Annotated in this window: 48 protein-coding genes; 21 read left to right on the forward strand and 27 right to left on the reverse strand. The window is 51.8% G+C overall.

What is annotated here, in order from left to right:
• Positions 1 to 1,569 (reverse strand): hypothetical protein (locus LZ24_RS17290; RefSeq protein WP_186443132.1); only part of this gene is annotated, 1,569 nt, incomplete at its 3' end.
• Positions 1,570 to 1,684: 115 nt separating this feature from the next.
• Between LZ24_RS17290 and LZ24_RS17295 the strand changes: the two genes are divergently transcribed.
• Positions 1,685 to 2,017 carry a DEAD/DEAH box helicase family protein gene (locus LZ24_RS17295; RefSeq protein WP_186443133.1) on the forward strand — a complete coding sequence of 111 codons (333 nt, stop codon included), beginning with the start codon at positions 1,685 to 1,687 and terminating at the stop codon, positions 2,015 to 2,017.
• Here LZ24_RS17295 and LZ24_RS12825 read toward each other — a convergent pair.
• The 19 genes from LZ24_RS12825 to LZ24_RS12915 all read right to left on the reverse strand — a co-directional run bounded on the left by LZ24_RS12825 (position 2,014) and on the right by LZ24_RS12915 (position 24,478).
• A complete protein-coding gene (locus LZ24_RS12825) occupies positions 2,014 to 3,033 on the reverse strand; it encodes a homocitrate synthase/isopropylmalate synthase family protein (protein ID WP_144685742.1) in 1,020 nt (339 codons plus the stop codon). The two genes, LZ24_RS17295 and LZ24_RS12825, sit on opposite strands and share 4 nt — an antisense overlap.
• 56 nt (positions 3,034 to 3,089) lie before the next feature.
• A complete protein-coding gene (locus LZ24_RS12830) occupies positions 3,090 to 3,566 on the reverse strand; it encodes a GNAT family N-acetyltransferase (RefSeq protein WP_144685744.1) in 477 nt (158 codons plus the stop codon).
• Positions 3,563 to 3,877 (reverse strand): (2Fe-2S) ferredoxin domain-containing protein, encoded by a 315-nt coding sequence (locus LZ24_RS12835; RefSeq protein ID WP_144685746.1) that lies wholly within the window; start codon positions 3,875 to 3,877, stop codon positions 3,563 to 3,565. The genes LZ24_RS12830 and LZ24_RS12835 overlap by 4 nt, the downstream gene beginning before the upstream one ends.
• Before the next feature lie 270 nt (positions 3,878 to 4,147).
• Positions 4,148 to 5,449, reverse strand: coding sequence for a nitrogenase cofactor biosynthesis protein NifB (gene nifB, locus LZ24_RS12840; protein WP_144685748.1), 1,302 nt, complete (start codon positions 5,447 to 5,449; stop codon positions 4,148 to 4,150).
• A 214-nt stretch (positions 5,450 to 5,663) separates the two neighbouring features.
• Positions 5,664 to 7,040 carry a nitrogenase component 1 gene (locus tag LZ24_RS12845; RefSeq protein WP_144685750.1) on the reverse strand — a complete coding sequence of 459 codons (1,377 nt, stop codon included), beginning with the start codon at positions 7,038 to 7,040 and terminating at the stop codon, positions 5,664 to 5,666.
• 11 nt (positions 7,041 to 7,051) lie between these two features.
• Entirely contained in the window at positions 7,052 to 8,407 is a 1,356-nt protein-coding gene (gene nifE, locus LZ24_RS12850) for a nitrogenase iron-molybdenum cofactor biosynthesis protein NifE (protein WP_144685752.1), read from the reverse strand.
• Positions 8,408 to 9,318: 911 nt separating this feature from the next.
• Entirely contained in the window at positions 9,319 to 10,695 is a 1,377-nt protein-coding gene (nifK, locus tag LZ24_RS12855; RefSeq protein WP_144685755.1) for a nitrogenase molybdenum-iron protein subunit beta, read from the reverse strand.
• Between the two features lie 318 nt (positions 10,696 to 11,013).
• Complete coding sequence (gene nifD, locus LZ24_RS12860) at positions 11,014 to 12,651, reverse strand: nitrogenase molybdenum-iron protein alpha chain (RefSeq protein WP_144685757.1); 1,638 nt, start codon at positions 12,649 to 12,651, stop codon at positions 11,014 to 11,016.
• A 36-nt stretch (positions 12,652 to 12,687) separates the two neighbouring features.
• Complete coding sequence (locus LZ24_RS12865; protein WP_144685759.1) at positions 12,688 to 13,068, reverse strand: P-II family nitrogen regulator; 381 nt, start codon at positions 13,066 to 13,068, stop codon at positions 12,688 to 12,690.
• Positions 13,065 to 13,421 carry a P-II family nitrogen regulator gene (locus tag LZ24_RS12870; protein WP_144685761.1) on the reverse strand — a complete coding sequence of 119 codons (357 nt, stop codon included), beginning with the start codon at positions 13,419 to 13,421 and terminating at the stop codon, positions 13,065 to 13,067. The genes LZ24_RS12865 and LZ24_RS12870 overlap by 4 nt, the downstream gene beginning before the upstream one ends.
• 190 nt (positions 13,422 to 13,611) lie before the next feature.
• A complete protein-coding gene (nifH, locus tag LZ24_RS12875; protein ID WP_144685763.1) occupies positions 13,612 to 14,436 on the reverse strand; it encodes a nitrogenase iron protein in 825 nt (274 codons plus the stop codon).
• 103 nt (positions 14,437 to 14,539) lie between these two features.
• The gene (locus LZ24_RS12880) at positions 14,540 to 15,931 is read right to left on the reverse strand and encodes an ammonium transporter (protein ID WP_144685765.1); all 1,392 of its coding nucleotides are present in this window, start codon (positions 15,929 to 15,931) and stop codon (positions 14,540 to 14,542) included.
• Positions 15,932 to 16,250: 319 nt separating this feature from the next.
• Positions 16,251 to 17,603, reverse strand: a complete 1,353-nt coding sequence (locus LZ24_RS12885; protein ID WP_144685767.1) for a protein kinase domain-containing protein — start codon at positions 17,601 to 17,603, stop codon at positions 16,251 to 16,253.
• 6 nt (positions 17,604 to 17,609) lie between these two features.
• On the reverse strand, positions 17,610 to 18,344 hold the full coding sequence (locus tag LZ24_RS12890) for a metallophosphoesterase family protein (RefSeq protein ID WP_144685769.1): 735 nt from the start codon (positions 18,342 to 18,344) through the stop codon (positions 17,610 to 17,612).
• Between the two features lie 29 nt (positions 18,345 to 18,373).
• Positions 18,374 to 19,156 (reverse strand): prolipoprotein diacylglyceryl transferase, encoded by a 783-nt coding sequence (gene lgt, locus LZ24_RS12895; protein ID WP_144685771.1) that lies wholly within the window; start codon positions 19,154 to 19,156, stop codon positions 18,374 to 18,376.
• A 3-nt stretch (positions 19,157 to 19,159) separates the two neighbouring features.
• Complete coding sequence (locus LZ24_RS12900; protein ID WP_144685773.1) at positions 19,160 to 19,687, reverse strand: nitroreductase family protein; 528 nt, start codon at positions 19,685 to 19,687, stop codon at positions 19,160 to 19,162.
• Positions 19,688 to 19,716: 29 nt separating this feature from the next.
• Entirely contained in the window at positions 19,717 to 20,727 is a 1,011-nt protein-coding gene (locus LZ24_RS12905) for a serine/threonine protein kinase (protein WP_144685775.1), read from the reverse strand.
• A 32-nt stretch (positions 20,728 to 20,759) separates the two neighbouring features.
• On the reverse strand, positions 20,760 to 21,773 hold the full coding sequence (locus LZ24_RS12910) for a tryptophan--tRNA ligase (RefSeq protein WP_144685777.1): 1,014 nt from the start codon (positions 21,771 to 21,773) through the stop codon (positions 20,760 to 20,762).
• Entirely contained in the window at positions 21,770 to 24,478 is a 2,709-nt protein-coding gene (locus LZ24_RS12915; protein ID WP_144685779.1) for a CBS domain-containing protein, read from the reverse strand. The genes LZ24_RS12910 and LZ24_RS12915 overlap by 4 nt, the downstream gene beginning before the upstream one ends.
• 170 nt (positions 24,479 to 24,648) lie before the next feature.
• Here LZ24_RS12915 and LZ24_RS12920 point away from each other — a divergent pair, with 170 nt between their 5' ends.
• From LZ24_RS12920 to LZ24_RS12990, 15 genes are all read left to right on the forward strand, one after another.
• Positions 24,649 to 25,599: a radical SAM protein gene (locus LZ24_RS12920; RefSeq protein ID WP_144685781.1), complete on the forward strand. Its 951-nt coding sequence runs from the start codon at positions 24,649 to 24,651 to the stop codon at positions 25,597 to 25,599.
• Between the two features lie 148 nt (positions 25,600 to 25,747).
• A complete protein-coding gene (locus tag LZ24_RS12925; RefSeq protein ID WP_144685783.1) occupies positions 25,748 to 26,956 on the forward strand; it encodes a type II secretion system F family protein in 1,209 nt (402 codons plus the stop codon).
• Positions 26,957 to 27,026: 70 nt separating this feature from the next.
• Positions 27,027 to 28,340 carry a two-component system sensor histidine kinase NtrB gene (locus tag LZ24_RS12930; protein WP_144685785.1) on the forward strand — a complete coding sequence of 438 codons (1,314 nt, stop codon included), beginning with the start codon at positions 27,027 to 27,029 and terminating at the stop codon, positions 28,338 to 28,340.
• A gap of 83 nt (positions 28,341 to 28,423) precedes the next feature.
• A complete protein-coding gene (gene lysS, locus LZ24_RS12935; RefSeq protein WP_144685787.1) occupies positions 28,424 to 29,935 on the forward strand; it encodes a lysine--tRNA ligase in 1,512 nt (503 codons plus the stop codon).
• 54 nt (positions 29,936 to 29,989) lie between these two features.
• A complete protein-coding gene (locus LZ24_RS12940) occupies positions 29,990 to 31,210 on the forward strand; it encodes a lipoprotein-releasing ABC transporter permease subunit (RefSeq protein ID WP_144685789.1) in 1,221 nt (406 codons plus the stop codon).
• Complete coding sequence (locus LZ24_RS12945) at positions 31,203 to 31,922, forward strand: ABC transporter ATP-binding protein (protein ID WP_144685791.1); 720 nt, start codon at positions 31,203 to 31,205, stop codon at positions 31,920 to 31,922. The genes LZ24_RS12940 and LZ24_RS12945 overlap by 8 nt, the downstream gene beginning before the upstream one ends.
• Before the next feature lie 161 nt (positions 31,923 to 32,083).
• Positions 32,084 to 34,765, forward strand: coding sequence for an outer membrane protein assembly factor BamA (bamA, locus tag LZ24_RS12950; protein WP_144685793.1), 2,682 nt, complete (start codon positions 32,084 to 32,086; stop codon positions 34,763 to 34,765).
• 33 nt (positions 34,766 to 34,798) lie between these two features.
• On the forward strand, positions 34,799 to 35,329 hold the full coding sequence (locus LZ24_RS12955) for an OmpH family outer membrane protein (protein ID WP_144685795.1): 531 nt from the start codon (positions 34,799 to 34,801) through the stop codon (positions 35,327 to 35,329).
• Complete coding sequence (gene lpxD / locus LZ24_RS12960) at positions 35,326 to 36,372, forward strand: UDP-3-O-(3-hydroxymyristoyl)glucosamine N-acyltransferase (RefSeq protein WP_144685798.1); 1,047 nt, start codon at positions 35,326 to 35,328, stop codon at positions 36,370 to 36,372. Before LZ24_RS12955 ends, lpxD begins: the two co-directional genes overlap by 4 nt.
• Positions 36,369 to 36,827, forward strand: coding sequence for a 3-hydroxyacyl-ACP dehydratase FabZ (fabZ, locus tag LZ24_RS12965; RefSeq protein ID WP_222427633.1), 459 nt, complete (start codon positions 36,369 to 36,371; stop codon positions 36,825 to 36,827). Before lpxD ends, fabZ begins: the two co-directional genes overlap by 4 nt.
• 9 nt (positions 36,828 to 36,836) lie before the next feature.
• A complete protein-coding gene (gene lpxA / locus LZ24_RS12970) occupies positions 36,837 to 37,610 on the forward strand; it encodes an acyl-ACP--UDP-N-acetylglucosamine O-acyltransferase (protein ID WP_144685800.1) in 774 nt (257 codons plus the stop codon).
• Between the two features lie 356 nt (positions 37,611 to 37,966).
• Positions 37,967 to 38,851 carry an LpxI family protein gene (locus LZ24_RS12975; RefSeq protein WP_144685802.1) on the forward strand — a complete coding sequence of 295 codons (885 nt, stop codon included), beginning with the start codon at positions 37,967 to 37,969 and terminating at the stop codon, positions 38,849 to 38,851.
• Complete coding sequence (gene lpxB / locus LZ24_RS12980; RefSeq protein WP_144685804.1) at positions 38,848 to 39,981, forward strand: lipid-A-disaccharide synthase; 1,134 nt, start codon at positions 38,848 to 38,850, stop codon at positions 39,979 to 39,981. Before LZ24_RS12975 ends, lpxB begins: the two co-directional genes overlap by 4 nt.
• On the forward strand, positions 39,982 to 41,754 hold the full coding sequence (locus LZ24_RS12985; protein ID WP_186443134.1) for an ABC transporter ATP-binding protein: 1,773 nt from the start codon (positions 39,982 to 39,984) through the stop codon (positions 41,752 to 41,754).
• Entirely contained in the window at positions 41,747 to 42,466 is a 720-nt protein-coding gene (locus LZ24_RS12990; RefSeq protein ID WP_186443135.1) for a phosphatase PAP2 family protein, read from the forward strand. The genes LZ24_RS12985 and LZ24_RS12990 overlap by 8 nt, the downstream gene beginning before the upstream one ends.
• 248 nt (positions 42,467 to 42,714) lie before the next feature.
• Here LZ24_RS12990 and LZ24_RS12995 read toward each other — a convergent pair whose 3' ends face one another.
• From LZ24_RS12995 to LZ24_RS13025, 7 genes are all read right to left on the reverse strand, one after another.
• Positions 42,715 to 44,202 (reverse strand): NCS2 family permease, encoded by a 1,488-nt coding sequence (locus tag LZ24_RS12995; protein WP_144685808.1) that lies wholly within the window; start codon positions 44,200 to 44,202, stop codon positions 42,715 to 42,717.
• A 113-nt stretch (positions 44,203 to 44,315) separates the two neighbouring features.
• Positions 44,316 to 44,894: a xanthine phosphoribosyltransferase gene (locus LZ24_RS13000; RefSeq protein ID WP_144685810.1), complete on the reverse strand. Its 579-nt coding sequence runs from the start codon at positions 44,892 to 44,894 to the stop codon at positions 44,316 to 44,318.
• 327 nt (positions 44,895 to 45,221) lie between these two features.
• Entirely contained in the window at positions 45,222 to 45,605 is a 384-nt protein-coding gene (locus LZ24_RS13005) for a hypothetical protein (RefSeq protein ID WP_144685811.1), read from the reverse strand.
• A gap of 61 nt (positions 45,606 to 45,666) precedes the next feature.
• On the reverse strand, positions 45,667 to 46,803 hold the full coding sequence (locus LZ24_RS13010; RefSeq protein ID WP_186443136.1) for an acyl-CoA dehydrogenase family protein: 1,137 nt from the start codon (positions 46,801 to 46,803) through the stop codon (positions 45,667 to 45,669).
• Positions 46,800 to 48,209: a vWA domain-containing protein gene (locus tag LZ24_RS13015; RefSeq protein ID WP_144685816.1), complete on the reverse strand. Its 1,410-nt coding sequence runs from the start codon at positions 48,207 to 48,209 to the stop codon at positions 46,800 to 46,802. Before LZ24_RS13015 ends, LZ24_RS13010 begins: the two co-directional genes overlap by 4 nt.
• Positions 48,210 to 48,228: 19 nt before the next feature.
• Positions 48,229 to 49,137, reverse strand: coding sequence for an AAA family ATPase (locus LZ24_RS13020; RefSeq protein ID WP_144685818.1), 909 nt, complete (start codon positions 49,135 to 49,137; stop codon positions 48,229 to 48,231).
• Positions 49,138 to 49,378: 241 nt separating this feature from the next.
• Positions 49,379 to 50,572 (reverse strand): Card1-like endonuclease domain-containing protein, encoded by a 1,194-nt coding sequence (locus LZ24_RS13025; RefSeq protein ID WP_186443137.1) that lies wholly within the window; start codon positions 50,570 to 50,572, stop codon positions 49,379 to 49,381.
• A 323-nt stretch (positions 50,573 to 50,895) separates the two neighbouring features.
• Between LZ24_RS13025 and LZ24_RS13030 the strand changes: the two genes are divergently transcribed.
• The 5 genes from LZ24_RS13030 to LZ24_RS13050 all read left to right on the forward strand — a co-directional run bounded on the left by LZ24_RS13030 (position 50,896) and on the right by LZ24_RS13050 (position 54,130).
• A complete protein-coding gene (locus LZ24_RS13030; protein WP_144685822.1) occupies positions 50,896 to 51,291 on the forward strand; it encodes a type II toxin-antitoxin system VapC family toxin in 396 nt (131 codons plus the stop codon).
• Complete coding sequence (locus tag LZ24_RS13035; RefSeq protein ID WP_144685824.1) at positions 51,291 to 51,515, forward strand: type II toxin-antitoxin system Phd/YefM family antitoxin; 225 nt, start codon at positions 51,291 to 51,293, stop codon at positions 51,513 to 51,515. The genes LZ24_RS13030 and LZ24_RS13035 overlap by 1 nt, the downstream gene beginning before the upstream one ends.
• Before the next feature lie 68 nt (positions 51,516 to 51,583).
• A complete protein-coding gene (gene csx20 / locus LZ24_RS13040) occupies positions 51,584 to 52,021 on the forward strand; it encodes a CRISPR-associated protein Csx20 (protein WP_222427634.1) in 438 nt (145 codons plus the stop codon).
• A 134-nt stretch (positions 52,022 to 52,155) separates the two neighbouring features.
• Positions 52,156 to 53,697: a CRISPR-associated primase-polymerase type A1 gene (locus tag LZ24_RS13045; RefSeq protein WP_144685828.1), complete on the forward strand. Its 1,542-nt coding sequence runs from the start codon at positions 52,156 to 52,158 to the stop codon at positions 53,695 to 53,697.
• A 247-nt stretch (positions 53,698 to 53,944) separates the two neighbouring features.
• Positions 53,945 to 54,130, forward strand: a complete 186-nt coding sequence (locus tag LZ24_RS13050; protein ID WP_144685830.1) for a hypothetical protein — start codon at positions 53,945 to 53,947, stop codon at positions 54,128 to 54,130.
• The last annotated feature ends 387 nt before the right edge of the window (positions 54,131 to 54,517 follow it).

Raw genomic sequence — 54,517 nt, forward strand, 5'->3', positions numbered from 1 at the left:
GGCCTTCTCCGCGTTGAAAAGAGCTTCTTCCCTGCGGCCGAGCTCACCGAGGCGGACGGCGAGATTATTTTTTATGTCTGCCAGTTGGGCCAGGATGGCATCCTCTGGTTTTTTCTCATAGGCTTTTTTCAGTTTTTCAAGAAGCAGCTCCGTGATTTCAAGGGCCTTTTCCCGGAGAGCCAGGGTATGATGGGGTAAGGCCCCTTCCAGGACAAAAAGGAGATCCGGGGTATGGGTTTTTCCCGTTTCAATCAGTGCCTCCAGCCACCCCATGGCCGCGCTGTTGTCGGTATGGTTGAAATCCTGAAGGGTGCGGATCACAAAGGGCACCACAGCGTACATATCCAGAGAATCCACCATGCGTTTCATGGTTTTTTTCTGTATGTCCATGGCGTACTTTCCAAAGATTCTCAGTACCAGGGCTTCTCCAAGAATATCCGGGAGCACCGGGGCAATGCCATGATCCGGGGCAGGCAGCAGCATGGAGAGTCGATCCACCAGTACGCCCGGCCCCTTGGCAGAGCTTTTTCCCAAAACATCGCATTCCTGTTTCGCCAGTTCCAGGGTCAGGGACTGGTTGAGTCCGCCGTTCATGGTGACCAGTGCGGCAAGATGGAGGAGAATGTCTTTTTCGTCATTCGGTCCTATTTTTGAAAGCCGATGTATTTCCCGATCCGCCAGCTTAAAGGCCAGTTCTGTACGGGGAAGCTCCAGAACTTCCACAATGCCGGAGCGCAGGGAAAGAAGGGCGGCCATCATGAGATAAAGGGGGTCTTTCCAGGTGGGCTTGGCAAGCTCCTGATCAAAAAGCGGGTTTTCACCGGGAAGGGGAATGGGGAGCGGGTTTTGCCCATGAAGCCGGGAAAGCCTTTCCAGCATGGCGGCCAGAAGCTCACGTCGATGTTCCGGGGTGTCGATGGTATCCAGCAGCATGGGTTCAGGGGGATCAAACAGTTCCGGAACGCGGGCTTCACTGAAACCGCCCTCAAAAAGATTTTGAAACCAGCCAGCATTCTTATCCGCCTCACGTTCCAGCAGCAGGATGCGCAGGGGCGGGCCGGGTTCAGCTTCCTCATTTTGTGAAAGCTCTTCCAGCCATGTCTTTAAGAAGGAAGTCAGGGCCGCGGCATAATCCACCACGATCAGAACAGGCTTTTGCCAGCCCCAGTCCGTCAGATTCTGCAGGTCGGCAAATCTCTTCAGCTCTCTGCCCGTTAAAAATCCCGCCTGCCACTTGTCGGCCTCTTCTGTATCAAGGCGGTGTATCAGCTCGATGGCCATGCGGGTTTTGCCACAACCTGCCCCGCCTGCAAGGGTGCGAACGGAGATGGTGCGGGGGGTGTGCAGCCATTCCCACAGTTCTTTTAAATTGGCATCACGGCCTGTGAGGGGGATGCTGCGGCTGTAGGGATTGAGCAGGTCAATTTCCTTTTCCGTCCGAGGGGCGCGATTTTTGGGTGGGATCAGGGTCAGGTAGGGGCGTTTGTAGTCTATATGATTTCCATCACCGGAAATCTGGATGATGACATTGCCGGAACCGTTTGCGGAAGCGTTTTGGCTGGAAACCATGGACAGATCCTTTGCTGAAGAGGCGATGACCTTGTTTGTTTGACATGGACAGGAAGTATTTAGAATAGAAAGGGGATAGCATGGATACAGGGTGCGGGCAAGGCTGCACGAAGCCATGGCCCTTGAATTCTGCGGCCCCTTCATCAACACGCCGGGCGAGTTTCTGGAAAACCGGCGCTTCTATCCCGCCCCCCTCTTCACCCGCAGGGTGCTGGGTGTGGTCTCAAGGGCCGAAGCCCCTGAAAATCAGGTGGAAAGGCAAAACGTTTCCTTCAGCAAAGACGAAGTGGGTGTCCTGTGGTTGCGTGTCCTGTGGTTGCGTGTCCTGTGGTTGCGTGTGGTTGCGTGTCCTGTGGTTGCGTGTGGTTGCGTGTCCTGTGGTTGCGTGTGGTTGCGTGGTTGGTCGATCCCGGGTGTCCTGTGGTTGGTCACCCATGGCAAGCTTTAATTTGCACCCACCAAACTTTCCCCCACCAAAGACGCTCTCCCCCCATGTTTCCCCGCCATAAACCGCACAGGAGCCAGCCCGTGGATCTCCGGTTCCATGGGCTGAAAGCTCAAGGGGTCGCGGAGCTGGCCGTGGCAGTGGATGCCGGATTCGTGGGTAAACACCCTTCCACCCGTCACGGGCTTGTCCGGCGGGAGAGGGCAGCCCGTAAGCCCTGCCACATGGCGGGAGAGGGGCCGCAGGGCTTTCGTGTTCACGCCATGGGGGATTTTTTTGAGGGTCAGGGCCATGACCAGCTCCTCAAGCCTTGCGTTTCCTGCCCGTTCGCCAAGGCCGTTGACCGTGAGGGACACGGCTTTGGCTCCGCTTTCAAGGGCGGTGAGGGCATTGGCTGTGGCCATGCCCAGATCATTGTGTCCGTGGAATTCCAGATCAAAGGGCGATTTTTTCTTTAGTATTTCAATAAGCCGGGAAATTTCGAGGGGGCTTGCCACACCCACGGTGTCGGAAATACGGATGCGGCGGATGGGAAAACCTTTCAGCTTTTCAAGAAGAGCCAGCATGTCTTCCACAGGGGTGCGGGTGGCATCCTGAAAGCCAAGGCTCACCCCTTCAAAGCGGCTGAGGGCAAGGGGCAGAAGGGTTTCAAGGCGGGTTTCAAGGATGGCCTTATCCCAGCCCAGCACCCGGAGCTGACGGGTGGAGACGGGAAAGGCCATGTGAATCCGTTTCATGCCGCAGGCTTCGGCGGCTTGCAGATCCTTTTCATGGAGTCGGCACCAGCCAAAGATGCGCTCCTTGGGAAGGGATTTTGCGATGTGGCGGAGATACCGGGCTTCTTCGCCTCCCATGACGGGAATGCCCGCCTCGATTTCATCCACCCCCGCATCCAAAAGCATGGATGCAAGGCGGATCTTTTCCGCCATGGAAAAGGCCAGCCCCGGTGTCTGCTCGCCGTCCCTTAAGGTGGTGTCGATGATGAGGGGTCGGGCAGGGGGGAAGCCCTTCTGTTCCATGGCTGATCCTTTCAAAAAGAACTTCTGTTTCCGGCCTTAAGGCAGTGCATGGCGGGTCAGGTCTCTTTCATTGGAATGGGATGGCGCAGGGCTACAAGCTGGGTGGCCTGCCATCCCGTATGGTGATAAAAAACAAGGGCCTGGGTGTTGCTGCGATCCGCAAGGAGCTGGATGCGGGTCATGCCCTGATCCCGGGACCATCGAATGGCCTCCTGAATCAGTGTCGTACCGATGCCCCGGCCCCGAAGCCCCTCTTTTACCACCAGATCCTCCAGAAGCCCCACCTCTCCGCCTTCCGCCGTGGAGATGAGGCCTTGCACCGTTACCATGCCGATGACGCGGTTTTCCTGTCTGGCCGTGAGCACAAGGGCATTTTTTTCACGGATCAGGGTGGAAAGGCCTGCGGCCTGTTTGGCGGCATCGGGTGTAAAATCCGCTTCCAGGGTAAAGAGACCCGCCAGCAGCTCCACCATGGCGGGGATGTCCGCATCAAGGGCTTTTTCAATGCTGAAGGCGGGCCTTTTGGATGTCATGGGGCCTGCCCCAGCGCAAGTTCCTGACAGACGGCCCCTTCCTCCATGGCATCGAGAATGGCGTCCACCGAAGCTTCGGAATCGACGCTTCCATACCAGGCATTCTGGGGGTAAATAACCATCACCGGGCCTTTTTCGCATTGTTTGAGACAGCCCGTGCTCACCACCTGGGCATCCAGCCCCCGGTCGAGGATTTCTTCTTCAATATAAGGTAAGAGGCTGGCAGCGCCCCTTTTGTGGCAGACCCCCTGGGGGTCGCCGGAAACGCGGAAACTTGCGCATACAAGGATGGTGTGCTGGGGAAGGGCCATGGGAGTTCTCCTTTGAGGTTTGTTTGAAAAAAGTAGATTTTTAACAACTGCTAAGCATGTTCGTTATTTAAATGTTTGATTTCAAATCTTTATTGTTTAAATGTTTCTGCATTGAATCGTGGTATGGGGGGATTCAGAGTCCTTTTGCCCTCACCCCCGGCCCCTCTCCCAGAGGGAGAGGGGAGAAGGGCAGGCACAGAGTCTTACACGGCTGCCTGCGGTCACCCATGGGAGGGGAGGCAGGCAGGGAGGCTATCCATGCAAAGCCATTCATGCCCCGCATCCCCCTGCGCCAGCGCCGGAACAGGCCTTGATGCTGCGGGTTTTGAGATGCATCAGAGATGCCCCGGAAAAGGCCGGGGTGAGGGCGGCCTCAATGAGTCCTTCCACTTCCGCGACATCCACGCCCGCCTGAAGCAGTACGGTTTTCGGGCGTTCCCCAATGCCGCTCACAAGGAGCATACGGCAGTCGGACAGAAGGGCGGCCATGTCTTCCCACCGGGATTCGCCTCCGCCCTTTGCCGGTGTGATCCGGGTATCCACCAGTTCAAAGTTTCCGTCCTGTTCCCGGAAGATCAGAAGGCTTTCCGCCTCGCCAAGGTGCTGGTTCACAAGAATGCCTTCTCTGCTGGCCACGGCGATGAAGGGCCGTTTGGGGCTGAGGATACGGCAGGAATCCTCCTTTGCTGGTCTGTGATTGTCGGGCAGTTTGGGCATGGCCTCGCAGGCTTTGAGTTTGGCCATGAGACCGGGGCTTTCCTGTTCGCCAAGGCAGCCCACGGCATCGGCCCGGCAGCGGGTGCAGTGGGTCATCTGGGGCAGATGAATGGCCGAGGCGGCCCGGATTCTTTGCACAAGATCCTTTCCCGGTTCCTCCAGATGGCCAAAGGCCGAGCCGGGGTTGGGGTAGTAGGGAATGCAGTTGAAGATATCGGCCCCAAGGGAGGCTGCGGTGCGGGCCACTTCGGGAATGTGGTCTTCGTTCACGCCGGGAATGAGGATGCTGTTCACCTTTACGGCAATGCCATGGGATTTGAGCCGGATCAGGGCTTCGCTCTGCTTTTCAAGGAGAATTTCGGAACCTTCCAGGGCCTGACGCACCCTTTTTTCGTGGCGGACCCAGGCATAGATGCGGCTTGCGATTTCAGGATCCACGGCGTTCATGGTCAGGGTCACATGGCTGACCTTAAGATCCGCCAGCTCTTCGATGTAAGGCCCGATGCCAAGGCCGTTGGTGGCAAGGCAGAGCAGGATGTCCGGATACTGCTGACGCACAAGGCGCAGGGTTTCCAAGGTTTCACCGGCATTGGCAAAGGGATCGCCGGGGCCTGCGATGCCCACCACGGAGATGTTCTTTTTTTCCGCAAATACATGGTCGAGATAGACCAGCGCCTGATAGGGCGAAAGGATACCGCTGGCCACTCCGGGGCGGCTTTCGTTGACGCAGTCGAATTTGCGGTCGCAGAAACGGCACTGGATATTGCACCGGGGAGCCACGGGCAGATGCACCCGTCCATGGGTTTTGCGTGCGGCCTTGTTGAAGCAGGGATGGTTATCAAAGATGGATGACATGGGAGCCTCCTTGGTTTTTTAGATGATCTGTCTGGATGCCCGGTTTCTGTATTCGGGGCAGACCCTGTTTTGATCTTTCTGAGGGAGAGCAATTATTCAGCAAATTTCCCATATCCCTCTGGTGTAGGGGCAGGCCCCTGTGCCTGCCCTGATTTTGGGCAACCATGGGGGGGTGCCCCTGCATGAAAACCCATGGTTAATTCAGGTTTTGTCTTCATAGATAGGAAAACCCCACCCCAGTGGCCTCCTGCCGCACTTCGAGAATGCCGTTGCAGATGCGCTCAAAAAGCTCCCGTGCGCCGCCATAGCCCAGTATGCGGATGGAGGGGCCGCCCACCCGGTCGTGGATGGGAAAACCCACACGGATAAGCGGCGTTCTGGTTTTTCTCGACATGGCGTAGCCCTTGCTGGAGCCCATGAAAAAGTCCGGCGGATTTTCTTCGGCAAGCTTTTCAAGGGTGGCGTAATCGGCCCCTTCCACCACCTGCATGCCTTCCTGCTCCTCTTTGGAAAGAAGACTTTCCAGCGCTTTTTTCAGATGGCCGGAGCGGCTTCCTGATGCGGCCACAAGGGTTTTCACGCCGATTTCCGCAAGAAAGGGCACAAGGGCTGCCACCAGATCCTCATCCCCGAAGACCATGGCCTTGAGACCGGAGACAATTTTATGGCTGTCCACATAGGCATCAATGAGCCGGGAGCGTTCTTCCAGCAGCATCTTGGGAATGGCCTGCCCGCTGAGATCCTGAAGAAGGGCAAGGAAGCGGTCTGTGGCCCGGATGCCCACGGGAAGCCCCTGAAAATGCGGCGCAAGGCCGGATTTTCTGCCAAGGATTGTTAAGGGGGACACCTCCCGCAGGCTGGATGCGGCCCCCAGATGCAGGCCTGCTTTTGCTTCTGCCATGTTCTGCAAACTTTCCAGAGACGCACCACCACGGGGCAGGGTCTCGTATTCCTCCCACTGGCCGCCATCGAGGGTTTCTGAGCTGTCCGGCACAAGGCAGGGGAAAAACCCCATGAGACCCACCAAATCCTTCAGATGACGCTGATCCGCAGGGGAGAGTGCTGCGGTGAAAAGGGGCAGAAGCTCTTCTCTCTTTCCGGCCATGTTCGAAGGGCCTTCCGGAAGAAGCTGCTCCACGAGGGCGGAAAGGCTTTTCCAGTAGCCTTCCCCATGGCTGCCGCCGTAGCTGGGGGTGGAGGCAAAAACGAGGGGCGGACAGTCCGGGTTGGCTTTCCGGATTTCCTTCAGCATCATGGGCACATCGTCGCCAATGGTTTCCGAAAGGCAGGTGGAGGCAATGCCAATGATTTTAGGCCTGTACTGGCGCAGGATGTTGTCGATGGCCGTGCGCAGGTTGGCCCCGCCGCCGAAGATGGCCGTGTCCTCATGGAAGTTGGAGGAGGCGATGTCCACGGGTTCTTTGAAATGGCTGATCATGTAGCGGCGGATGTAGGTGGCGCAGCCCTGGGAACCGTGGAGCAGGGGAACGCAGCCTTCCACACCCTTGAAGGCCAGAGCCGCCCCAAGGGGAGCGCAGAGGCTGCATGCGTTTTCCGTGACGGGTTTCATGATTTCTTCGGAATGGAACATGACGCCTCCTTTTATATGCGGGCCTTGCGGTCAAAAAAACGGAACACGGGGCTGGTTACGGTGGCGTGCACTTCCCTTGCAAAGTTCACCATGCCCTCAAAGCCCGCCAGCGGGATTTTCCGTTCGTGGTTGTGGTCGCAGAAGCCAAGGCCAAGCTTGAAGGCAATGGGCCTTTCCTTTACCCCGCCGATGAAAAGATCGGCTCCCTTTTCCACAACGCAGGCGGAAAGCTCCAGAGGGTTGGCATCGTCCACAATGAGGGTGCCGGGTTTGCAGATCCGGGCAAGTTCCTCATATTCGTCCCCGGCTCCCGTCTGGGTGCCTGCCATGACCACCTCCATGCCCAAAGCATCCAGTGCCCGGATGAGGGAAAAGGCCTTGAAGGCCCCGCCCACATAGAGGGCGGCCTTTTTCCCCTGAAGATCCGTTTTATAGCGCTGGATCTCCGGCAGGATGGCCCGGATTTCCTCCCGCACCAGATCCTTGGTACGCTCCATGAGATCCCTCTCTTCAAAAAAGGAAGCCACATCGTAAAGGGCTTTGGCCACATCCTCGATACCGAAATAGGACACCCGGATGAAGGGAATGCCAAAGGCCTTTTCCATGTCTCTGGCAAGGCCGGTCATGGAGCCGGAGCACTGCACCACATTGAGCTTTGCCTCCGGTGCCTTCATGATTTCCTCCACCCGGCTGTCTCCGGTCATGACGGAAACCACATCGATCCCCATACGGCGGTAATAGTCTTTGATGATCCAGGCTTCGCCGCCGATGTTGAATTCCCCCAGAATATTGATGGAAAGGGGGCGGGAAGCGGGCAGAGCCTTTTGATCGAACAGGGAGAAGAGGGCGGTACAGGCGGCCTTGTACCCGTCTTTTTTGGTGCCCTTGAAACCTTCGGAATGCACGGGCCGTACGGGAATGCCCGTTTTAGCTTCCACCTTGCGGCAGACCGCCTCCACATCGTCGCCAATGATGCCGATGATGCAGGTGCTGTACACAAAGGCGGCTTTGGGTGCATATTTTTCAATGAGGTGGAGGAGGGCGGCTTCCAGCTTTTTTTCGCCTCCGAAGATCACATCCTTTTCCTTGAGGTCGGTGGAAAAGCTTAAGCGGTGCAGCTCCGGCCCGGAAGAGAGGGCACCCCGGATGTCCCAGGTGTAGGCGGCGCAGCCGATGGGGCCGTGGACGAGATGCAGGGCATCGGCAATGGGGTAGAGCACCACCCTGGAGCCGCAGAAGACGCAGGCCCGCTGACTGACGGAGCCTGCAAGGCTTTTGGTGTCGCAGCTCAGGGTGCAGGGAGCCTCACCCGTTTTATGGATGGCGTTTTTTCTTTGTTCCAGTATGGAAAAACCTTGGTTCGGCATAAGTCCCCCTTTGCTGTTAAGCCCCTCTTTTTTATGCGGGCCGTGGATGGGCAGTTTGTGGCACACAGGCCATTGTATCGACCCGGTTCCTGAATAGGACAGCCGGGCTGTTTGTGAGTGGGCTTATTTCAGGGCGTTTTAGTGACCCTTTTGTCCTCATCCCCGGCACTCAGACTAACAAGCTTCAGCAAATGGAACAGATCCGGTTTGTAGCCTGTGTGCCGGGCAAGGCCCCGGCCCCTCTCCCAGTGGGCTGGGCTTTACCCACAATTTTTATCAAGCCTGTTGAGTTGCAAAAATGTAGTTTTGAGGGTGTCCAAATGCTCTTTTTCCCTCACTTTCCTTAATCTGATTACTACCCTGACTCAGCCACAGCTTGCTGGTCAGATTGTTGCCAGGCCTATGGTGTGCCGGCTTTAATACGGGCAGGCGCAAGGCCTGCCCTTAACGCTTGGTTTTTACGGCCCCTGTTTTGTGTAGGGGCACCCTTTACGGGTGCCCGTAAACAAGCGTAAAATCTGGTCATATAATTTCCATGATTAAGGTTTGTATGGCTGAAAGACAGTGCTAATCAAATTCCTTAATGACCTTAAAGTCCTTAAGGTCATTAAGGTCCTTAACGACAATACTAACGACCGGTCTCAAGGCCATAAAGGAGCAGGTAGGGCAGACACAATCTGCACCTGCGAATGAATTGCGCAGCCACTGTTTTGTAAAGAAAGGCCCCTGTGCCTGCCCCTTGGGTGAGAGTTCCATAAAGAATATTCTCACCCAAGGGGGGGAAACAGGTCTGCTGCCCACCAGTTCCTCTATGTTAGTACCCCTGATTTCATAATTCCGGACTTATGGGTAAAGATAAGCCCAGTGGGAGAGGGGAGAAATAGAGACTGTGCGCCTTTCAGACCTCCCGCTCAGATCACCAGCTCAAAGGATTCTTCCGGGCTGTCCCGATCCTTGCGATCCAGAAGGGCATCCAGCATTTTTTCCATGAGCCGGATGCCGCCCATGTAGCCCACCGTGGGGAAATAGCTGTGGCCCACCCGGTCAAAGATGGGAAAACCGAAGCGCACAAAGGGCAGATCCTCATCCCTTGCCATGTATTTGCCGTAGGTGTTGCCCATGAGCAGATCCACGGGCTCCTTCTTGATCCACTGGTGGAGAAGGAAGAGGTCGCCATGGGCCTTGACGTTCACGGGCACGGGAAGGTGGGCGGTGAGTTCCCGGATTTTCTGCTCAAAGGCCTTGCCCGGTGTGCCCGTCACCACATGGACGGGGTGCATGTCCAGGGCCACGAGAAACTCCACCAGAGAGACAAGGGAGTCCGGATCGCCGAAAAGGGCCACCCGTTTCTGGTAGAACCAGGCCTGCATGTCCGTCATCACATCAAGGAGCTTTCCCCTTTCCACGGCAATGCTTTCCGGAACACTGACGCCGCCCACTTTCCTCAGTGTGTCCACAAAACGGTCTGTGGCCTGAAGACCGATGGGCAATTCCTGTGTATGGCAGGGAACCTTGCACAGGGTGTCCAGCTTGCGGGCCGCCAGATCGGAGGCCAGAGGGCCGAGGGCGATGGTGGCCTTGCTGTCTCCCGTGGCCTTCATTTCCGCAACCGTCACGCCGCCCTTGGGGTACATACGGAATTTTCCCGTCTGGGGTGCATTCAGCACATTGGAGGTGTCGGGAAAGACGATGGTTTTCAGGCCCATGAGACTGGCCATGCGCTTGATTTCCTCCATGTCCGAAGGTTCCACGTATCCGGGAATGATGTTGAGGGTTTCATTCCTTTTGCCCGTGGATTCGGAAAAGGCCTTCACCATGCCCTGCACCATGTTGGCGAATCCCGTGACATGGGAGCCCACATAGCTGGGGGTGGAGGCGTGGATCACGTATTTTCCTTCGGGCACCTTGCCTTCGTCTTTCGCCTTGATGGCGATCTGGTTGAGGTCGTCACCGATGGTTTCCGAAAGGCAGGTGGTGTGTACGGCAATGACATCAGGCTCATAGACCGTGAAGATGTTGTCAATGGCCTGAAGGAGGTTGGCCTGCCCGCCGAAGACGGAAGCGCCTTCGGTAAAGGAGCTGGTGGCTGCCATCACGGGTTCTCTGTAGTGGCGGGTGAGGGCCGAGCGGTGATAGGCGCAGCAGCCCTGGGAACCGTGGCTGTGGGGCAGGCAGCCGTGGAGGCCCAGCGCCGCATACATGGCGCCGATGGGCTGACAGGTTTTGGCCGGGTTGATCATGAGTCCCGTGCGTTCCACGGGTTCTGCGGAAGTATGACGGAGGAGCATGGGAATGTCCTTTCCTTGGATAATAAAAAATTCTGATTACTCACCTGACTCAGCTAGAGTTTGCTGGTCAGGTTGTTGCCAGGCCTATAGTGCGGGTTTTAATACGGGCAGGCGCAAGGCCTGCCCCTACGAATGGTTTTTACGGCCCTGTTTTGTGTAGGGGCACCCTTTACGGGTGCCCACTGGCATGCGTAAAATCTGGTTATATAATTTCCAGGATTAAGGTTTGTATGGCTGAAAGACTGTGTTAATCAGATAAAAAATTGAACCCCCGTGGGAGCGGGGAGGTTTCCGACTCCCACGGGGGCCACGGGCCTCTCAGGCAACCCAGGCGTAGTTGGCGGAGAGTTCAGGTTCAGCGGCCCATGGAGGCGTGATATAAGACCAGATCTTGGCGTTCACCATGCGCTCGATTTCTTCATAAAAATTGATGGCTCCCTTAAAGCCCGCATAGGGCCCGCCGGAGTCGTAGGAATGGAGCTGTTTCATGGGAATGCCGCTCTTCTGGATGGCGTACTTTTCCTTGATGCCAGCGCAGAAGATGTCCGGCTTGAACATTTCAATGAGCTTTTCCGTTTCAAAATGACTGATGTCGTCAATGACCAGGGTGTTTTCCTTCATGTCTGGCATGAGTCCGTCATATTCCCGAAAGGCCAGCCCCTCGCTTTCCAGCTTTTTCAGGCTTTCCTCATCCTTTCTCGGTGCGTAACGTTTTGGATCCGGCGTGATGTGCAGCTCTTCGATGTTGCGGGAATCCGCATCCACCTTGATGCTGGGCAGTACCCTGCGGCCTTCGTAGTCGTCCCTGTGGCCGAACTCATAACCCGCTGCAAGGGTTTCCATGCCCAGCTCACCGAAAAGATCCTGATAATGATGGGCGCGGGAACCGCCCACAAAGAGCATGGCCCGCTTGCCCTCACACCGGGGCTTTGCCTTTTCCAGAGAGGCTTTTACCGCTGGCATTTCTGCTGCAATCACTTCTTCCACCTTTGCCTTTAGTTCCTCATCCTCAAAATACTGGGCGATTTTGCGTAAAGACTTGGCTGTGGATTCCGCACCAATGAAATTCACCTTGATCCAGGGAATCCCGAACTTGCTTTCCATCATCTCCGCCATGTAGTTGATGGAGCGGTGGCACATGATGGCATTGAGATCCGCCGTGTGGGAGTTGGCAAAATGATCGATGGACGAGTTCCCCGAATAGGTGGAGACCAGGCTGATGCCGCAGGCATCGAGAATCCGTTCGATCTCAAAGGAATCGCCGCCGATGTTGTATTCGCCGAGAAGGTTGATGCGGAACTTTCCCTTGCCGATGGTGTCGTCCAGCCCCACCACATGGGTGAAGATGCCGTTGTTGGCGATGTGATGGCCTGCGGACTGGCTGACACCCTTGTAGCCCTCGCAACTGAAGGCAAAGACATTGATGCCGAGCTTTTCTTTCATTTCACGGGCCACGGCGTGAACATCATCGCCGATGAGACCCACGGGACAGGTGGAAAAAACGGAGATGGCTTTGGGATGAAAGAGATCAAAGGCTTCCTGAATGGCCTGTTTGAGCTTTTTTTCTCCCCCGAACACAATGTGCTCATCCTGCATGTCCGTGGTGAAGCAATAATTCATGAAGTTTTCGGCGGTATCGGATTCGGGTCGGGTCTGGTTGCGGCGGGTGAGCCAGGAATAGTAGGCGCAGCCCACAGGCCCATGGGTGATGTTCACGATGTCCCGTGTGGGGCCCAGCACAACGCCCTTGCATCCGGCGTAGGAACATCCCCTCTGGGTGATGATGCCCGGAACCGTGCGCATATTGGCACCCACTTCCGGCACCTTGCCCGTGCTGTCATTGCGGTTGACGAGAATCTGTTTGGCCCGTTTCCGGGCCACCTTGGTGGGGTATTTGGCAAGGATCTCGGCCTTTATCTTTTCAAGCTTTGCAGCCGTATTTTTTTCGTCGCTCATGGTCGTTTCCTTTTTCATGGGGTGGATTTTGCGGCCCTACACCTCATCCAGTACGGCTTCTCCCCGCTCCCCGGTGCGGATGCGGATGGAATCTTTGGCCTGAAGGACAAAGATTCTGCCGTCTCCGGATTTTCCCGTGCGGTTGACCCGGATGAGGGTGGAAACCACCTTTTCCACAAGGCCGTCCGGCACCACGATGGAGATCATGCGTTTGGGGATGAGGCGGCTGGAATCCCCCAGCTGGGTGATGGCTTCCTCAAAGCCCTTTTCCGCCCCCTTGAGCAGGGAAAAGTCCACAATCCCTTTGCCCCGGCCCAGCACTTCTTTGGCGGTCATGGAGGTGATACCCGCCTCCACCAGGGCTTTTTTGGTCTGGTTCATGCGGTTCATGCGAACGATGGCAATGACTTCCTTCATACCTGCACCTCCTCCATGCCGCCGTCGGGGCTTTCCTTGATGCCGGAGCTGATGGTGTAGGCTTCGACAATGGGGGTGACAAAGATCTTTCCGTCTCCGAAGGCCCCTTTGTCGCCGCTGCGGGCCGCCTTCATGATGGTGCGGATGACGTATTCACAGTCCGTATCCTTCACCACCGTAAAGAGCAGGTCTTTTTGAAGTTCATCATAGGTGATGTCGCCGATTTTAATGCCCCGCTGCTTGCCGCGTCCTACCACGGAGAACTTGGTTACTGCGGGAAAGCCCGCTTCCATGAGGTCGGAGAGAATACGGTCTGTGCGTTCAGGCCGGACAATGGCTTTAATAAGGTGCATGGGGTGGTCTCCTTTTTTTGGGGTCTCGCTGATTCTGGTTACGATTTTGTAATTTTCGGGGCGCGCAAAGGGCAGGGAAGCCTTGTCTTTCCCCATGGGCGCGGTGTTTTTTCAGGCAGGGGATGGGGTTTCCGGGCTGCCTTCGTCCTTTTTTAAAAAAGGGGGCGGGAAAAGAAGAATCCCTTTGGGGTCAGCCTGCAAGCCCGTAATCCATGAGGAGCTGCTCCAGTTCTTCAATGGCCAGCGGTGTCGGGATGATGTGGAGGTCGTTTTCTGAGATTTTTTTCGCCAGTGTGCGGTATTCATTGGCCTGATCATTGGCAGGCTCAAACTCAATTACGGTTTTGCGGTTGATCTCTGCCCGTTGCACCACATTGTCTCTGGGAACGAAGTGGATCATTTTTGTGCCTAAGCGTTTGGCCAGCTCCTCAATCATTTCCTTTTCATTGTCCACGTTCCGGCTGTTGCAGATCAGTCCCCCAAGGCGTACCGTACCGGCTTCCGCAAACTTCACAATGCCTTTGCAGATGTTGTTGGCCGCATACATGGCCATCATTTCTCCGGAAACCACGATGTAGATTTCCTCGGCTTTTCCTTCCCGGATGGGCATGGCAAAACCACCGCAGACCACGTCACCGAGTACATCGTAAAAGACATAATCAAGCTCTCTGCTCTCCGCATAGGCGCCCAGCTGTTCCAGAAGGTTGATGGAAGTGATGATGCCCCGGCCCGCACAGCCCACGCCGGGTTCCGGCCCGCCGGATTCCGTGCAGACCGTGTTGCAGAACCCGTCTTTCTGTACATCATCGAGGGTTACGTCTTCGCCTTCTTCCCGAAGGGTGTCCAGCACGGTGCGCTGTACCAGCCCGCCAAGGAGAAGGCGGGTGGAGTCCGCCTTGGGATCGCAGCCCACCACCATGACCTTATTTCCCATTTCCGCAAGTCCGGCCACGGTGTTCTGGGTGGTGGTGGATTTTCCGATGCCGCCTTTGCCATAGATAGCGATCTTACGCATGGTCTTTACTCCTTTATGAAAGATGAGAAGGACATGGCCGGATGAAGATGCTTTTCCGGCCATGGTGTTTCCGTGGAGACCGTTTTTAAAAAGTGCTCTGTTTTCAGCTTTGTGTCAGTACCGCAGTGGATGCTGTAGCAGGCCTTTTTTCTCCGGAACCTTTGCCGCCATCAAAGGACATGCCTGCCCCGCTGGCCCGGAAGTCCGGATAGGCATTGCCGCCATGTTCGCTGAAATCAAGACCTTCCATTTCTTCGTCCGCAGTGACCCGTAGACCGATGAAGCGATCCACCAGTTTAAACATCAGCCACGCCATGGGGAAAACCCAGAGAAAACAGGCGAGAATTCCAAGAAGCTGTACCCCGATAATGCCAAGGCTGGTACCGCCGGTATTGAAAAGTCCTGCGGCCAGTGTTCCCCATGCCCCGCATACCCCGTGAACGGAGATGGCACCGACGGGATCGTCAATGCGGATTTTTTCAAAGAAGAGTACGGAGGAGACCACTATGCCACCGGCCATGGCACCGATGATGATGGCTGCCGCAGGACCCACGTTGGCACAGCCTGCGGTGATACCCACAAGTCCTGCCAGCACACCATTGAGGCTCATGCTGACCTCGGGTTTTCCAAAGCGTATCCAGGATACTATCATGGCGGTTACGGCACCGGCTGCGGCTGCAAGGTTGGTATTCACAAAGATCAGGGCAATGCTTTTGTCTGCTGTGGTGGTGGAGCCGGCATTGAATCCGAACCATCCCAGCCAGAGGATGAAAACACCCAGGCCTGCAAGGGGGATGTTGTGACCGAGGATGGGCCGGATACTTCCGTTGGCGGCATATTTACCCAGTCGTGGTCCAAGTACGATGGCACCGGCAAGGGCTGCCCATCCGCCTACGGAGTGGACTACGGTGGAGCCGGCAAAGTCGATAAACCCAAGGTTTTCCAGCCAGCCGCTTCCATTGTGCAGGGAGCCCCAGGCCCATGAACCGAAAACCGGATAAATGAGGGCCGTAATAAAGATGGAGTAGGCTATGTAGCCCGTAAATTTTGTGCGTTCCGCCATGGCGCCGGATACGATGGTGGCGGCGGTGGCCGCAAAGACCACCTGAAACATCCAGAAGGCAAGGGTCCATTCTTCTCCCTCACCGGTGAAGTCCGAGAGGAAAAATCCCGATGTTCCCACAAAACCGCCCAGGCTGTGGCCGAACATGAGTCCGAAGCCAATAGCCCAGAAGGCAAGGGAGCCGATGGAAAAATCCATCAGGTTTTTCATGATGATATTGATGGCGTTTTTGGCACGGGTGAAACCGGCCTCCACCAGTGAAAAACCGGCCTGCATGAAAAAAACGAGACAGGCCGCCATGAGGGTCCAGACGAAATTGGCGTGCTCCTGCACAAGGGCAATGGCTTCGGCATTGGTCATGGGAGTGACATCACCGGCAAGGGCCGGGGTTGCCATGGAAATGAGGATGGATGTGGGAATAAACCAGCGCATGATGCTTTCCTCCTGGGATTTTGGGTTTGGAAAAAGTGCCTTGCTTTTTCCTTTTACTCTTGTCCCAGAGTTATTGCATTTGCTGTGCCAATATTTGTTTTGGTGGTAATTTTAAATATAAGTATTTGATTTAAAATCTTTATGTGTTTTATTGCTTGCTGGGTGAATATGAGTTTTAAATTTCGACAAATACATTTTTGTGTTGTTTGTATGGTTTTTGTGCAAAAATGTAAACACATAAGAAGGGCAGGCATAAAAAAACCGGTGCTGCGTTTGCAGGCTCCGGATTTCATTTTATAGAATCCTCCATCAGGTCAATCTACCGAGTTTTTTGATGGTCTGAAACACCTTTGACAAAACAGTATCCGTCCTTGTCCATGGGTGCGGCAAAGCCCCGGAGAAGATCCACAAACCAGAAGCTGATGTGGCTGCGGCCATCGCTGCTCCATACCCAGCCCTGCCGGGGATCAAGGGGGGACTTCCTGCAGAAATCCTCCGGTGTCATGGGCTGGCGGGTAAGGGAGAAAAGTTCCGGAACCGTAGGAAGTCGCCATGACCTGCGCTGGCCCGCAGCCCTGTCATTGAGCATTTTTATCCATTTGTCTGCCCCTTCCCTGTTCAGGGGAAAGGGACTTCCTGCCCTCTCCCAGAGAAGTCCTGTGTTTTTGTCATGGATGAGGTCTTCTTCGGGTCCGGGAATAAAATCATTGTAAACTGAACGGGCTGGCCGGAAAAGGGGATCTGCTTCCAGCATGTCTGCCAGCGGGCCACGGACGCCGGTACGCAGGGGGTGACTTCTCAGTCTGAGGAGGCCATGGCTGCTTATTTCTTCTTCGCTAAAGGGGAAGGCGCATTCCTTTGCCCTGTAGTCTTTCCATGCAAGCGCCAGATCATTCAGGGCCTTGAGCATTTGCTCCGCACCGTCAAAGCGATGGTCGGGATTTTTGGCAAGGCATTTTTTCAGAAAATCCTTCCACAGCTCTTCGGGTTCAGGCAGCAGGATTTTTTCTTTGGGATCTTCCGGAGGAAAGTGGCCCGTGAGCATGCGGCAGAACACCACGCCTGCTGCATACATATCCGATCTTTCATCGGCGCTGTCAGCATCCCTTTCCTGTTCGGGAGGGGCATACCCGGGAGAGCCCACCTTGATATTTTCCGGTGTGCCTGTGGTTTCCCTGCGCAGGCGGCTCAGGCCGAAATCACCGAGAATCAGTCTGTCTTCATCATCCATGAGCAGGTTCCAGGGCTTGATGTCCCTGTGGATCATACCGTGGAAGTGCAGGCAGTGCAGTGCCCTCAGAAGCTGTTTCATGTAATGGATGGCCGTATCCGGATCAAGGGTTCTGCAGGGGGCCTCCATATCCCCATGCTCTCCCATGATGAGGCCAAGGCTTCTGGAATAGCAGGGCATGGTATAAAAGCTGATTTCTCCGCAATGCAGGTCTTCCACGCCTGCCACATTGGGGTGGTGCAGCATGGCCATTTTCCGGGCTTCTTCCATGAACATGGAAAGCAGGCGTTTTTCTCCTACGGAAGACAGAAGAAAGGGGTGGGGGAGAAAAAGCTTGGCCGCAAGAATCCTTTGGATTTCAGGATGCCGTACCCTGAGAACCCGGCCCATGCCTCCCCGGCCAAGTTCCCCTGCAATCTGGTATTTTCCTATGGTTCTCATTTTTTCCTATAGAAGCCTGTCCGCATAGACTTTGGGAAGCCCTGCCCTGAGGATGGCAGATACGGTTTTTTTTACGTCATAGGAAACACGCCTGAGGAGAAGGGTGTGTTCCACAGGGTCATAGATGATGTATTTTGCCCTGTTATCCCCGTCCCTTGGCTGCCCGACACTGCCGCAGTTGATGATGCTGCGTTCTTTCTCCTTTAAAAAGACCGGGGTTTCACCGGGCATGCTCCGCTCAATCCTTTCTCCGTCCCAGCCTATGATTTCCAGTTCATGGGTATGGCCGGTAAAACAGAGGGTTTCATCGAAAAGGCTGAACAATTCTATGATTTCGGAATCTTCCTTTTGAAACAGGTAGGTGCGGATATCCGAAGGGGGACAGCCATGGACAAAGCGGCAGTTCCGGAGAACCCGAAATTCCGGATAACTGGCGATGGTGGTCAGGGTAGCCGGATTCAGCATCTTCCGCGTCTGCATGAGGGCTTTTTTGGCTGAGGGGTTGAACCAGTTCTGCTCTGATATTTTGAGGATGGCAGACTCATGGTTGCCAAGTACGGAAGGGATTTCTGCGGCAAGAAGCAGGGCAACCACCTCGTTGGGGTATGGCCCGTAGCCGATGTTGTCCCCAAGGCTGATGGCATTGGCAATCCCCAGAGATTCCATGTCCCTCAGAACCTGAACAAGGGCTTCATGATTGCCGTGGATATCGGATAAAACCGCAAAAGCTGTCTTATGCATGGGCCTCACTGTGTCTTCCTGTGCCCGTGTCAGAAGACACGGGATTTTTTCCGTGAGTAGAGAAAAAGAAGAATCCCGCAGGCAAGAAAGGGGAGGCTGAGGAGCTGCCCCATATGTACGGGAAGGGCAAAGGCTGTCTGCTGGGTTTTAAATATTTCAAGGAAAATACGGGCTGTGGCCGCAAGGATCAGGGCTGTGGCCGTAAGCCGCCATGGAATTTTCCCGGCCCCTTTTTTCCATGCAAGAAAAAGCAGCAGGCTGCATGTGGCATAGGCCATGGATTCATAGAGCTGTACCGGGTGCCTTGGGATCATGTCCACACGGCTGAATACAATACCGAAACCCGATTTCACGGGAATGCCCACCAGCTCCGAATTGAAGAAGTTGCCAAGGCGGATAAAGGCAGCTCCCATGCAGCCGGCTACCACAAGATGGTCCGAGAGAAAGGAAAAGGGGGTTTCTTCATTTTTTCTGGCGTGCAGATAAAGGGCGATGAAAAGGCCGAGAATCCCCCCGTGGCTTGCCAGTCCGCCCTCCCATATTTTCATGATTTCTAAAGGATTGCTGAGATAATAAGCGGGATCATAAAAAAGGCAGTGACCCAGTCTGGCACCGATGATTACCCCGGCCATGATCCGGTAGAGGAGGGGTTCCAGGGCATCGGCATTTTTGCCTTCTTTTTTGAAGACATACTGCATCCAGATGATACCGCAGATAAAGGCGCAGGCAAAAAAGAAACCATACCAGCGCACACTGAGGGGACCAAGGGAGAAAAGAATGGGGTCTGCATGCCAGATCAGTGGGGATGCCAAGGCTCAGCCTCCGTAGGTGTTGGTGTGAATTTTTTCCCGCATAAGACTTGCTTCCGGGTGGCCTTTCAGGTCTTCTGCCCCATAACCTGCGGCAAGGATGGCGAGAACCTTCATCTTTTCCGGAATGCCAAGGAGTCTGCGAACCTCTTCCTCTGCGCTTATCTGGTCATTGAACATGCGCTTTCTCACCTGTACCCAGCAGCTTTTAAGGCCAAGGGACTCTGCGGCGAGCTGAAGAAAAATCATTGCAATGGAGCAGTCTTCCACCCATACGTCACAGCGTTCGGGGTCGGCAAACACCACCACGCCCAGGGGGGCGCCGTTGAGAAAGGAAGCACCATGGGGTTTGACCTTTGACAGTTTTTGTAAAAGATCAGCGTCGTTTACAAAGATAAACTCCCACGGGTTGCGGCTGCGGGAGGACGGGCTGCGCAGGGCGGCTTCCATGAGAAGGGCCATTTTGTCATTTTCTACGGGCTGCTCCGTAAATGTTCTCACACTGCGGCGTTTGCGTATAAGATCCATGAACATGGGATTCTCCTTCTTTTATGGGGTAGGTCTTAAAGATCCGCAATAAAATGAAAGGCCGGTCGGGTGGACCGGGGCTGTATTCTTTCTATCTGACTTTTTAGATCCTTCAGTTCCTGACGCCAGAAAGACTCGCTGCCCCAGTCGGGAAAGGTAGCACTGAAACGGGTATCATTTTTCTGGCGATGGCACCAGGCGAGAAAGTAGATCTGCCGCATGGCCCGGAGGGGTTCAGTCAGCTCCGTGCTGCTGTGGGCCAGATCCCGGAAGGTCCGGTACCCTTCCATCAGAAGCCCTGCTTCCCTGCGGCATTTTTCCAGACGGTCTGGCAGCAGCAGCCAGAGATCCTGCATGGCCGGGCCTGTCATCATGTCATCAAAATCAATGAGAAGCAGACCCTCTCCGGGCCGGTGCAGGATGTTTTTCCGGTGCAGATCTCCATGGAGCCGGATCAGGGTTTCTTTTTCAAAAAGGGGGCGGCTGATATCCTTAAGCTGTTCAATCAGGCTTTGGAAATCCTCTCGCATGGCCGCTGGGATGCATCCCCTCAGAAGTTCTTCCCCGTCCCTTGCAAGGGTTTTATCCGGATGCAGGTAAAGACGGTGGGCGGCCTTATCCGCCGCAGCCACATTGTGAAGTCTTGCGATGAGACGGCCCAGCTGTTCCCAGTCCCTGTCATGGGTGATATCCAGCTCCCTGCCTGCCCGTTTCTGAAAAAGCGCAAAGAAAATGGGGCCGGTTTCCTCAAGGGTGCCACCCTTTCGCAGGGTGGCAGGAGCCACCACGGGCAGCTCTGCCGCAGCGCAGTCCAAAAGAAAGCGGTGTTCATCTTCAAGGGCGGCCTTTGACCATCTGGCCGGACGGTAGAATTTAATGATGTGGCGTCTGCCGTCCATGTCCTGCAGTTCATAGACCCGGTTGATATAGCTGGGCAGGGGTGCCACAAGGCCTGTGAAGCCAAGGCCTGTGGCATGTTCAGCAGCACGGAGAATATGTTCCGGTGTCAGGTCGCTGAAGGTCTGCGGGGACTGGAGTTCTTGCATGCTGTCCTTTCAGGATATTGAACGATTACCTGTTATGAAAAGGGAAGAAGCCCTGTTTTTTTTCTGATTTCCGCAAGAAAGGGACCAGCAATGGAGCGGGCCTTTTCTGCGCCTTCCAGCAGAATTTTTTCCACCTTTGCAGGATCTGCCATGAGTTCGGCGTAGCGCTCCCTGGGTTCTTCCAGTATGGCGTTGAGATAATCAAAAAGAAGGATTTTCATATCTCCCCATCCGATACCTTCCGCATAACGTTCCCGGACACTGCGGACGTCATCCTGTGTGGCAAAGGCATTATAGATTTCAAAGAGGGTGCAGGTTGCCGGATCCTTGGGCTCAGAAGGTTCTAATGAGTTGGTTTTGATTTTCATGATGGTTTTGCGCAGCTTTTTTTCGGGCAGAAAGAGGGGGATGGTATTGTCGTAGCTCTTGGACATTTTTCTGCCGTCAATGCCACTGAGTACAGCGGTTTTTTCATCCACGATGGCTTCGGGAAGAACAAAGGTCTGGCCGAAGAGGTGGTTGAAGCGGCCACCGATATCCCTTGCCATTTCTATGTGCTGGACCTGATCCCTCCCTACGGGAACCTTATGGGCATTGAACATGAGGATATCTGCGGCCATGAGCACGGGGTAACTGAAAAGGCCCATGGTGATGCCCTTGTCCGGATCCTTGGCCTTTTCCTCCTCATTGACCTGAACGGCGGCTTTATAGGCATGGGCACGGTTGAGAAGACCCTTGGCTGCCACACAGGAGAGAATCCAGGTCAGTTCCGGAATTTCCGGAATATCGGACTGACGGTAAAAGACTGCGTTATCCGTATCCAGCCCCAGAGCCAGCCATGTGGCGGCCACTTCCATGCGGGAGGCTGCCACCCGTGCGGGTTCATGGCATTTGATCAGTGCGTGGTAGTCTGCAAGGAAGTAGAAAGCTTCCATATCCGGATTTCTGCTGGCCTCAATGGCCGGACGGATGGCACCCACGTAGTTGCCGAGATGGGGTGTGCCTGTGGTGGTGATGCCAGTGAGTACCCTTTGTTTTTGCGTCATTTTTTTTGCTCCCTGCCGTTTTCCTTCGGCCTGTCCTTTAAAATACCGGCCACAAAGGCCATTTCTTCTTCCTTTGAATGCAGCATACCGTTGAGTCTGGCATCCTGAACCTGCAAGAGAATTTTTCTGTAAGCGGGGCCGGGGGGAATGCCCATTTCCTTTAAATCCCGTCCCTGTATCAGCGGTGTGACAAAGCGAAGCTTTGAAAGGTAATGGGCAATGGCTTTTTTTACCTGCTTTCTTTCCGCTGCGGCCATCATGTATACCAAAACTTCCGTTTTGAAAACATGGAGTCTGCTGTAAAGAATGCTGTTGTCCAGGGGCAGTTCCCTTGCAAGGCGTTTGATGCAGAGCTCCGCCCTTTCCCTTTCTTTGACACAAAGCTCTTCCTGCCACCCGGCAAGGCGCAGGATACGGCAGATTTTTTTGGCATCTGCCGTGTTGCAGGGGCTGAGCAGCACCATGAAGTACACCAGCCAGCGGTGACAGCGGAGGTCTTCGGCCAGGAGTTCATAGCCGTCAAGGGCCTTTCTGGCTTCCATGAGGAGGGCTGTGGTTTTTTCCGTAAGGGCCATGGAGGGATGGAGTGCCGCCAGAAGACGGAATTCCCCCAGTCTTCTGATGGAGGGGACGGGATCATTTTCTTCCAGTATGGAAACGATTTCTCCCATGGCTCTGGCACCGGAGAGCCTTTTAAAAACCCCCATGCGTATGGCGTTTTCAATGAGGCGAACGGTGAGCTTGCCTATGGTGAATCCGAAGCGGGATTCAAAGCGGACCGCCCGGAAAATACGGGTGGGATCTTCAACAAAGCTCAGATTATGAATGATGCGAAGGGTTTTATCCTTGATGTCCTTCTGGCCTGAAAAATGATCTATGAGGGTGCCATAGTATTTTTCATTCAACTGTATGGCAAGGGTATTGATGGTAAAGTCCCTGCGGTAGAGATCTGCCTTGAGACTGCTTTTTTCCACCTCAGGAAGGGCAGCGGGGGAGGCGTAGTATTCCGTGCGTGCCGTGGCCACATCCACCTTGAAACCGTCTTCAAGGGTAATGACGGCGGTTCCGAACTTGGAATAGGCATGGATTCTTGCATCCCTTGAACCGGCAAAGTTTTTAGCAAAGTGTATGCCGTCTCCCTCCACAACAATATCGATGTCTTCATTTTTTCTGTAGAGAAGCAGATCCCTTACAAAACCGCCCACTACAAAGACATGGCATCCGGTTTCATCGGCACTTTTTCCTATGGATGAAAGCAGATCCAGAATTTTTGCAGGCAGCCTTTCCTTCATGAGGCTGGCGATGTTTCTTGTTTTGGGCAGTCTGTCTGTCAGAACGCCTGCTCTGTCGGAGAGGCTTTCTTCCTGTTCCTGAACCATAAGCTGAAGGAGGTCTGTACGCGTGATGACCCCCGCAATTCCATTGTTATCCAGAACAGGAAGGATGCGTTGCTTGCCTCCGACGATGGCATCCTGAATCAGGGTGAGGGAGGCATCAGGGTTCACTGTGCTGAAATCGCTGATCAGATAATCCTGTACAAGGGTTGTATCCATGGCGTGGGAGAGACCCTGTTCCACAATCTGCCTTGTGATCAGTCCGGTGAGCGGACTTTGGATATCCCCCTTTTCCGTTACCAAAAGGGCATTGACATTGTAGCGGGTCATGGTCTGGCTGGCCATGCGGAAGGTGGCTTCGGGATGGATGGTGTGGGCAGGCGTACTCATGATTTCCTTTGCCCGGAAGCGGCGGGGGGTGAAGGTCTCCAGAAGGCTTATGAGCTGACTTTCCACCTGGGTCAGGGTCTGGTGGCGGATGGTGGCCGCACCTGCGGCAGTGTGCCCCCCTCCCTCAAAGTGGCGCATGATGGCGCCGACGTCCATATCCGGAAGCCGGCTGCGGCCAATGAGGTGTACCTTGCCGTCCATGCGGGCCAGAAGAAAAAGGATGGCCACCTTTTCCATGCGCATGAAACGGTGTACCAGAAAGGCCAGATCCGGTACGTAGGCTTCACTGGAAAGCCGGGTCAGTATAACCGGGGTACCATGGATAGTAACTTCCGAGGCGTTGTCCAGCATTTCATTGAGCAGCCTCAGCTGCATAGGGTCCAGCTCCCTTGCCAGCACATCGCCTACTGTGGGCAGATGGGCCCCCTGTTTCACCAGCCAGGCCAGGGCCTCGAAATCTTCTGGTGTGGTTCCGGAACCGGTGAGGTGGCTGGTGTCTTCAAAAATTCCCATGGCAAGGAGAGTGGCTTCCTCAGGGGTCAGCCTGATCTTTTTTTCCTGAAGCAGGGGCACCATAAGGGTAACTGTGGCACCTGCCTCTCCTGCAACCAGTCTGTCTGCCTCAAGATCCCCCGGTGCTGACGGGTGATGGTCGTAGATATGGAGTTCTATGCTTTTTTCTCTGGCCATGGGAGCCAGTTCGCCTATGCGTTCTGCCTGCCTTGTGTCCACAATAACGATACGCTTCACTTCTTCCGGCCGGATTTCACGGAAAGGAATCAGGTCAAAAAGATAAAGCAGGGACTGAACAAAAAAGTGTCTTATCTGTGGGGAATCACTGCCCGGCAGCACGATACGTCCTTCGGGATAGAGTTTTTTTGCTGCCAGCATGGAGGCAATGCCGTCCAGATCCGCATTTTTATGGGTGGTGATGAGGGTGTGGGTAAAAGCCTCGTTCATGGTTTTGTCTGGCTGCTGCAAGGGAGGCCTCCGAAAAAACGTGGATGATTCCGTAAAAAAAAGGTAACTTCCTGAAGGATTGTTTTCATCAGGTTTTTGAAAAGCAATATGATTGACTGACCTTCGGCATCATTGTTTCAATGCCGGAACTGTGATACAAACATTAAATTACTGATACTTCCGGACTGGACATGCATAATCGAGAAATAAAAGACTTTCAATATGTTTTTGGTCCCGTGGCTTCCCGTCGTCTGGGACTTTCCCTTGGGGTGGATCTTCTTCCGAGTAAAACATGTACCCTGGACTGCATCTATTGTGAATCCGGGCCTACCACCCGCAAGACCCTTCTGCGGAAGGAATGGGTACCCACCGAAGCTGTTATTGCCGAACTGGCGCAGATTCTGGATGAAAGCCCCGAGCTGGACAGTGTCACCTTTTCCGGTTCCGGTGAACCGACCCTGCATACGGGGATCGGTCGTATTATTGATACCATCCATGGCAGGTGGCCGGGATATCCTGTCACCGTCCTGACCAATGGGACCCTCTTCTGGCAGGAAGAGGTCCGCAATGACCTGATCCATGCCGACCGAATCATTGCCAATTATGATGCAGCCAGCCCGGAGGTTTTTGAAACCCTGAACCGACCCTACCCCGGCCTTTTCCCTGACCGCATGCTGGAAGGTCTGGTGGCGTTCAGGGAAATTTTTACAGGGGAGCTCTGGCTGGAAATTTTCGTGATTCCCGGGATCAATGACAGGGACAGGGAAATTGATGCCATTGCAGCAGCCTCTGCCAAAATCCGGCCGGACCGGGTACAGCTTAATACCCTGGACAGGCCGGGAACGGAGTCCTGGGTGACATCTGCCGGTGATACTTTGCTGGAACGTTTTCAAAGGCGCATTGCTGCTGCGGAGCTGACAGGAAAGGTTCAGTGTGCAGGCAATGCCGCTGCCATGGACGAGGAACAGTTGAAAAAAAATATCTTATCCATGGTTTTGAGAAGACCCGTCACCCTGGAGGATGTGGTGCGAACGCAGGGGGTGGACAGGGAAAAAGCCTTTGAGGTTCTTTCCGGTATGCGTTTTGCAAAAAGCCTTGGGGTGCAGAAAATGCCCAGGGGAGATTTTTATGTCCTTCCTTAAGCAAAAAAGGATCGTGGATATGGTAAGCGCAGCCGTGTTTTTTTGATTATGCAGGAAGGCTGACCTTTTTTGGCGTTTTCGGCCCTTTTTTGCGTGTCCGTTCAGTGGGGCTTTTTTATCTTAATAATTAAATTTATGGGGGGAGTATATGCCCGTATTTATCTGGGAAGGCAAAAACCGTAAAGGTCAGAAAAGAAAAGGCGAGATGGAGGCACCCAATGAAACAGCCGTAAGAACCCGCCTGAGCCAGCAGAAGATTACGCCTGTCAAGGTAAAGCCCAAGCCTAAGGATATTCTGGAAAATATTTCTTTTCTTCAGCCCAAGGTGACGGAACAGGATGTGATTATTTTTGCCCGCCAGTTTTCCACCATGATTGATGCGGGACTTCCCATTGTGCAGTGTCTGGATATTCTTGGGGAACAGCAGGGAAATCCTACCTTTAAAAAGATCATCAAGGAAATCAAGGCCGGTGTGGAAGGGGGGGAGACCCTTGCCGATGTTCTGAGAAAATATCCCAACCTTTTTGATACCCTTTTTGTCAACATGGTGGCGGCCGGAGAGGCAGGCGGTATTCTGGATGTCATTCTCCGCCGTGTCTCCGCATACATGGAAAAGATGTCCAAGCTGAAAAAAAAGGTGAAGGGTGCCATGACCTATCCGCTGGTCACCCTTGTCATTGCCTTTGTTGTGGTGGGAGTTATTCTTGTGTTTGTTATCCCCGTCTTTGAAAGCATGTTTGCAGACTTTGGCAGCGCCCTTCCTGCGCCGACCCAGTTGGTTATCAATATGAGTGAATTTGTTCAGGCAAAAATTCTGCATATCATCATTGGCATTGCTGTTTTTATTTTTTTGTTTAAGCGGGCGTACCGTACGGACAGGGGACGGAAGCTTTTTGATACCCTTTTTCTGCGTCTGCCTGTGGCGGGTCTTATGATCCGCAAGGTCTCCGTGGCCAAATTTACCCGCACCATGGGCACCATGCTTTCTTCCGGTGTTTCCATTCTGGAGGCCCTGGACATTGTGGCAAAGACCTCCGGCAACCGGGTGGTGGAAGAAGCAATTTATGATGTGAAGGCCAGTATTTCCGAAGGGGAAACCATGGCAGACCCTCTGTCTGAATCCGGTGTTTTTCCTTCCATGGTCTGCTCCATGATTGCCGTAGGGGAGTCCACCGGCGCCCTGGACGCCATGCTTGAAAAAATTGCCGACTTCTATGATGATGAAGTGGATCAGGCCGTGGAAAACATGACAGCCCTCATAGAACCTTTTATGTTGGTGTTTCTCGGTGTGGTTATTGGTGGCCTTGTGGTTTCCATGTATCTTCCTGTTTTCCAGATGGCCGCGGCCATCGGTTAAAGCTGGCTGAGATATATTTTTATGATTTTTTGTCTGTTTATGCGCACTGTCATATCTGGAAAGGGCCTGTATGCAGGTGCAGGATAAGGACATCCTGAAAAAAATTAACTGGCTGATGGGGGTCAGGGCCATCCTTGCCCTCATACTGCTGATGTTTTCCGCTCTGGTTCAGTCCCAGGGCGGTTTTGTTTTTCACATATTTCCGGCTACGGCCCTCTATGTTCTTGCAACGATCACTTTGATTTTATCACTTATTTTTGCCTTCTGGTCTCCGAGAACAAAAAAACCCAGGCTTTTTGCCATTGTTCAGCTGGTTGTAGATGTCCTTCTTATTACGGCCCTGATCTGGATGACCGGCGGCTATGATTCCCTTCTGACTTTTTTGTACATGCTGGTGATCATCAACGCCAGCATTCTCCTTTCCCGAAAAGAAAGCCTTTTAATCGCAGCGGTTTCTGCAATTGCCTTTGGATTGCTGGTGGATTTTGAATACTACGGCATTCTGCCGGTACTGGGTGGGGAAACCGGCCCCCTCATGAACCGGGTGGATTTCTGGTCTGTTTTTTTCCGCATTCTTGCCACAACGGTCGCCTGCTTTTCCGTTTCCGTACTCACAAGTTTTCTTTCTGTCCAGCTGCGCAAAGCCAGAGAAGAGATCCGATATATGGGCAACTACGTCAAACGCATGGAAAGCCTTGCAACCGTTGGAGAAATGGCTGCGGGGCTTGCCCATGAAATTAAAAACCCCCTTGCCTCCCTGAGGGGTTCCATAGAACTTCTTGAAACGGAAGTCTGCAAGGATACGGATTCCGTTCGGCTCATGCGCATTGTCCGCAGGGAGGCGGACCGCCTCTCCAACCTTGTTACGGAATTTTTAAATTTTGCAAGGCCAGACAAAGGAAACCCTGCTCCCATTGAAGTCGGCAGCATGATTCAGGAGAGCATACAGATTCTGAAACAGAGTGAGGGCAGCAGGGGAAGAATTCGTTATGCGCTCTTTCTGGAGCCGGAAGTATGGGTGGAGGCAGACCCGGACCGTATGCGTCAGGTCCTCTGGAATCTTCTGCTGAATGCCGTTGAATCCATGGAAGGAGAAGGAGAAGTTCAAGTGACACTGGATATGGAAAAGGAAAAAAATGTGCGCATTGCCATAAAGGATACGGGTTGCGGTATTCCGGAATCGGATCTGGCATCCATTTTTGCTCCTTTTTATACAACGAAGCCCAGGGGAACCGGGCTGGGACTCTCCATTGCCGTGCGTATCCTTGAAGCCATGGGAGGCAGACTGGACGTAAAAAGCAGGCCCGGAGAAGGAAGCACCTTTATTCTCCGTATGCCCTGCCTGCCATATTCTCCGGAATCCGTAAATGCTGGCCGTGGTTGACACCCTGCCAGCAATAGGGTAGCTACTGACTGGCTTAAAAGCAGCAGGTACTCAAAAAGATTCCGGGAGAAATATACAAAAAAATGCAAGAAAACAAAAACGAAAATACCCAGGAAGATGCAGGAGATATTCTCAGCCAGAGGCGGCGTAAAAATAAGGAAATGAAAGCCGCAGGGATCAATCTCTATCCCAATGATTTTAAAGTTTCCCACGGTATCAATGCTGTCCGTCAGGAGATAGAGGGGGCACCTGACAGGATGGGGCCCGATGGACCTGTTTTTTCAGTGGCCGGGCGAATGATGGCCATCAACCGTTTTGGTAAATCTGCCTTTATCCGAATCAAGGACGGCAGTGGTGAGCTGATTCAGGCCTATCTCCAGTCTAAAATGCTGGGTGAGGCCTTTGATCTTTTCAAGCAGATGGATGTGGGGGATTTTGTGGGGGTAACAGGTACCCTTTTTACCACCCGCACGGGAGAGTGGACCCTGGATGCCAGTACTTTCAGACTTCTTTCCAAGGCAACCCGTCCTCTGCCTGAAAAATACCATGGCCTGAAGGATCCGGAAAAGCGCTACCGCAAGCGTTATGTGGATCTCATTATGAATCCGGAAGTCCGGGAAATTTTTTTGCGCAGAAGCCGTATGATACAGGCGGTTAGGGAGTTTTTTATCACCCGCGGTTTCCTTGAGGTGGAAACACCCATGATGCAGGTGGTTGCCGGTGGTGCCGAGGCCACACCCTTTGTAACCCATCACAATGCGCTGGGGATGGATCTTTTTCTGCGTATCGCACCGGAGCTTTATCTCAAAAGGCTTGTGGTGGGTGGCTTTGATAAGGTCTTTGAAATAAACAGGAATTTTCGGAATGAGGGGGTGTCAACCCGTCATAATCCTGAATTCACCATGATGGAATTTTACTGGGCTTATGCTACAGATGCAGACCTCATGGCCCTCAGTGAAGAGCTTTTTGCCCATGTGGCAAAGGCGGTGACGGGTGATGTGGTGGTGAACTATCAGGGCCATGCCATACGTTTTGACGGAATCTGGCCGAAAATTCCCCTTCTGGATGCACTGGTTGAAATCGGTGGCGTGGATAAGAAGCTGCTGGATGACCGGGAAGGTCTGCTGGCCTTTGCAAAGGAAAAAAATATTTCCGTAACCAAGACGGAAAAACTGGGTAAGGTACTGACCAAACTTTTTGATGTTCTGGTGGAACCCAAACTGATACAGCCCACCTTTATCACGGGATATCCTGTGGAAGTTTCCCCTCTGTCCCGGCGGTCCGATAAAAATCCCATGCTGACGGAGCGCTTTGAGCTTTTTGTGGCGGGTCGTGAAATCGGTAATGGTTTTTCCGAGCTCAATGACCCGGAAGATCAACGACAACGCTTTCTCATGCAGGTTCAGGAACGGGAAGCCGGAGATGCCGAAGCCCATATGATGGATGAAGACTACATTGAAGCTCTGGAATACGGTATGCCCCCTACGGCAGGTCAGGGTATCGGCATGGACCGCCTGGCCATGCTTCTTACGGATGCTGCCTCCATACGGGAAGTGATTCTTTTCCCCCATATGAAACCCGTTTCTCATCAATAAACAAAACGGCGGAGATTTCCGTCATTTTGTCCGGAAGGTGGTTTTATACACCCTATGTCCCTTGAACTGTTTATTGCAGGAAGATATCTCCGTGCCCGAAGAAAACAGGGCTTTATTTCCCTGACAGGTATCCTTTCCGTCTTTGGCGTTGCTTTGGGAGTCATGGCTCTTGTGGTGGTAATTGCCGTGATGAGTGGTGCGGAAAGGGATTTCAGAAAAAGGATTCTCGGTTTAGAGCCCCATATTCTTCTTATGGGACAGGGGGGGGGCGTGAGTAATGCCCATGAAGCCCAGGAGAGAATTCGTGCCTTCCCTGAAGTTGCAGGTACGGCTCCCTTTGTGTACGGTAAGGTGGTTCTGCGGGCATCCGGCGGGATTGGCGGGGCCTTTCTCCGGGGCATTGATCCGGAAGCCCAGCGTGTTGCCATTGAAGGCATTGATCGTGAAAGTCTTCTTGAACAGCTGAAGGAGACGAAACCCGGTCATACCCCCGGCATTATTCTGGGCAGAACACTTGCTGCTGAGCTTAAAGTTGCCATCGGAGATACGGTACAGATTATGTCTCCGGAGTTTATGCTTTCTCCCGTGGGGATGCTGCCCAAGGTCCGCCGCTTTCAGGTGACGGGTTTTTTTTCATCCGGTCTCTTTGAGTACGATGGTGCCCTCGCATATATCCGCATGGATGAGGCCTCAAGGCTTCTGGGTATGGGAGAAAAGGTAACGGGTATCGGCGTATGGATAGATGATGTGTATGCGGCGGAAGAGCTTGGAAAAAGAATTCAGGAGGCGTTTGGCTGGGGCTACTGGACCCGCAACTGGATGGAGATGAACAAAAGCCTTTTTTCTGCCCTGAAGCTTGAAAAGACAGCCATGTTCATCATTCTTACGCTGATTATTCTTGTGGCGGCCTTTAATATTGCCAGCTCTTTGATTATGATGGTGATGGAAAAAACAAGGGATATCTCCATTCTCATGGCCATGGGAGCCAGCCGGGCGCTGATCCGAAAAATTTTTGTTATTCAGGGAATGATTATCGGCATTCTGGGTACTTTTTTTGGTATTGTTTCCGGTGTGGCTCTCTGTCTGTTCCTGGAACGTTATCCCATTATCCGCCTTCCCGAAGCCTACCCCTTTACAACCCTTCCCGTTCTCCTTGAATGGAGTGATGTCACGGTTATCGGAATTTCTTCCCTGCTGATCTGTTTTCTTTCAACCCTGTATCCTGCCATGCAGGCTTCCCGCCTTGATCCTGTGGAGGGTATCCGTTATGGATGATGCCACGGTTACTCTGGAGCTTTGCGGGGTGCACAAGACGTTTCTTGATGGTGTACAGCCCGTGCCCGTACTGAAGGATGTGAACTGGACGGTAAGCCGGAAAGACACCATTGCCATCGTAGGTCCTTCGGGCATTGGAAAATCCACACTGCTTCATATTATGGGTGCCCTGGATCGACCGGATTCAGGGAAGCTGCTTTTAAACGGTCGCAATGTCCTCTCCCTTGATGACGCAGGACTGGCCAAGGTTCGTAACCGGGTCATGGGTTTTGTTTTTCAGTTTCATCATATGCTTCCGGAGTTTACGGCACTGGAAAATGTCATGATGCCTGCCCGTATTGCAGGGATTTCTGCTACCGAAGCCCGTGTGAGATCTGAAGAACTTTTAGACCGCATGGGTCTTTGCCACCGCATGCATCACAGAACCGCCCAGCTTTCCGGAGGAGAGCAGCAGCGGACTGCCCTTGCCAGAGCCCTTGTCATGTCGCCTCCTTTTCTTTTAGCTGATGAACCCACAGGCAATCTGGATATTGATAACAGCAGAAAAGTCCATGAACTGCTCTTGGAAATCCATGAAGAAAGGCAGTGTGCCCTTGTTGTGGTGACCCATAATATGGAGTTGGCAGGGATGATGCAGACACAGATAACCCTGCGGGACGGTCTGGTTGCGAACCGGGATATACGGGTTCAGACCGCGCAGGGCCTGTTTTGACCCCATAATTCGCTGAAGCCGGAGCCTGTTTTCCGATGCGGGCACAGGGAAAGCAAGGCTTGTCTTTTCATTGTGGTTTTTTTGAAGTATAGCCAGTGGGCTGTTTCCATATGTTTTTTTCATTTTAAACCCTAGGGGCATTGACACCAGAGGATGGTTGTATGAATCGGAGTTCTTTCTGTGGCTTTTGGCTGCTTTTGCTGATGATGCTGGGAAGTTTTACTGCGCATGCTGCGGAGTCTCCGCAGGTTTGGATTGCTCCTTTTTCCGTGGAAGGGGATCTGCGTTCCGTTAACCTCGGAAAACAGGTGGCTGAGAGGGTAGCCCGTGAACTGACGGATGCGGGACTTTCTTTTCAGATCGGGGAAGAACCTGGTAAAGATCTTGAGGATGTCCGGCAAAGGATGGCATCCGTGGGGGCAGAGTCTGCTGTATGGGGTCGTCTGATTCTTGAAAACGGCAGGTTCCGCCTTTCCGGAAGACTTTTTTCCGAAGACCTGGAGCGTCGTATCGTGGAAGAGGGTGCTTCCGTAGATACCCTTTTTCTGGCATCAGCCAGCCTGTCACGCAGGGTTGCGGATTTTCTTGTGGGTAAAGAAACAGTTGCCCTTGTGGAGATTGTAGGAAATCAGCGCATAGAAAGTGATGCTATCCTGAGGGTTATTAAGAGCGGACCGGGTGATGTTTATCTGCAAAAAGCCCTTTCCGATGATCTTGAGGCCATTTATGCCATGGGTTATTTTGATGATATACGCGTGGCTGTGGAGGAAAGGGATATCGGCAAAGTTGTAATTTTTACGGTTCAGGAAAAGCCCACGGTACGCCAGATTTCTGTCCGGGGTAACCGGGTGTATAAAGATGACAAGGTCATGGAGGCGGTGACCACAAAGACCGGATCCATTCTCAATGTTTTTCAGGTAAGGCGGGATATTGAGCGGATCAGGGATCTTTACCGGACCAGAAATTATCACCATTCAGAAGTGCATTATGAGATCCGGGAGCTGGATAATAATCAGGCAGATCTTGTTTTTACTATTTCAGAGGGTGAAAAAGTAAAAATAACGGAGATTGTTTTTGAAGGCCGGGAGAGTTTTACCCACAGACAGCTGAGAAAACAGACAGGGCTTTCGGAAAAAGGTTTTTTTTCATGGCTGACGGGTTCCGGTGAGCTGAAACAGGAGGCTGTGCAGCATGCGGCAGCCCGGCTCACGGCCTTTTATCACAATGAGGGCTATGTGGATGCCAGGGTTTCAGATCCTGAAATCTCCTTTGAAGATTCCGAAGCCCGTATACTTTTCAGGATTGTTGAAGGACAGCGTTATCGCATAGGGGAAGTCTCTGTGGGCGGAGATCAGCTTTTGCCTGAAGATGTTCTTCTTTCCATGACCTCCATTGGAAATGAAGAATGGTACAAGAGGGACGTGGTGCATCAAGATATGATGGCACTTACGGATTTGTATGCGGATGCGGGCTATGCCAATACGGAGGTTTTCCCACAGCTGCGCAAGGATAGTGAGGCCGGGGTCGTGGATATTCTGTATATGGTCAGGCAGGGGGAACAGGTTTATATCGACCGCATAGAGATCACGGGCAATGTGAAAACCCGGGACAAGGTGATTCGAAGACAAATTCCCCTGCTGGAGCAGGAACTTTATAGTGGTAGCAGAATAAGAAGGGGTGTGCGTAATCTGAACAGACTGGACTATTTTGAAGATGTGCAGATGGATATCCAGAGAACACAGGACCCTGAAAAAGTGGATCTTCTGGTGAGTGTAGAGGAAAAACCCACGGGTATGTTTACTTTTGGTGCCGGGTACAGTTCCCAGGACAATCTTTTTGGTCAGGTCTCCGTGACACAGCGGAACTTCATGGGAAAGGGGCAGACACTGAATCTCCGGGCGGACGTGAGCAGTACATCTACCAGGTATACTTTGAGTTTCACAGAACCCTATCTTTTTGACAAACCCCTTTCCGCTGGTTTTGATGTGTACAACTGGGACAGGGAATATAATGACTATACAAAAAAAAGTACGGGGGGGACCGTACGCCTTAGTTATCCCGTATGGGACTATACCCGGGCTTTTGTGTCCTATGGCATAGAAAGTTTTGACGTAAAGGTGGATTCGGGGAAGGAACAGCTGGTCAATGAAGACATTCTGGCCATGGAACCTTTAAGCCTTGCCAGTACCATGACTCTGGGGCTTAGTTATGATTCCACCAACCGCCTTTTTAATCCTTCCGAAGGTGCAAAGCACAGGTTGACTGTAAAACATGCGGGCGGACCTTTGGGTGGGGATATTGCCTTTACCAAATATACGGCCGAGGCAGGGTGGTATTTTCCCCTTTTCTGGGAGACGGTTTTTTTCATGCATGGTGAAACCGGATATGTCCATAAAAACAGTGACGGCCACCTGCCGGATTATGAGAAATTCTATCTGGGGGGACTGAATTCCGTGCGTGGATACCGCTGGCGGGATATTGCCGTATATTATGACGGAGACTATACTTACTATAAAAAGCATGAAGATGACACCATTACAAAGGAAACCATTAAATATAGAAAAAACAAGGGTGGAGATAAATTCATACAGGCCAATTTGGAATTTATTTTTCCCCTTGTAAGGGAAGCCGGGCTGATGGGACTTGTTTTTTATGACATAGGCAATGTCTATGATACGGATGAACGTATCCGCATGGATGGCATTAAAAGAAGTGCGGGCTATGGTATCCGCTGGTTTTCTCCCATTGGTCCCATCAGACTGGAATATGGCATTCCATTGGACAGAATTGATGGTTCCAAGCAGAGTGCCCGTTGGGAATTCACCATGGGTGGCGCATTTTAAAAAAACTTATATCCTGAAGAAAGGAACAGAACGATGAAGAAAATGATCCGTGGAGTACAGGTGCTCCTGCTTTGTCTGATGTTTGCCGGAACCGCTTTTGCCGCAGATGTGGCAAAAATTGGCGTGTTTGATTTTGAAACCTTCCTGAGAAATTCCAAGGCCGGGCAGCAGGCCAAAAATCAGGTGGCAGAGGAGGCCCGGAAGCTGGAAGCCCAGCTTGAGATGAAAAAGCAGGAAATTGAAAAAATGCGTGACAGCCTGATGCGGGAGGCTATGGTGCTTTCCGATGAGGCGAGAAGCCAGAGGGAGCGGGATCTGCAGATCAAGGCCATGGACTTAAGAAACATGGAGCAGCGCTTCACCCGCTCTTTCAATCAGCAGCAGAATGACATCATGGCAAGGATTCAGGGGCAGGTCCGGGAGCTGATTCAGGAGATTGGTGAAAAGGAGAACTATCTTCTGATTCTTGAAAATATTGGTGTGGTCTATGCTCCGGACCGGGTGGATATCACAGAGCGTCTGATTCTCAAACATGATGAAAAGTATGGAAAAAGCGGGTCATGAAAAAGAAGGTGACACTGGCGGATCTTGCAGATATTTGCAAAGGCCGGGTTCTCGGAGATCCTGACTTTGAAGTCAGGGGCATTGCCCCCCTTGAAAATGCCGGTCCCGAAGACCTTTCCCTTGCCATGAATGCAAAATATCTTCGTCAGGCAGCTTCTTCCCGTGCCGGTGCCCTGATTGTGGGCGAGGGTGTGCAGGAAAAGCTTTTCGAGGGGAATTACCTGATCTCCGATGCGCCGTACTGGGCCTTTGCAAAAATTTTACAATTTTTCCATCCGGATCCCGCGCCCTGTAACCGCATCCATCCCAGCACCTTTGTGGGCGATAACTTTACCTGTAAAGGCAATCTCTTTACCGATGCCTTTGTGGTAATCGGTCAGGATGTAGAGATGGGCGAGGACTGTCGCATCGGAGCCAACAGTGTCATCGGCGATGCCTGTGTTCTGGGAGATGGCTGCGTTATCTATCCCAATGTGACCCTTTATCCGGGTACAAGGCTTGGCAACCGGGTGCGCATCCACAGCGGTTCTGTCATCGGATCCGATGGCTTCGGGTTTGCCCCCCGTCAGGGCAGCTGGGAGAAGATTCCTCACCTTGGCTCCGTTGAGCTGGGGGATGATGTGGAAATCGGTGCCGGATGCACACTGGACCGGGGTACCTTCGGATATACCCGGATCGGTAATGGTGTGAAGCTGGATGATCAGGTGCATATCGGTCACAATGTTCAGATTGGAGAGAATACCCTTCTGGTGGCCCAGGTGGGGATTGCAGGCAGCTCTCAGGTGGGAAAAAACAGCATTCTTGCCGGCAAGGTCGGTGTATCCGGCCATATTCGCATTGGAGACTGTGTACAGGTAGGACCCATGGCTGGTGTGGCCCACGATGTGGCTGATGGTCAGGTTGTGAGCGGTGCCCCTGAAATGCCCCACCGCCAATGGCTTAAAGTGCAACGTATTCTGCCAAGGCTTCCGGAAATGCGGAGGCGGATTGCGGCTCTGGAGAGGAAGCTCGGCATGGACGCTAAAGAAGGAACTGAAACATGATCGTGGATGCAGAAGGAGGCGGTGGAATTGATATTGTTGGTATTCTAAATTATCTTCCCCACCGCTATCCTTTTCTTCTGGTGGACAGGGTTTTGTCACTGGAAGTGGGCAAATCCATCTCTGCCATAAAAAATGTAAGCATCAATGAACCGTTTTTCACAGGACACTTTCCTGATTTTCCCATTATGCCGGGCGTGCTGATTCTGGAAGCCATGGGGCAGGCGGGTGGCATTCTGGCCTATGCTTCATGGCCGGAAGAAAAAAGAAAATATCCTCTCTTTCTTACGGGTGCGGACAAAGCCCGTTTCCGGCGTAAAGTGCTTCCCGGTGATCAGATCCGGATGGAAGTAATCCTTATGAAACTGAAATCCAGAGCGGTAAAAATGCGCGGTGTGGCCACGGTGGATGGGGCCGTTGCCGTAGAAGCCGAGTTTATGGCCGTTCTGGGAGATTAGGAATGGACTATGGCTATTCATCCCACAGCCATTGTGGATGCAGGGGCAGAAATTGGCGATGATGTGGAAATCGGACCCTTTGCCATTGTAAAGGAACAGGTGTGTATCGGCGCAAGAACCCGCATTGGCGCCTATTCCATGGTTGATCACTATACGGAAATCGGTCCTGACTGTGTGATTTTTCCCTATGCCGCCGTTGGTGGCGATCCCCAGGATCTTAAATTCAGGGGAGAAAAATCCTGGCTCAAGGTGGGGCGAAAGACGGTAATCCGTGAATTTGCAACCCTTCACAGAGGCACGGCCCTTGGGGGTGGACTGACTTCCGTGGGAGAAGAAAATCTTCTCATGGCCTACTGCCATGTGGCCCATGACTGCCATACGGGAAAAGGTGTTATTCTTTCCAACAATGCTACCCTTGCGGGGCACGTTACTTTAGGGGACCATGTTATTGTGGGCGGTCTTGCCGCAGTGCATCAGTTTGTGAAGGTGGGGGATCATGCCTATATTGGCGGAAAATCCGCCGTGGTCAAGGATATTCCCCCCTATGTCATTGCATCGGGAGACCGGGCCACCCTGCATGGCCTGAACAAGGTGGGGCTTCGAAGACGGGAATTCCCCGAAGAAACCTTAAAACATCTGAAACAGGCTTACAGAATTATCTTCCGGTATGGCCTTACCCTGAAGGAGGCCATTGAAAGGGTGCGTGCAAGTGTAGAACTGGTCCCTGAGGTCTGTGAGTTTATTGAATTCATAAAAAATTCGGACCGGGGGATTACCCGCTAGTCCGTTAGAAGCAGCTCACGCTCTGTTAGGGCATCTTGTCGTAGAGTAACTTGTGCCGGATTCAAACTCATTTCGGTCAGTGATTGATAATTGACCATTTTTTACGTTTTTGAATTAAAAGAGCTAAATTTAAGTTACTCAGAAGCAACCCACGCCGTGTTGCGGCGTTTTGTCATAAAGTAACTTTTGAAGTTACTCAGAAGCAGCTCACGCCCTGCTAGGGCGTCTTGTCATAGAGTAACTTGTGCAGGATTCAAACTCATTTCGATCAGTGATGGATAATTGGCCATTTTTTAAGCTTTTGAATTAAAAGAACTAAATTCAAGTTACTCAGAAGAAAGGAGAGGCGGCGTCCCTTGGACAGCAGCGACCCTGGCAGTAGCAGCCATCGTGAGAAACGTATTGGTGTCATTGCAGGAAATGGTTCTTTTCCAGTAACCTTTGTAAAAAAAGCCGCAGCACAGGGGTTTTCCGTTTTTACTGTGGCTTTCCGCGGAGAAGGAGATCCCTGTCTTGAAAATCTTTCCCAGGTCTTTCGATGGGTTTATCTTGGGCAGGTAAAAAAAATCATCCGCTTTTTTCAAGAAAAGCACGTGGATACCGTTGTGATGATGGGGGGTATCCGAAAAACACGGATGTTTGTGGATGTCCGGCCGGATATGCTTGCCATCAGGGCCATGGCCGGGATGCGGCACAGCCACGATGACGGCGTTCTGCGTCTTTTTGCCGGTATCCTTGCCGATCATGGTATTCAGGTGGTGGACTCTACGGCCATGCTGCCGGAGCTTTTATCGCCATCGGGTCTGTGGACCCGGACCCGCCTGCCCAAAGGTGCCGCATCGGATATTGACATTGCCTGGAAAGTGGCCCGCCGTATCGGTGAGCTGGATGTGGGGCAGTGTGTTGTGGCAGGGGGTGGCTCCGTTCTTGCCGTTGAAGCCATTGACGGCACCGATGCCACCATCCGCAGGGGGGGCGGGCTTGGCCGGGGCAATGCCGTACTTGTGAAGGTATCCAAGCCGGGACAGGACATGCGCTTTGACGTGCCCGCCGTGGGCCCGGAGACCATCCGTATCATGGCAGAATCCGGGGTATCCGTTCTTGTTCTTGAGGCAGGAAAAACCCTGGCTCTGGAGAGGGAACTCCTTGTGGCTGAGGCAGATCGGCTGGGGATCTGTGTTCTGGGTATTGAAGATCCTGAAAATCTGGCAGGACTTTTATCCGAAAAGGGGGCTGCATGAACCGGACTGTCATGCTTGTGGCCGGGGAAGCTTCGGGTGATCTGCATGGTGCGGCTCTCATCAGGGCAATGGCTGAAAAGAATCCCCAGATTTTTTTCTGTGGCATCGGAGGAGACCAGATGCGCAGGGCAGGGATGCGCCCTGTGGCAGACAGTTCCGGCCTCGCCGTTATGGGTATCACCGAAGTTCTGGGGAGTTTTTTAAAAATCCGGAACGTGTATAAAACTGCGGAAATGATTCTGGCTTCATTAAGGCCGGATCTTCTTATACTCATCGATTATCCGGGTTTTAACCTGCGTCTGGCCAGGGAAGCAAAAAAACATCATATCCCCGTTCTGTACTATATCAGTCCCAAAGTCTGGGCCTGGCGGTCTTCCCGTGTGCAGCAGATTGCTGAGAGGGTGGATAAGCTGGCTCTGATTTTCCCCTTTGAAGTGGAGTGGTTTCAGGAAAGGGGGGTGGATCAGGCGGTATATGTGGGCAATCCCCTGATGGATCAGGCACCGGACTTCAGGGAAATGCGTCCGGATGCGGTGGTTGCTTCCCGTCCTGTGATCGGTCTTTTGCCCGGCTCCAGACCCGGAGAGATACGCAGGATGCTTCCTGTCCTCTGTGAGGCCGCTGAACTCATCTCTCAGAAAATCCCCGGAGCCCGCTTTATTCTTTCTGCGGCCCCCGGAACCCACCTTGCCGATATTCAGGCATGGGCGGCGGCTTCTGGCGCACCTTCCCATATGGAGGTTGTCAGTGGTGCCTATCCTGTGCTGGATGCTGCGGATGTTGTGGCTGCGGTTTCCGGTACCGTTACCCTGGAAGCCGCTCTGGCCGGAGTGCCGGGTGTTCTGGTTTACAGGATGTCTGCCATCAGTTACGCCGTCGCCCGGAGGGTAGTCAATGTGCCCTATGCGGGTCTTGCCAACCTCATTGCCGGAGCGGAGATCATGCCGGAGCTTCTTCAGGAAAACGCCACACCTGAAAAAGTATGTGATGCGGTCTGCCTGTTATTGCAGGATAAGGATCGCAGAAAGCTCCATCACCATGCACTGTCCGAAGTACGGGCTGCTCTGGGCAGTCCCGGTGTGGCAGAACGCACGGCAGGCCTTGCCCTTTCCATGCTCGGAGACCATTAGATGCGTTTCAGGATGTTGCCCTTTACAATTGAAGAGCGCCACAGGAAGGTACTGGGCCTTGTGCTGGAAAGTAAATGGCGGCTTTTTCTTGCCATGTTTTCCATGCTGGTGGTTTCCCTGACCTCGGTGGCTTCCGTATGGCTGATCAAGCCGGTTCTGGATGATATTTTCATGAATCGGGATGTCATGAAGCTTTATATCATCCCCGGAGCCGTTCTTCTGGTATTTACCCTCAGGGGCCTTGGTATGTATGGTCAGGAGTTTTTTTTAAATTATGTGGGACAGGTGATCATCCGCCATTTCCGGAATGCACTCTATGACCGCATCGTGGATTTACCCTTAAGATTTTTTCAGAATGAGCGTACCGGCGTTCTCATGAGCCGCATTACCAATGATGTCAACCTTGTGCGCAGCATGGTTTCCAGTGTGGTTACCAGCTCCCTCCGGGATTTTTTTACCATCATTTTTCTTGTGGCCTATACCTTCTATCAGATATGGGAACTTGCTATTTTTGCCTTTCTGGTCCTTCCCGCCGCATTTTATCCCATCATTTATTTTGGCAGAAAAGTCCGTAAAACCAGTACGGGGTGCCAGGAGGCGATGGCGGAAATGAATGCCTTTCTCCATGAAACCTTTACGGGCAACAAGATTGTGAAGGCCTTTGGCATGGAGGCCTATGAAAAAAAACGCTTCCACGAAAAAACCCAGAGTCTTTTTCGCCTTGAAATCCGTCAGGCCATAGCCAAATCCATGTCATCACCCGTTATGGAATTCCTTGCCGGTGTGGGCATTGCCTTTATCATCTGGTACGGAGGCCTGCGTGTTATTCAGGGTGTTTATACACCGGGAACCTTTGTTTCCTTTCTGGCTGCAGTGCTGATGCTCTATGATCCTGTGAAAAAAATGAGCAAGCTTAACAATGCCCTGCAGGAAGGTCTTGCTGCCGTAGACAGAATTTTCAGTGTTTTGAATGAAAAATCGGACATCGGGGAAAAAAAGAAGCCCCTTCTTCTCACATCGGGTTCTCAGGATGTTTCCTTTGACAAGGTATCCTTTGCCTATACCGAGGGTGGGAAGAAGGTTCTGAAGGATGTTTCTCTGGAGGTTCGCTCCGGAGAAGTGCTGGCTCTGGTGGGCATGAGTGGTGGGGGAAAAACCTCCCTTGTGAATCTTATTCCCCGTTTTTATGACGTTTCTTCCGGAAGTATCCGCATTGGCGGTGTGGATATACGGGATTTTTCCATTCAGTCCCTTAGGGCTCAGATTGCCGTGGTCACCCAGGAGCCCATTCTTTTCAATGACAGTATCCGGGCAAATATCATTTACGGCAGACCTTCTGCCACGGATGAGGAAATTGAGCAGGCAGCAAAGGCCGCCTATGCCCATGATTTTATTATGCGTATGCCCAAGGGGTATGATACGGATATCGGTGAGCTGGGAAGCCGACTGTCTGGTGGTGAAAAGCAGCGGATCTGTATTGCCAGAGCCCTGATCAAGGATGCTCCCATTCTGATTCTTGATGAGGCCACCTCGGCACTGGATACGGAGGCGGAGCAGGTTGTACAGAAGGCCTTGGATAATCTCATGCAGGGCCGGACCACCTTTGTCATTGCCCATCGCCTTTCCACCATTGTCCGGGCAGATGCCATTGCCGTACTTGTGAATGGCCAGGTGGTGGAAATGGGACGTCATGATGAACTACTTGCCAGAAAGGGGGCTTACGCCAGGCTGTACAGGATGCAGTTTTCAGATCAAGGGGACATGGATGGATAAGGGCCATGGGCAATGGGGTTTAAAATGGTTTTTTTTTCGGAAACTATTAGGTTTTTCTCCATTTTTTATTTTCTTTTTTTTTACAGCCGCTCTTTTTTTTCTTGTCTGGTCTGAAGCGGACATCTGGTTCTCTGCGCTGTTCTGGAATCCGGAAACAGATTTTTTTTTACGCAGTCATTTTTTTGCCCGTTTTATTTTTATTTCTGTGGAGTGGCTCTGTTATGGCCTTGGGGGTTTTCTGCTCATCTGGGCTTTTGCTTTCTGGCTTTTTCCCCCTGTACGGAGACTGGGGGGGGGACGTTTTCTTCTGTTTGCCCTGCTGTTGCTTGTCTTGGGACCGGGGCTTGTGGTGAATTTTATTTTCAAGGATCACTGGGGCAGGGCAAGGCCTGTACAGATTGAGTCCTTTGGGGGAAAAGCCCTTTTTACACCGGCTTTTGTCATGGCTGGAGAATGCCAGCGGAACTGCAGCTTTGCCTCCGGTCATGCGTCTGCCGCAGCATGGCTGCTGTGCCTTGCCCTTTTTGCCAGAATCAGAAAATATAAAAAGCAGATGATTGCTGCAGGCTGGTTGTATTTTGTTCTGGTTGGCATGGGGCGGATTGTGCAGGGTGGACATTTTTTAAGTGATGTAATCTTTGCCTTACTCTTTGTATATATGGTTGCTGTTTTTCTGGAAAGGGCTTTCTGGCCAAAGGCGTCATCCCCTTAACCCAAGTTCGCCAAAGTAGTGACCATACTTCTGAAGGCTTAGTTAAAATGGCTGCAAAATGGATATCTAGTACCCATAAAAAATTATTTTGCTTGATTTTATTGGTTTTTCAGGAAAAAAATGACGAACTTGGGTTAAAAAAACTGGCTGGGGTCTGACCAGAAAGATGTAATGAAACGGGCAGGACTGTTTGTGTCCCTGCCCGTTTTGCTTTTCTACCTTTTTATACCGGAGGCCCTCAGATAATTTTATTCTTCCTTCCTTCTGTCATCCCTATAGAGAAAGTGAAAACCCATGAGCATGACAGCCACCAGCCCGTAGCCCATGGCGTACTCGCTGTTGATATTAAAGGTCAGTCTTGGTGCGTGCATAAGGCCAGTGACACTGAGAGCTGCTGCAATCAGGGCAAAGGCAGAGGCCTTTTTGTAGCTTTCATCAATGAGGCATACAAGAATGGAGCCCCATATTAGCCCTGTAAACATGGCTCCCTGTCCCAGAGGGACGATGGCCTGGGAGAGGTTGGAAACGGCCTCGCCTGCGGCAAAATTAAAGCGCGTCATAATGTAATTGGCAAAGTAGGGAAACATGGCAATGACAACGGCAGGATAATGCCTGTTGTCAACGGAATCAAAGGCCTGAGAGATCATGGATATCCCCACAAAAACCAGAATGGGTGCGATGACCGGCACAGGGATGATGGAAGCCATGGCAGCAATGATGCCAAAGACAGAGGCAAATAAAAAGACAAAGCCATTGAGAATGGAATAACCCCGGCCTGCGTTCATCCATTTGGACCCGATGGAGGCGATATACACCGTGGTGGGAAAAACGCCACCGAAAAAGGTACCAATGATGGTGCCGGTACCGTCGGCAGCCTGTGCTTCCTGCACGCTGTAGCGGTCACCTGCGGAAGCCATGGCTTCCACATTGTTCATGGTCTCAATGAAGTTATAGATGGAGATGGGCAGCAGGATGGCAAAAAGACCAATCATCTGTGTTGAAAGCAGCTGAAGACCGTGAAAGACTCCCAGGGTGGGCAGGGGCAGATAAAATCCAAAGGCGGAAAAGCCCTCTTTGATCTGACCAAGGCCTGAGCCGCCGATGGTGTAGGCCATGAAGGTGCCGATGACAATGGCAAAAAGCGCTGCAGGAATTTTAAAGGGCATGGTTTTTTTGGTAATCAGACCGATCAGGATGATGGTCAGTACAATGAGACCCACCACCGGCATTTCATAGGTTCTGAAAAAAAGTTCTCCGCCGATGAAAGCAAAGGCCACGCCAGCGAGGGCACCCATCATAGCGGCTCTGGGAAGTTTGGAGTGCACCCATTTGCCGATAAGGCTGCCCAGCACTTCAATCACACCCCCGAGAAAACAGGCGGCCAGACCAATTTTCCAGGCCAGTTCAGGATCACCCGTGAGATCAAGGGCTGGCTTCAGGACGCCAAAAAGATAGATGAACATAACGGGTGTGCTGACGCCATAGGAAAGGGCGGTTACATCGCTGCGGCCTTCCTTTTCTGCCAGTTTTTTTGCCATGTGGGCATAGTAGAGGTTGCCGAAGAGAACGGCGATGGCAACACCGGGAATCACTTTCCCATAAACAATGGCTGCCGGATACCCCATGGCCAGCATGGTAATGGCAATGATGACAAAGTTTGCGAGGTTATTCTGGAACAAAGCAAAAAAACCATCCAGATCTTCTCTTTTAAATAATGGATAATGTACAGTTTTCACAAAAAAACTTCCCCCCGTTTTATGACATGAATTGTTATGGAGTTCACCGCAAACTCCCGTAATCAGCTATGACATTTGAAGCAATACCGGACAGTCAAATTTAAAAAAGCCTTTTACTGGTTCTCCAGAAAAGTGATCTGACCATTCTTCAGTGAGGTGATGCTGGCAAGGGCCTGAACGTTCAGGCCCTTTTCCCTGAGTCTGTTACCGCCGCCCTGAAAATATTTTTCAATGACCACGCCTGCTCCCACAAGATATGCTCCAGCACTTTCCACAATTTCCCAGAGGCCCTTAATGGCCTCACCCTTGGCCAGAAAGTCATCGATGATTAAAACCCTGTCATCGGGGAGCAGGTAATTTTTTGAAACCCTGATTTTGTAGTGTTTTTCCTTTGTATAAGAATAAACATGTCCTTCAAAGGTTTCCTTATCCAGATTCAGGGATTCTGTTTTTTTGGCAAAGACCACAGGTACCTTAAAATGCTGTGCGGTAATTGCCGCAACGGCAATTCCGGATACTTCAGCCGTAAGAATTTTTGTAATCCTTTCTTCTTTAAAGCGTTCCTTAAAGGCCTTGCCAATGGCATTTAAAAGATCAATGTCCAGCTGGTGGTTTAAAAAATGATCGACTTTTAAAATATGGTCGCCTAGGGTGCGCCCTTCTTTTACAATTTTCTCCTCCAGTAACTTCACGTTAATCTCCTGTTTTGCTTTATAAAAAAAGACAACCCATATGCATGAACCAAAAATTACAGCACACCATCCGGAACCTTTGAAATGATCCGGTAGCAACTTATGAACCATATTCTTAAAAAATACAATCGGAAGGGGTGGGATCCGGGTCTGCCTGTGGACACCCGTACAGGGGAACGGGGCAGTGCCGTAAAAACCCTTTGCAGGGGAAGTTTCAGCGTCTGGCTGGATTCAGGGCTGAAGGTCAGGCTATGGCCTATACCCCTGTCAGGCAGCCGCCCTGTAAAGGCATTCAACAGCTTAAATAAAAAGGAAGTTAGCGCTTCTTCAGGCTGAATGCGTATCCAGATTGTTCAGCTTTTCTTCTGCTTCTGCAAGGCTTATCACGGGAATAATTGTATACCCCGGCCACAGGGCAGAGCCCTTTTCAAAGCGGAAATGCCCCTTGCATTCTCTGATGGGGCTGATCCGGGCCACGGCCCTTACACCACTATCCCAGAGAATCTCCTGAATTTCCTGCATAAAATTGTCGCTCAGGCTTTTTTCCATGCAGAAATTTCTCAGGTCACTGACACAGGTGAAACCCTGTTTCAGGCACTTGACCTGCTGAAGTACCTGCACTTCTATGGCCTGCATTTCTTCTTTGCTGGCTATATTGCCAAGGGTAAGATAAAGCCGGTTTTTTAGAATGTCCGCCTGAACGTTGTGCACCCTGTCTCCTTTTCAACCGGATTTTCAGGTTTTTTGGCCGTTTCCATGGGAAGGCCATTTTTCAGCCCATCAGAAGTTTCCCCATTTGTGCCTGCCTCATGGCCGCAACATTGCCCGCAATGCTGCCGGATTTTTCCATGTCCTTGAAAAGAATCAGGGTATCTGTCTGAAGGTAGCAGCCCTCAGTGGCGCAGCGGAGCTCCCGGAGGATTTCTGCGGCCCCATGGCGTATGGCAAGGTTGAGACGCTCTGCCACAGGGGAGGGGGGGTGGCTGTGGGCTGCCCGGGAAGCCATGGCAGAAAGGCCTGCAATGCGGGCCTGTATGAGACCCATAGTCATGTGTTTTTCTTCCGGAGGAACAGGCCCTGCCTTGAGATCCCTGCAGCATTTTGAAAGAAGGACGGCAAGCCCTCCTGCCACGGCCCCCGCCATGAGGGCATCTTCAATGCCACGGAAGGGTTTTGCCAGCATATGAAGCGCTTTACCCCCTTCCCCGAGAAGGGCCGTATCCGGAAGCTCTGCCCTGTCAAGGCGGATTTCCCCATGGGGAGCCGGTCTGAAAAAGGGCAGAGGCCCAAGGTCCATGACGGAGACCCCAGGGTTTTCCGCAGGAACCAGAAAGGCGGAAAAGTCTTTTTTTCCATCCTTTTCCCCTGTAACGGCCATAACGATGAAAAGCCCGGCCAGACTGGCGTTGGTGATAAAGGTTTTATGGCCGCTGAGAATCCATCCGGTTTCTGTTTTTTCCGCCTTTGTACGAAGACCTTTGGGGCTGGCACCGGTTCCGGGTTCGGAGATGGCCATGGAGGCGCTCAGCTTTCCAGTGGCAAGGCGGGGCAGAAGCTGATGTCTCTGTTCTTTGGTCCCAAGGCCTGCTATGGCAAAGGAGGCCGTCAGGTGATGCAGAAGAACGGAAAGGGCAAGGCCGGGGCAGGCTGAGGCAAAGCAGATTTCCGCACCTGCGGCAGCAATGTCGGCGAATCCGCCACCCTGTCCGCCGTTTTCTTCGGGGATACCGATGCCCAGAAGGCCGGATTCACCGGCTTCTTCCCAGATGCCCGGCGGCATGGGATGCTGGCAGGCAAGATCCGGAAACTGCCCTGTGGCATTTTTTGCAAATTCTTCTGCCAGCCTGCGCAGCTCCGGCAGGGCATGGGGAAAATCTAAGAGATCATGGAAAAGATCCGGCTTTCTCACAGCACAAGTTCCTCTATGAAGGTGACAAGCTGATTGAGATTCCGGCAGGGCCGGATTTCGTGGCAATGGGCCTTATAGGTGAACATTTCCGAATCCCCGCTGTTCCATGTGGTCATGGGTTCGGGGTTGAGCCAGATGATTCTGCGGCAGCGTTCCCGCATTTCTTCTAAAATTTCCTGATGGGGATTCTGGTAATTGCTTCTGGCATCACCAATGATGAGCAGGGTGGTTTTGGTGGACAGTTCCTGCATGTGCCGTTCCCGGAAGCGCACAAAGCTTGAGCCGTAATCCGTGAGCATGCGGGTATCAATGCCCGACTCCGAAAAGACCTTTTCAATGGCTTCGTTGACCGGATTGTCTTTGAAAAGGGGGGTGATATCCGCCACATCGGAAACAAAGGCATAGCTTTTGATGCCGTTGAAACATTCCTGAAGGGAGTACAGGATGGCCAGCATAAAACGGGCAACGGACCATACGGAGCCGGAGACATCGCAGAGGGCAACAATTTTACCCTTGCGCAGGGGTTTGTCCCGGAAATGAAGCTCTAAGGGCACACCCTGAAAGCGTCCGGCCCTGCGCAGGGTTTTGCGGACATCCAGCACGCCCTTGTTCCGGGCGGCATAGCGCCTTGTGGCCATATCTTTCAGTTTGCGTACCAGCCTGTCCGTGACTTCCTTTGTTCGCTCCATCTCCACCGGGGTCAGGGTGGCAAAGGGTTTTTCTCCGATATCAAAGAAGCGGGGATCCGTGCGGGAAACTTCCTTCAGGGCAATATTATCCGGCCTTTTGTCCCTCGTAAGAAGATCAAAGGAACGGTCCAGCATGGTGGCAAAATATGCCTCAATTTCCTTTCGGGTGAAGGTGTCGCCTTCTGCATCCAGCTCCCCTGCCAGCTGCAGGGCTTTCTGGCGGATCTGGTTGATTTTGAGCATGACGGAAAGCCGGTTGGAAAGCTGGCCCATGTTGGACTTTACCTTGATGGCCAAAGAGCGCTGCTCCACCATATTGTGGATTTCCTGCACCTCATTGAGAAAATCTTCGGGGTCTCCGCCAAGGTAATCCAGAAGGTTTTCAAGGCCTTCTATGTTTTCTCCCAGCTCTTCCCGGATTCTTTCAATGATTTCCTTTACCCTTTTTTGTTTCGGCGTTTCAGGATCTTCACTTTCTTCTACGGCATCCTGAAAGCTTGTGCGCAGTTCATGGAAAAAAAGGTGATAGATTTCAAGGAATCTTGGCTGGTCCCTGCGGCTTTTGACAAAATTGGCCATGAGCAGGCTGCGGAAGGCAGCCTCATCCGTGGCATCAATATGGCGCAGCTGGGACATGCAGTCGATGACCTCAAGGGGTGAGACCTTGAGGCCGGCAGCCTTGCAGCAGGCGGAAAATTTGGTGATCATGTCAAGCATGGTGGCGGCCCTTTTCTGGTCAGGCGATGACCGTTTCGAGGCGTTCTTTCACCAGTTCGGCGTCACTTTTAAACTTCACCAGCATATTCAGAGTGGATGCCAGCAGCTCCGGTGTGATGGTATCCGCCTGCAGCACCATGAGGGATCTGGCCCAGTCCAGGGTTTCCGAGATACAGGGACGTTTTTTCAGATCAAGATTTCTCATGTTGGCTACGGTACGCACCAGTCTGTCCAGAAGGGCCTCTTCAATGCCGGGGATTTTCATACGGACAATTTCCTTTTCCGTCTCAACCTCAGGATAATCAATGAAAAGGTGGATGCAGCGGCGTTTCAGGGCATCGCTCATATCCCGGTAGTTGTTGGATGTGAGCAGGACAAAGGGGATGGATTTTGCCGTTATGGTTCCGATTTCAGGGATGGAAACCTGAAAGTCGCTTAAAAGCTCCAGCAGAAAGGCTTCGAATTCCGGGTCGGATTTGTCCACCTCATCAATGAGAAGGACCACGGGCTTTTCCGACTGAATAGCCTTGAGAAGGGGCCGGGGCTGGAGGAAACGTTCTGAAAAGAAGGCATCTTCCTGCTCGGATATTTTTTCTACGGCTTCTGCCAGGGTGTCTGCGGAATCCACTACGGAATGGATTTTATCCCTGACCATCTGGGTATAAAGGAGCTGTTTGGCGTATTCCCATTCATAGAGGGCCTTGGCCTCATCCAGTCCTTCATAGCACTGCATGCGGATCAGGGGCCGTTCCATGTACAGGGCGATGGATTTGGCCAGCTCGGTTTTTCCTACCCCTGCGGGGCCTTCCACAAGAATGGGTTTTTGGGTGGCTGCCGCAAGAAAGACCACTGTGGCAATTTCCGTTGAAGGAATGTAGCGGGATGCGGACAGGGCTTCGATGACGTGTTCGATGCTCCGGAATTCCATGAAACTTCCTTATAATAAAAAGAGGTACAGAAAAAAGAACCATAAAAGCACTGGTGAAGGTGCCTGAACTCTTCTGGGTTGAGATGATTATCATATTGCTCGGGAGAATAAAATTTACGGCTTTCTACCCTTTATCCTCCGATGAAGAGTCCTCATATCAGGAGAGATGAAAAAGGGCAAGGATGGTGTAGGGTCCAGCTCTTATAATAAGGTGCAGAAGACCAGTCATGGGTGAAGTTAATCAAGTTTTTAAAAAAAGGTGTTTTTTCCAGAAACGAACAATTTCGGCTAACTTTGGAAGCTCTCGCGGACCTATCAGTTCAATACCAAGGGCTTTTGCCCGCATACGGTTCTGTTCACGTACTTCAGGCGTACTGTCCGGCATACGGGCCATAATCAGCCATTTCTGACCAAAAATCCCCCCTGTTTCTTTACCGGTGCTGTCCAGTTTATATAAAACGGCATTGAATTCTTTAACCCTGTTGAGATGGGCTGTTTTACATTCAATGAGTAGGAGCCTGTTCCGGTGGATGGCTGCCACATCCAGCTCATTGGGGACCTTTTCCTTCCGGCTGACCTCATCGCTTATCTCAAGCCCACCAAGGACTTCATCAAGGTTTTCATCCTGAAGAACATGCCAGACATATTCTTCAATCCATCCTCCGGTGAGATAGGTCCCTGCATCCGGCTGAAGCATAATAAATGATAAATTCCCGCAGATTTGAATCAATCCGTGTTTTTCCATTTCTTCAAGGGCCTGTCGTGTTTTCGGGATACGTGCCGGAAGCTCCCATATTGTATTCAGAGACCATGAGACATTGCGATTCCGTCCATCCATGAGTGTTTTATTGATGATACCGAAAACATTGGCAAGACTGCTGGCTTCTTTGGCAAGCCACCGACTGAGGCTTTTCCTTTTCATAGCATTCTGCTGCCAGCTTTCCTTTTTGCTGCTGCATCTTTCCAGTCTTTTTCCCTGGGCTCTCAGACAGGTCTCCAGTGTGAGTATGGGTGGCACCTTTTCAGCGTCCCTTTTTCTGGGGAGAATCCACTCAATGCGTTCATGGTCCGTGTCCATATAGAAAACATCAATATCTCCTTCCACTTCACATGCATGAACCATGGCCAGGGTCATGAGTTTGTTTCCACCCGTTGCATTGAAAAGAATAGAGTGGTCGGGAAAACGGGTTTTTATTCTGTCAATGCATTCCTGGGTCCAGTATTCAATATTTTCTAAGGTGTGTTCCGGCAGCTCCTTTTCAGTTATGAGACAGATAGTTTTGTGGAGACGCAGAAGCATTCTTTCAAAATGCAGGGCTTTTTCCGCCATTTTAGGAGATGCGGCCAGTACAACGACATCGGGTTTAAAGTGCAGAAAGGGAATGAGGTTGGCGAGGGGCTGGCCTGTTACAACACAGATGTACACGCAGGGCATGGCTTTTTCCTTCTGCAGGTAATTAGTGATAAGGGGTGTTGCGCCCGAATTCCATTGACTGGCTGTTATGCCTACCACAGTGGCTGGTATTTTTTCCATAAAAAGCATGTTTTTTTCGATGAAAATCCAGGACAAAAATTTTACAGACAGAATGGGGCAGTTTTTTGATCATCCTCATGGCTAATTCAGGGGCTTTACGGCGACTTTCGGTAAATGACCTTTTTTGATTGAGAATTTGACCCACACAAAATCGGTAGAGAGCAGCGTTAAGGAGTCCAGAATTTTTCTTTACAAAAACATATTTAATAAGTACAATTGTACATATGAAAATCATAGCGGATACAAATACTTTTTTGGCAGTCACTCTTTATGAACCGGAAAGAGATGAAATTATCAGGCTAACTATGGGGCATGATTTAGTTGCCCCAGATATATTGCCTTTTGAAATTGGGAATGCACTATCAGCAATGCTTAAAAGACATCGGCTTGAGCCTGATAAACTCTTATCTGTCTGGGACGCTACGCAGCAAATACCAGTTGATCTGCGTAGCGTTAATATTCGTAATGCACTTAAAATTGCTTCTCAATTTAACATTTACGCATATGATGCATATTTTTTAGAGTGTGCCATTTCTTTGCACAGCCCATTAATTACCCTTGACCGGCGCATGATTGAAGTTGCTCAGGGTTTGGATATTAAAATTATGGAGGTCATCTGATGAAAGTTTATACGTATTCAGAGGCTCGAAAAAATTTTTCTACAGTTCTGGATCTAGCAAAATCAGAAGATGTTATTATTAAACGTCGAGGCGGTGAAACCTTTAAAATTGTATTTACTAAGTCTCCCAAATCTCCTTTTGACGTTACAGGCATAAAAACAAAAGCAACAACGCAAGATATTCTTGATGCTGTAAAAGAATCTCGGGCAGGGATTGTCGAATAAATATATGCGTTTTTTTGGCCATGGGTTTTACGGATTTTCATGGAGATGAAAGGAAAGAAGGTATCCGCATGGAGTCTGTTCTTTCAGGGGACAATGCATGTGAGACAGCAGCAGAAGCAAAAAAAAGATTCTTTGTTCTTGTCAGTCACAGCCTCACGGTGGAGCAGCGCAGGGATATCCGTGATAGCTTTGATAATGCAGAAATTATCCATGCGCCTCCCGAAGTTCTTAACTGCTGGTCAGACATTCCACCGGATCTGGAAAGACTCGATGATTTTCTTTTGCCCGTCATCCGCTGGATGGAATCGGAGTGCAGGCCGGAGGATATCCTTTTTATTCAGGGTGAACATGGGGCAACTGTGTATTGCGTCCAGCGGGCACAAAGCCTCGGTCTTGTGCCTGTGTATGCCACCAGCAAGCGTGTGCTGACGGAAAAAAGGCTGGAGAATGGCCGGGTTGAAACCACAAGGGAGTTTTGTCATGTCCGTTTTCGTTTTTATGTTTAGCCGTTCATACCTGTTTCGTTCACGAAGATACTCACAACAAAATATCCTCTCCCATTAAAAAATCCCCCCCAGTGCCGTATTCTCCCTGTAGAAGGATTTGTTTTTTGCATTTTCTAAAACAGGGAGAGTGCGCCATGACAGCCTCACTGCTTTCCTTTGTGAAAGGATCTGAAAAAAATCAAAGGGCAGAGTTTCACACCCTGCATCCGGACATTGCGCTCACGGAGCGTCTGGAAGAATCCCTCCTTGAAAAAGATGCGGATACATCCACACGCCGTATGCTCAGGGATCAGGACAGACTGAAAAAACTGCCGGAGTCCTTACGTCTGCGGTGGGTTCGGCTCTGCCGCATGGCCGGAGAATTTGAAAGTGCCGCATTCCTCTGTGCCATGATGGAAAAGGAAGATAAAAGCGTTTTTTCAGATGTCGCACATTTTTTGAAAATGCCCGAAGAAAAAAGAGAGGTGCAGGTAGCCAGGGTGCTTCCGCTGGAACCGGAGCTGCACAATGCGCTCCATCAGGCCAGAAAAATGCAGGTGGACAGCAAGCGCATCCGTCATTTCATGGCAAGGTTCAGGGGCAGGCCCGATGCTTTCGCAAGGATGTGGATGGACAAACTGACAAAGAAAACCGGATATACGCCTGTGCGCAGACCGCTAACGGATCATGATATGAGACGGCATCTGGATGGAACGGAAACCCTTGGCATTTATCTTCTGGATGATGAAAGCCGGGTTTTCTGTGCGGTGCTGGATGCGGACCTGAAGCCTGACCTGCGTGAAAAAAAGGACGGTGCTTCCCGTCGCCGTATTTATGGTGAAGCCCGGTGGCTCCTGGAAGAAAGTGTAAGGAAGGCAAAAAACTTAGGGCTTTGCGGCCATCCTGCCATGAGCGGGGGCAAGGGCTACCATGTATGGTTTTGTTTTGAAAAGACCCTGCCTGCTTCGGAAGTGCGCAGGGCTTTGCAGCCTTTAGTTCTCAAGCTGAATGCAGGGCAGGCTTCTTTTAAGGTGGAGCTGTTTCCTAAACAGAATCAGCTTACGGGAAAGGGTTTTGGAAATCTTGTGAAACTTCCCTTGGGCGTTCATTTGAAAACGGGATCAAGGGCCTGGTTTATGGGTATCCGGGAGCGGGATATCCTGTCCCAGCTTAGTCACGGCGCAGGCCTTGCCTTCAGCAGGCTGGAGGGAGATTTTCTGGAAACGCCGGATATAAGATCCGGAGCCATATCTTCTGACCCCCCACTCCCTGAGCTGGAAAAACTGATGGCAGCCTGCAGACCTTTATCGCAGATTATTAAACAATGTCTTCTGGGTTGCAATCCCGGTGCTACGGGTGAAAAGGTGCTTTTCCAGACCCTGGCATTTCTTCCGGAAGGACCGGAGCTTCTGCACAAGATATTTTCTTTCAGACCAGATTACAATGCCCACCGTATGGACTGGCGGATTTCCATGGTAAAAGGCTCTCCCCTTGGCTGCCGCCGTATTCATCAACTTCTTGAAGAGGAATCTCCTTTTTGTGAGGGTATGGGAAAAGACCGTTACACCCACCCCCTTTTACACATGGGTCTTACCCTTGAAACGGTGCGCAGACCCGCCGAAGGAGCTGATACTCTGGCTTCGGATCTTCAGCAGTTGAAAATTGTTGTGAACCGCCTTGTGGAAAGGCTTTCGTAATTCAGAAAACAGATATGGAAGAAGAGGGGGAAAAAATATCTTGTGGCTTGTGGTGATGGTCTGTATGTTATTCAGGTTTGAAGTGATTCAAAAGAAGAAGATTTCCTGAATCTGAAAGTGTCATACATCCGGTTCCCTTTTTAATATTTGGTATTATGACTCCATGGGTTCTTTGATAATCGTTTTTACATTCATCCCAACAGCACATTTCTGCCTCGCCCTCTGAAAAAATGACCAGGGGGCAGAGGTGTTTTTTTATATCCGCTTTTTTAAAAAAATGATAGCGGCGAAACAAAAAGCAGAAGCCTTTGACCAGAATCAAACTGATCAAACAGGTTTAGAAAGTACAGGCAAAGCCTTGTATGGCAGCTTGTACAGCTTGATTTTCTGGCCGCCGTCTTTTTCAATAAAATATCTTGTTTGGCAAGACTAAGAGTAGTCAAATCCAGTTTTTTTCAAAATGTTATTTTTTTAATTAGCTGTAACCAAAGGTTTTTTTGTTTGTTGAGATAGCTGCGATTCCTGAATTTTGTTTGCACCTATTAGTAAAGCAGGTGTAGTAAAGGCTTTGAGATAATTTATTTTCTTTTAATTCAATGGTTTAATTGGTTTTGGCCTTGAAATAGGTAGTAAAACCGTTAATATCAGTTTTAAAAACAAGGGTTTTGGAGAAAAAATGAGATATGTTGAAAGACCGATTTTCTGTCCGTTTTTTCGGACGAGGGGGGGTACTCAAAAAATGGCTTGCAAACCTCCCATATACCATGCGATATTTTGGCAGCTGTCCACGAACATGCCCCGCTTAGAGGGGATTGAGACG

Origin of the sequence: Desulfobotulus alkaliphilus (genome assembly GCF_007830435.1) — a bacterium.
Lineage (GTDB): Bacteria > Desulfobacterota > Desulfobacteria > Desulfobacterales > ASO4-4 > Desulfobotulus > Desulfobotulus alkaliphilus.

Coding starts and splice junctions, on each gene's coding strand:
- LZ24_RS12835 (WP_144685746.1), bottom strand. CDS start 3,877: ATGGCCCTTCCCCAGCACACCATCCTTGTATGCGCAAGTTTCCGCGTT.
- LZ24_RS12990 (WP_186443135.1), top strand. CDS start 41,747: ATGGATAAGGGCCATGGGCAATGGGGTTTAAAATGGTTTTTTTTTCGG.
- lpxB (WP_144685804.1), top strand. CDS start 38,848: ATGAACCGGACTGTCATGCTTGTGGCCGGGGAAGCTTCGGGTGATCTG.
- lpxD (WP_144685798.1), top strand. CDS start 35,326: ATGAAAAAGAAGGTGACACTGGCGGATCTTGCAGATATTTGCAAAGGC.
- LZ24_RS13030 (WP_144685822.1), top strand. CDS start 50,896: ATGAAAATCATAGCGGATACAAATACTTTTTTGGCAGTCACTCTTTAT.
- nifB (WP_144685748.1), bottom strand. CDS start 5,449: ATGTCATCCATCTTTGATAACCATCCCTGCTTCAACAAGGCCGCACGC.
- LZ24_RS12925 (WP_144685783.1), top strand. CDS start 25,748: ATGCCCGTATTTATCTGGGAAGGCAAAAACCGTAAAGGTCAGAAAAGA.
- fabZ (WP_222427633.1), top strand. CDS start 36,369: ATGATCGTGGATGCAGAAGGAGGCGGTGGAATTGATATTGTTGGTATT.
- LZ24_RS12830 (WP_144685744.1), bottom strand. CDS start 3,566: ATGACATCCAAAAGGCCCGCCTTCAGCATTGAAAAAGCCCTTGATGCG.
- LZ24_RS12905 (WP_144685775.1), bottom strand. CDS start 20,727: ATGCAAGAACTCCAGTCCCCGCAGACCTTCAGCGACCTGACACCGGAA.
- LZ24_RS12920 (WP_144685781.1), top strand. CDS start 24,649: ATGCATAATCGAGAAATAAAAGACTTTCAATATGTTTTTGGTCCCGTG.
- nifE (WP_144685752.1), bottom strand. CDS start 8,407: ATGCCGAACCAAGGTTTTTCCATACTGGAACAAAGAAAAAACGCCATC.
- nifH (WP_144685763.1), bottom strand. CDS start 14,436: ATGCGTAAGATCGCTATCTATGGCAAAGGCGGCATCGGAAAATCCACC.
- LZ24_RS12910 (WP_144685777.1), bottom strand. CDS start 21,773: ATGACGCAAAAACAAAGGGTACTCACTGGCATCACCACCACAGGCACA.
- nifK (WP_144685755.1), bottom strand. CDS start 10,695: ATGCTCCTCCGTCATACTTCCGCAGAACCCGTGGAACGCACGGGACTC.
- LZ24_RS12955 (WP_144685795.1), top strand. CDS start 34,799: ATGAAGAAAATGATCCGTGGAGTACAGGTGCTCCTGCTTTGTCTGATG.
- LZ24_RS13020 (WP_144685818.1), bottom strand. CDS start 49,137: ATGGAATTCCGGAGCATCGAACACGTCATCGAAGCCCTGTCCGCATCC.
- LZ24_RS12945 (WP_144685791.1), top strand. CDS start 31,203: ATGGATGATGCCACGGTTACTCTGGAGCTTTGCGGGGTGCACAAGACG.
- LZ24_RS13015 (WP_144685816.1), bottom strand. CDS start 48,209: ATGCTTGACATGATCACCAAATTTTCCGCCTGCTGCAAGGCTGCCGGC.
- LZ24_RS12985 (WP_186443134.1), top strand. CDS start 39,982: ATGCGTTTCAGGATGTTGCCCTTTACAATTGAAGAGCGCCACAGGAAG.
- LZ24_RS13035 (WP_144685824.1), top strand. CDS start 51,291: ATGAAAGTTTATACGTATTCAGAGGCTCGAAAAAATTTTTCTACAGTT.
- LZ24_RS12865 (WP_144685759.1), bottom strand. CDS start 13,068: ATGAAGGAAGTCATTGCCATCGTTCGCATGAACCGCATGAACCAGACC.
- LZ24_RS12870 (WP_144685761.1), bottom strand. CDS start 13,421: ATGCACCTTATTAAAGCCATTGTCCGGCCTGAACGCACAGACCGTATT.
- LZ24_RS17295 (WP_186443133.1), top strand. CDS start 1,685: ATGGCCCTTGAATTCTGCGGCCCCTTCATCAACACGCCGGGCGAGTTT.
- LZ24_RS12825 (WP_144685742.1), bottom strand. CDS start 3,033: ATGGAACAGAAGGGCTTCCCCCCTGCCCGACCCCTCATCATCGACACC.
- LZ24_RS13025 (WP_186443137.1), bottom strand. CDS start 50,572: ATGCCCTGCGTGTACATCTGTGTTGTAACAGGCCAGCCCCTCGCCAAC.
- LZ24_RS12900 (WP_144685773.1), bottom strand. CDS start 19,687: ATGTTCATGGATCTTATACGCAAACGCCGCAGTGTGAGAACATTTACG.
- LZ24_RS13045 (WP_144685828.1), top strand. CDS start 52,156: ATGACAGCCTCACTGCTTTCCTTTGTGAAAGGATCTGAAAAAAATCAA.
- lpxA (WP_144685800.1), top strand. CDS start 36,837: ATGGCTATTCATCCCACAGCCATTGTGGATGCAGGGGCAGAAATTGGC.
- LZ24_RS12930 (WP_144685785.1), top strand. CDS start 27,027: ATGCAGGTGCAGGATAAGGACATCCTGAAAAAAATTAACTGGCTGATG.
- LZ24_RS12940 (WP_144685789.1), top strand. CDS start 29,990: ATGTCCCTTGAACTGTTTATTGCAGGAAGATATCTCCGTGCCCGAAGA.
- LZ24_RS12880 (WP_144685765.1), bottom strand. CDS start 15,931: ATGCGCTGGTTTATTCCCACATCCATCCTCATTTCCATGGCAACCCCG.
- csx20 (WP_222427634.1), top strand. CDS start 51,584: ATGGAGTCTGTTCTTTCAGGGGACAATGCATGTGAGACAGCAGCAGAA.
- nifD (WP_144685757.1), bottom strand. CDS start 12,651: ATGAGCGACGAAAAAAATACGGCTGCAAAGCTTGAAAAGATAAAGGCC.
- LZ24_RS12885 (WP_144685767.1), bottom strand. CDS start 17,603: ATGAGAACCATAGGAAAATACCAGATTGCAGGGGAACTTGGCCGGGGA.
- LZ24_RS12845 (WP_144685750.1), bottom strand. CDS start 7,040: ATGTTCCATTCCGAAGAAATCATGAAACCCGTCACGGAAAACGCATGC.
- LZ24_RS12890 (WP_144685769.1), bottom strand. CDS start 18,344: ATGCATAAGACAGCTTTTGCGGTTTTATCCGATATCCACGGCAATCAT.
- bamA (WP_144685793.1), top strand. CDS start 32,084: ATGAATCGGAGTTCTTTCTGTGGCTTTTGGCTGCTTTTGCTGATGATG.
- lysS (WP_144685787.1), top strand. CDS start 28,424: ATGCAAGAAAACAAAAACGAAAATACCCAGGAAGATGCAGGAGATATT.